The sequence below is a fragment of the Vibrio anguillarum genome (assembly GCF_001989995.2).
GTDB lineage: Bacteria > Pseudomonadota > Gammaproteobacteria > Enterobacterales > Vibrionaceae > Vibrio > Vibrio anguillarum.
In genome coordinates this window covers 1-57,671 of the sequence record NZ_JAHGUP010000019.1, presented here as the reverse complement: position 1 = coordinate 57,671, position 57,671 = coordinate 1, and the positions used below count along the sequence as shown (strand labels likewise).

General features: G+C 44.9%; 52 protein-coding genes and 8 tRNA genes (1 of these 60 running past the window's edge). 37 read left to right on the top strand and 23 right to left on the bottom strand.

Annotated features, from left to right (window positions below):
• From fabZ to PL85_RS04945, 10 genes are all read left to right on the top strand, one after another.
• Positions 1-309: the 3' portion of a 3-hydroxyacyl-ACP dehydratase FabZ gene (gene fabZ, locus PL85_RS04990; protein WP_026027636.1), read on the top strand. The gene continues 123 nt to the left of window position 1, outside the view; only the last 309 of its 432 coding nucleotides appear in the window; the start codon falls outside the window, past its left edge; the stop codon is at positions 307-309.
• 1 nt (position 310) lies between these two features.
• Entirely contained in the window at positions 311-1,099 is a 789-nt protein-coding gene (lpxA, locus tag PL85_RS04985; RefSeq protein ID WP_010320113.1) for an acyl-ACP--UDP-N-acetylglucosamine O-acyltransferase, read from the top strand.
• A 105-nt stretch (positions 1,100-1,204) separates the two neighbouring features.
• Positions 1,205-2,353, top strand: coding sequence for a lipid-A-disaccharide synthase (lpxB, locus tag PL85_RS04980; protein ID WP_013856216.1), 1,149 nt, complete (start codon positions 1,205-1,207; stop codon positions 2,351-2,353).
• A gap of 46 nt (positions 2,354-2,399) precedes the next feature.
• Positions 2,400-3,011 carry a ribonuclease HII gene (rnhB, locus tag PL85_RS04975; RefSeq protein ID WP_026028529.1) on the top strand — a complete coding sequence of 204 codons (612 nt, stop codon included), beginning with the start codon at positions 2,400-2,402 and terminating at the stop codon, positions 3,009-3,011.
• Positions 3,012-3,092: 81 nt separating this feature from the next.
• Positions 3,093-6,572 (top strand): DNA polymerase III subunit alpha, encoded by a 3,480-nt coding sequence (gene dnaE, locus PL85_RS04970; RefSeq protein ID WP_017046604.1) that lies wholly within the window; start codon positions 3,093-3,095, stop codon positions 6,570-6,572.
• Between the two features lie 47 nt (positions 6,573-6,619).
• A complete protein-coding gene (gene accA, locus PL85_RS04965) occupies positions 6,620-7,579 on the top strand; it encodes an acetyl-CoA carboxylase carboxyl transferase subunit alpha (RefSeq protein WP_013856219.1) in 960 nt (319 codons plus the stop codon).
• Positions 7,580-7,711: 132 nt separating this feature from the next.
• Positions 7,712-9,022, top strand: coding sequence for a tRNA lysidine(34) synthetase TilS (gene tilS / locus PL85_RS04960; RefSeq protein ID WP_115339231.1), 1,311 nt, complete (start codon positions 7,712-7,714; stop codon positions 9,020-9,022).
• Positions 9,023-9,082: 60 nt separating this feature from the next.
• Positions 9,083-9,394 (top strand): c-type cytochrome, encoded by a 312-nt coding sequence (locus PL85_RS04955; protein WP_026027913.1) that lies wholly within the window; start codon positions 9,083-9,085, stop codon positions 9,392-9,394.
• A gap of 110 nt (positions 9,395-9,504) precedes the next feature.
• The gene (glnB, locus tag PL85_RS04950) at positions 9,505-9,843 is read left to right on the top strand and encodes a nitrogen regulatory protein P-II (RefSeq protein WP_010320105.1); all 339 of its coding nucleotides are present in this window, start codon (positions 9,505-9,507) and stop codon (positions 9,841-9,843) included.
• Positions 9,844-9,923: 80 nt separating this feature from the next.
• Complete coding sequence (locus PL85_RS04945) at positions 9,924-10,766, top strand: endonuclease/exonuclease/phosphatase family protein (protein WP_029189875.1); 843 nt, start codon at positions 9,924-9,926, stop codon at positions 10,764-10,766.
• Between the two features lie 7 nt (positions 10,767-10,773).
• Here PL85_RS04945 and PL85_RS04940 read toward each other — a convergent pair whose 3' ends face one another.
• The 3 genes from PL85_RS04940 to gloB all read right to left on the bottom strand — a co-directional run bounded on the left by PL85_RS04940 (position 10,774) and on the right by gloB (position 13,859).
• Complete coding sequence (locus PL85_RS04940; protein WP_115339230.1) at positions 10,774-11,460, bottom strand: YIP1 family protein; 687 nt, start codon at positions 11,458-11,460, stop codon at positions 10,774-10,776.
• The gene (locus PL85_RS04935) at positions 11,457-13,028 is read right to left on the bottom strand and encodes a lytic transglycosylase (RefSeq protein WP_115339229.1); all 1,572 of its coding nucleotides are present in this window, start codon (positions 13,026-13,028) and stop codon (positions 11,457-11,459) included. Before PL85_RS04935 ends, PL85_RS04940 begins: the two co-directional genes overlap by 4 nt.
• A 72-nt stretch (positions 13,029-13,100) precedes the next feature.
• Positions 13,101-13,859, bottom strand: a complete 759-nt coding sequence (gloB, locus tag PL85_RS04930; RefSeq protein WP_115339228.1) for a hydroxyacylglutathione hydrolase — start codon at positions 13,857-13,859, stop codon at positions 13,101-13,103.
• A gap of 36 nt (positions 13,860-13,895) precedes the next feature.
• Between gloB and PL85_RS04925 the strand changes: the two genes are divergently transcribed.
• Positions 13,896-14,660, top strand: a complete 765-nt coding sequence (locus tag PL85_RS04925) for a methyltransferase domain-containing protein (RefSeq protein WP_094123764.1) — start codon at positions 13,896-13,898, stop codon at positions 14,658-14,660.
• On the opposite strand, the gene rnhA is transcribed toward PL85_RS04925, so the two are convergent.
• A complete protein-coding gene (gene rnhA / locus PL85_RS04920) occupies positions 14,645-15,112 on the bottom strand; it encodes a ribonuclease HI (RefSeq protein WP_013856228.1) in 468 nt (155 codons plus the stop codon). The two genes, PL85_RS04925 and rnhA, sit on opposite strands and share 16 nt — an antisense overlap.
• 56 nt (positions 15,113-15,168) lie before the next feature.
• Here rnhA and dnaQ point away from each other — a divergent pair, with 56 nt between their 5' ends.
• On the top strand, positions 15,169-15,912 hold the full coding sequence (dnaQ, locus tag PL85_RS04915; protein WP_013856229.1) for a DNA polymerase III subunit epsilon: 744 nt from the start codon (positions 15,169-15,171) through the stop codon (positions 15,910-15,912).
• Positions 15,913-15,920: 8 nt separating this feature from the next.
• Positions 15,921-17,171 carry a TIGR03503 family protein gene (locus tag PL85_RS04910; RefSeq protein WP_174223801.1) on the top strand — a complete coding sequence of 417 codons (1,251 nt, stop codon included), beginning with the start codon at positions 15,921-15,923 and terminating at the stop codon, positions 17,169-17,171.
• Between the two features lie 93 nt (positions 17,172-17,264).
• Here PL85_RS04910 and fadE read toward each other — a convergent pair whose 3' ends face one another.
• Positions 17,265-19,709 (bottom strand): acyl-CoA dehydrogenase FadE, encoded by a 2,445-nt coding sequence (fadE, locus tag PL85_RS04905; RefSeq protein ID WP_115339227.1) that lies wholly within the window; start codon positions 19,707-19,709, stop codon positions 17,265-17,267.
• Between the two features lie 347 nt (positions 19,710-20,056).
• Here fadE and lpcA point away from each other — a divergent pair, with 347 nt between their 5' ends.
• Positions 20,057-20,632: a D-sedoheptulose 7-phosphate isomerase gene (lpcA, locus tag PL85_RS04900; protein ID WP_010320095.1), complete on the top strand. Its 576-nt coding sequence runs from the start codon at positions 20,057-20,059 to the stop codon at positions 20,630-20,632.
• A 63-nt stretch (positions 20,633-20,695) separates the two neighbouring features.
• Positions 20,696-21,529, top strand: coding sequence for a class II glutamine amidotransferase (locus tag PL85_RS04895; RefSeq protein ID WP_017049703.1), 834 nt, complete (start codon positions 20,696-20,698; stop codon positions 21,527-21,529).
• A 110-nt stretch (positions 21,530-21,639) separates the two neighbouring features.
• On the opposite strand, the gene purN is transcribed toward PL85_RS04895, so the two are convergent.
• The gene (purN, locus tag PL85_RS04890; protein WP_017047307.1) at positions 21,640-22,281 is read right to left on the bottom strand and encodes a phosphoribosylglycinamide formyltransferase; all 642 of its coding nucleotides are present in this window, start codon (positions 22,279-22,281) and stop codon (positions 21,640-21,642) included.
• A gap of 3 nt (positions 22,282-22,284) precedes the next feature.
• Entirely contained in the window at positions 22,285-23,325 is a 1,041-nt protein-coding gene (gene purM / locus PL85_RS04885) for a phosphoribosylformylglycinamidine cyclo-ligase (RefSeq protein ID WP_010320092.1), read from the bottom strand.
• Positions 23,326-23,493: 168 nt separating this feature from the next.
• On the opposite strand from purM, the gene upp reads away from it, so the two are divergent.
• The gene (gene upp, locus PL85_RS04880) at positions 23,494-24,120 is read left to right on the top strand and encodes a uracil phosphoribosyltransferase (protein ID WP_026027908.1); all 627 of its coding nucleotides are present in this window, start codon (positions 23,494-23,496) and stop codon (positions 24,118-24,120) included.
• Between the two features lie 138 nt (positions 24,121-24,258).
• On the opposite strand, the gene rluF is transcribed toward upp, so the two are convergent.
• Together rluF and PL85_RS04870 are read right to left on the bottom strand one after the other, a co-directional pair.
• A complete protein-coding gene (gene rluF / locus PL85_RS04875; protein ID WP_094132453.1) occupies positions 24,259-25,236 on the bottom strand; it encodes a 23S rRNA pseudouridine(2604) synthase RluF in 978 nt (325 codons plus the stop codon).
• 390 nt (positions 25,237-25,626) lie between these two features.
• The gene (locus PL85_RS04870) at positions 25,627-25,767 is read right to left on the bottom strand and encodes a DUF3149 domain-containing protein (RefSeq protein WP_010319399.1); all 141 of its coding nucleotides are present in this window, start codon (positions 25,765-25,767) and stop codon (positions 25,627-25,629) included.
• Between the two features lie 275 nt (positions 25,768-26,042).
• On the opposite strand from PL85_RS04870, the gene PL85_RS04865 reads away from it, so the two are divergent.
• Positions 26,043-26,119 (top strand) — tRNA-Pro (locus PL85_RS04865).
• Positions 26,120-27,061: 942 nt separating this feature from the next.
• Positions 27,062-29,713, top strand: a complete 2,652-nt coding sequence (locus tag PL85_RS04860) for a beta-N-acetylhexosaminidase (RefSeq protein WP_115339226.1) — start codon at positions 27,062-27,064, stop codon at positions 29,711-29,713.
• 65 nt (positions 29,714-29,778) lie between these two features.
• Here the strand turns inward: PL85_RS04860 and PL85_RS04855 are convergent, their stop codons facing one another.
• Positions 29,779-30,228 (bottom strand): DUF411 domain-containing protein, encoded by a 450-nt coding sequence (locus PL85_RS04855; RefSeq protein WP_081245276.1) that lies wholly within the window; start codon positions 30,226-30,228, stop codon positions 29,779-29,781.
• A gap of 13 nt (positions 30,229-30,241) precedes the next feature.
• Complete coding sequence (locus PL85_RS04850) at positions 30,242-32,767, bottom strand: heavy metal translocating P-type ATPase (RefSeq protein WP_174223800.1); 2,526 nt, start codon at positions 32,765-32,767, stop codon at positions 30,242-30,244.
• A 238-nt stretch (positions 32,768-33,005) separates the two neighbouring features.
• Between PL85_RS04850 and gltX the strand changes: the two genes are divergently transcribed.
• Together gltX and PL85_RS04840 are read left to right on the top strand one after the other, a co-directional pair.
• Complete coding sequence (gene gltX, locus PL85_RS04845) at positions 33,006-34,433, top strand: glutamate--tRNA ligase (RefSeq protein WP_115339224.1); 1,428 nt, start codon at positions 33,006-33,008, stop codon at positions 34,431-34,433.
• A gap of 260 nt (positions 34,434-34,693) precedes the next feature.
• Complete coding sequence (locus PL85_RS04840; protein WP_026029039.1) at positions 34,694-35,680, top strand: OmpA family protein; 987 nt, start codon at positions 34,694-34,696, stop codon at positions 35,678-35,680.
• Between the two features lie 104 nt (positions 35,681-35,784).
• Here the strand turns inward: PL85_RS04840 and PL85_RS04835 are convergent, their stop codons facing one another.
• The 3 genes from PL85_RS04835 to PL85_RS04825 form a co-directional block, all read right to left on the bottom strand.
• Positions 35,785-36,291 (bottom strand): Fe3+-citrate ABC transporter substrate-binding protein, encoded by a 507-nt coding sequence (locus PL85_RS04835; RefSeq protein WP_026027396.1) that lies wholly within the window; start codon positions 36,289-36,291, stop codon positions 35,785-35,787.
• Positions 36,292-36,456: 165 nt separating this feature from the next.
• Positions 36,457-36,533, bottom strand: a tRNA-Arg gene (locus PL85_RS04830).
• Between the two features lie 54 nt (positions 36,534-36,587).
• Positions 36,588-37,721: a flagellar assembly protein FlgT gene (locus PL85_RS04825; RefSeq protein ID WP_115339223.1), complete on the bottom strand. Its 1,134-nt coding sequence runs from the start codon at positions 37,719-37,721 to the stop codon at positions 36,588-36,590.
• Between the two features lie 161 nt (positions 37,722-37,882).
• Here PL85_RS04825 and PL85_RS04820 point away from each other — a divergent pair, with 161 nt between their 5' ends.
• Positions 37,883-38,518, top strand: a complete 636-nt coding sequence (locus PL85_RS04820) for a FlgO family outer membrane protein (protein ID WP_013856244.1) — start codon at positions 37,883-37,885, stop codon at positions 38,516-38,518.
• A 9-nt stretch (positions 38,519-38,527) separates the two neighbouring features.
• Positions 38,528-38,959, top strand: a complete 432-nt coding sequence (gene flgP, locus PL85_RS04815; RefSeq protein ID WP_017043110.1) for a flagellar assembly lipoprotein FlgP — start codon at positions 38,528-38,530, stop codon at positions 38,957-38,959.
• Positions 38,960-39,056: 97 nt separating this feature from the next.
• On the opposite strand, the gene PL85_RS04810 is transcribed toward flgP, so the two are convergent.
• From PL85_RS04810 to flgA, 3 genes are all read right to left on the bottom strand, one after another.
• On the bottom strand, positions 39,057-39,482 hold the full coding sequence (locus tag PL85_RS04810) for a flagella synthesis protein FlgN (RefSeq protein WP_017043109.1): 426 nt from the start codon (positions 39,480-39,482) through the stop codon (positions 39,057-39,059).
• 31 nt (positions 39,483-39,513) lie between these two features.
• Positions 39,514-39,834, bottom strand: a complete 321-nt coding sequence (flgM, locus tag PL85_RS04805; protein ID WP_013856247.1) for a flagellar biosynthesis anti-sigma factor FlgM — start codon at positions 39,832-39,834, stop codon at positions 39,514-39,516.
• A 128-nt stretch (positions 39,835-39,962) separates the two neighbouring features.
• Positions 39,963-40,709: a flagellar basal body P-ring formation chaperone FlgA gene (flgA, locus tag PL85_RS04800; RefSeq protein ID WP_013856248.1), complete on the bottom strand. Its 747-nt coding sequence runs from the start codon at positions 40,707-40,709 to the stop codon at positions 39,963-39,965.
• Between the two features lie 77 nt (positions 40,710-40,786).
• On the opposite strand from flgA, the gene PL85_RS04795 reads away from it, so the two are divergent.
• The 15 genes from PL85_RS04795 (at position 40,787) to PL85_RS04725 (ending at position 56,734) form a co-directional block, all read left to right on the top strand.
• The gene (locus tag PL85_RS04795; RefSeq protein WP_013856249.1) at positions 40,787-41,713 is read left to right on the top strand and encodes a chemotaxis protein CheV; all 927 of its coding nucleotides are present in this window, start codon (positions 40,787-40,789) and stop codon (positions 41,711-41,713) included.
• Positions 41,714-41,723: 10 nt separating this feature from the next.
• Complete coding sequence (locus PL85_RS04790; protein ID WP_013856250.1) at positions 41,724-42,551, top strand: protein-glutamate O-methyltransferase; 828 nt, start codon at positions 41,724-41,726, stop codon at positions 42,549-42,551.
• Positions 42,552-42,817: 266 nt separating this feature from the next.
• A complete protein-coding gene (flgB, locus tag PL85_RS04785) occupies positions 42,818-43,213 on the top strand; it encodes a flagellar basal body rod protein FlgB (protein ID WP_013856251.1) in 396 nt (131 codons plus the stop codon).
• Positions 43,214-43,217: 4 nt separating this feature from the next.
• Positions 43,218-43,634, top strand: a complete 417-nt coding sequence (flgC, locus tag PL85_RS04780; RefSeq protein WP_010319383.1) for a flagellar basal body rod protein FlgC — start codon at positions 43,218-43,220, stop codon at positions 43,632-43,634.
• Positions 43,635-43,650: 16 nt separating this feature from the next.
• Positions 43,651-44,358 carry a flagellar hook assembly protein FlgD gene (gene flgD, locus PL85_RS04775; protein ID WP_013856252.1) on the top strand — a complete coding sequence of 236 codons (708 nt, stop codon included), beginning with the start codon at positions 43,651-43,653 and terminating at the stop codon, positions 44,356-44,358.
• Positions 44,359-44,401: 43 nt separating this feature from the next.
• A complete protein-coding gene (gene flgE, locus PL85_RS04770) occupies positions 44,402-45,706 on the top strand; it encodes a flagellar hook protein FlgE (protein WP_064625793.1) in 1,305 nt (434 codons plus the stop codon).
• A gap of 197 nt (positions 45,707-45,903) precedes the next feature.
• Positions 45,904-46,653: a flagellar basal-body rod protein FlgF gene (flgF, locus tag PL85_RS04765; protein ID WP_026027903.1), complete on the top strand. Its 750-nt coding sequence runs from the start codon at positions 45,904-45,906 to the stop codon at positions 46,651-46,653.
• A gap of 21 nt (positions 46,654-46,674) precedes the next feature.
• The gene (flgG, locus tag PL85_RS04760) at positions 46,675-47,463 is read left to right on the top strand and encodes a flagellar basal-body rod protein FlgG (protein ID WP_010319379.1); all 789 of its coding nucleotides are present in this window, start codon (positions 46,675-46,677) and stop codon (positions 47,461-47,463) included.
• Between the two features lie 23 nt (positions 47,464-47,486).
• Complete coding sequence (gene flgH, locus PL85_RS04755; RefSeq protein ID WP_013856255.1) at positions 47,487-48,266, top strand: flagellar basal body L-ring protein FlgH; 780 nt, start codon at positions 47,487-47,489, stop codon at positions 48,264-48,266.
• Positions 48,267-48,313: 47 nt separating this feature from the next.
• Entirely contained in the window at positions 48,314-49,405 is a 1,092-nt protein-coding gene (locus PL85_RS04750; protein WP_013856256.1) for a flagellar basal body P-ring protein FlgI, read from the top strand.
• Between the two features lie 9 nt (positions 49,406-49,414).
• Positions 49,415-50,338, top strand: a complete 924-nt coding sequence (gene flgJ / locus PL85_RS04745) for a flagellar assembly peptidoglycan hydrolase FlgJ (RefSeq protein WP_115339222.1) — start codon at positions 49,415-49,417, stop codon at positions 50,336-50,338.
• A 142-nt stretch (positions 50,339-50,480) separates the two neighbouring features.
• Positions 50,481-52,355, top strand: a complete 1,875-nt coding sequence (gene flgK, locus PL85_RS04740) for a flagellar hook-associated protein FlgK (RefSeq protein WP_115339221.1) — start codon at positions 50,481-50,483, stop codon at positions 52,353-52,355.
• Positions 52,356-52,365: 10 nt separating this feature from the next.
• On the top strand, positions 52,366-53,559 hold the full coding sequence (gene flgL, locus PL85_RS04735; RefSeq protein ID WP_013856259.1) for a flagellar hook-associated protein FlgL: 1,194 nt from the start codon (positions 52,366-52,368) through the stop codon (positions 53,557-53,559).
• A gap of 395 nt (positions 53,560-53,954) precedes the next feature.
• Entirely contained in the window at positions 53,955-55,094 is a 1,140-nt protein-coding gene (locus PL85_RS04730) for a flagellin (RefSeq protein ID WP_017045944.1), read from the top strand.
• Positions 55,095-55,600: 506 nt separating this feature from the next.
• Complete coding sequence (locus PL85_RS04725; RefSeq protein WP_026029038.1) at positions 55,601-56,734, top strand: flagellin; 1,134 nt, start codon at positions 55,601-55,603, stop codon at positions 56,732-56,734.
• Between the two features lie 172 nt (positions 56,735-56,906).
• Here the strand turns inward: PL85_RS04725 and PL85_RS04720 are convergent.
• The 6 genes from PL85_RS04720 to PL85_RS04695 form a co-directional block, all read right to left on the bottom strand.
• Positions 56,907-56,991: transfer RNA gene (locus PL85_RS04720), tRNA-Leu, on the bottom strand.
• A 52-nt stretch (positions 56,992-57,043) separates the two neighbouring features.
• Positions 57,044-57,120, bottom strand: a tRNA-Met gene (locus tag PL85_RS04715).
• 11 nt (positions 57,121-57,131) lie between these two features.
• A tRNA-Leu gene (locus PL85_RS04710) sits at positions 57,132-57,216 on the bottom strand.
• Positions 57,217-57,296: 80 nt separating this feature from the next.
• A tRNA-Gln gene (locus PL85_RS04705) sits at positions 57,297-57,371 on the bottom strand.
• 25 nt (positions 57,372-57,396) lie between these two features.
• A tRNA-Leu gene (locus PL85_RS04700) sits at positions 57,397-57,481 on the bottom strand.
• A gap of 81 nt (positions 57,482-57,562) precedes the next feature.
• Positions 57,563-57,637: transfer RNA gene (locus PL85_RS04695), tRNA-Gln, on the bottom strand.
• Positions 57,638-57,671 lie beyond the last annotated feature (34 nt).

The following is a 57,671-nucleotide window of genomic DNA, read 5'->3' as shown; positions in this document are numbered from 1 at the left end:
CCTCAGTTCACTGGTCATTTTCCGCAGTTACCTATTTTTCCAGGTGTGCTGATTTTAGAAGCAATGGCACAAGCAACGGGCCTACTAGCATTCAAAACCTTTGGGGCACCGAAAGATAACGAATTGTATTACTTTGCTAGTATTGATAATGCGAAGTTTCGTAAACCTGTAGGCCCTGGCGACCAACTGATCATCGAAGTTCAGTTCATTAAAGAGCGTCGTGGTATTGCGTTGTTTAATGGCGTAGCGAAAGTTGATGGTGAAGTTGTGTGTTCAGCTGAAATGAAATGTGCTCGTAGAGAGTTTTAATATGATTCATGAAACTGCACAAATCCACCCAAGTGCGGTGGTTGAAGATGGCGCTATCATCGGAGCTAACGTCACGGTTGGTCCATTTACTTACATCACCTCTGGGGTAAGCATTGGCCAAGGTACGGAAGTGATGTCGCATGTGGTCATCAAAGGAAACACCGTCATTGGTGAAGAGAACCGTATTTTCCCTCACGCCGTCATTGGCGAAGAGAACCAAGATAAGAAGTATGGTGGTGAAGATACGCGAGTTGTCATTGGTGATCGCAATGTTATTCGTGAAGCGGTGCAAATTCACCGTGGTACTATGCAAGATAAAACACAAACAGTTGTTGGCAACGACAACCTATTGTGTGTGAATGCCCATATTGCGCACGATGTGATTGTTGGTAATCATACGCATATTGGTAACAACGCAATTCTTGGCGGCCATGTGACGGTCGGTGACTATGCTGGTGTTATGGCGTTGTCGGCGATTCATCCTTTCTGTAGCGTTGGTGCTTATGCCTATATCGGTGGTTGTTCTGCTGTGGTGCAAGATGTCCCTGCTTACGTGTTAGCACAAGGTAACCATGCTTCACCATTTGGCCTTAACCTTGTTGGTTTGAAGCGAAATGGTTTTGAAAAAGCCGAAATTCGCGCGCTACAAAAAGCGTATAAAGAAATTTACCGATCAGGTAAAACGCAAGCAGAAGTCTTACCTATATTGGTTGAGATGGCGAAAGAGTACCCATCGATTCAGCGTTTTACTGATTTACTAGAAAAAACTGAGCGTGGCATTATTCGTTAGTTCACCACTGAGTTTCTATTAATATCCGAAGATCGCTACTTTTTTAGCGATCTTTTGTCTTTTTGACGCCGCATAACGGCTGAGCGGATTCTGTTAGGAAATGATATGCACTCACATGAAAATCCCCTAAGAATCGGTATTGTTGCCGGAGAGCTTTCTGGCGATACATTAGGAGAAGGCTTCATTCAAGCCATCAAGCAGCAATACCCCAATGCACAATTTGTCGGTATTGGTGGCCCTAAGATGATTGCTCAAGGTTGTGAATCTTTATTTGATATGGAAGAGCTAGCCGTGATGGGTCTGGTTGAGGTGCTTGGCCGCTTACCGCGTTTACTGAAAGTTAAAGCGCAGTTGGTGAAGTATTTTAAAGCCAATCCGCCGGATGTGTTTGTTGGTATTGATGCACCAGATTTTAATTTACGACTAGAGCTTGATCTCAAAAAAGCGGGCATCAAAACCGTCCACTATGTGAGCCCATCTGTATGGGCATGGCGTCCCAAACGTATTTTTAAAATCGATGCGGCGACCGATCTAGTGTTGGCATTTCTTCCGTTTGAAAAAGCGTTTTACGACAAGTATCAGGTTGCGTGCGAATTTGTCGGCCATACACTGGCCGATGCCATTCCACTGCAACCCGATAAAATTGCCGCTCGTGAACTGTTGAAATTAGAGACAGATAAACAGTGGCTGGCTGTGCTACCCGGTAGCCGAGGGGGAGAAGTCGGTTTAATTGCCAAGCCATTTATTGAAACATGTCGACAAATCAAACAGAAATACCCTGATATTGGTTTTGTGGTAGCCGCCGTCAATCCTAAACGTAAACAGCAGTTTGAAACCATTTGGCAGGAGATCGCCCCAGAGCTTGATTTTGTTATTATTGAAGACACCGCGCGCAATGTCATCACGGCTGCAGATGCTGTGCTGCTTGCCTCTGGCACAGTCGCACTGGAATGCATGTTGCTCAAACGGCCGATGGTGGTGGGATACAAAGTGAACTGGCTCACCGGATGGTTGGTTCAGAAGCTTGCGATAACCGAATTTGTTTCACTGCCCAATATTTTAGCCGGAGAAGAACTGGTTCCTGAGTTCATTCTTGATGAATGCGACCCACAACATCTGTTTCCTGCGGTCGATAGCATGCTCAGCCGTGATAATTCCTCTTTAATTGAACGTTTTACTGAAATGCATCACTGGATCCGCAAAGGCGCCGATCAACAAGCCGCCAAGGCGGTTTTAAGCTTGATTAACCGTTAACGATTAAAAAGAGCGATTGAAAAATAACGAGAGGAAAATAGACAAGATGGCAGAACAAACACTGACTCCTTTTGAATACCCTAAGGGCTATGTTTTGATTGCAGGAGTGGATGAAGTTGGCCGAGGTCCATTAGTGGGCGACGTAGTGACTGCCGCAGTAATCTTGGATCCGAATAATCCGATTAAAGGTTTAGCCGACTCGAAAAAGTTATCAGAAAAAAAACGCCTAGCGCTTTTTCCTGAAATTCAACAAAAGGCGCTCGCTTGGTCTGTTGGCCGCTGTTCACCAGCTGAAATTGATGAGCTTAATATTCTTCAAGCGACTATGGTGGCGATGCAACGCGCGATTGCAGGTCTAGCGATTCAACCTGATTTGGCTTTAATTGATGGCAACCGTGTCCCACAATTACCGATGCATGGTATCGCAGTCGTCAAGGGTGATATGCGTGTGGCGCAAATCAGCGCCGCCTCAATCATTGCCAAAGTGGTACGCGATAAAGAGATGGAAGCGCTCGATAAATTGTACCCACAATTTGGCTTTGCTCAACATAAGGGCTATCCAACTAAAGCGCATTTTGCCGCGATCGAACAGCATGGCGTCATCGCAGAGCACCGTAAAAGCTTTAAGCCAGTGAAACGCGTGCTTGGAATTGACTAATTGCGGGTGTCAGCCACGAGCAGATTCGCGTAGAATAACCGCCAAATCTTGTACCAAACCTAGCATCTAGGATTTTATTGCATGCCAGAACCAAAGTTTGTCCACCTTCGTGTCCACAGCGACTTTTCTATGATCGATGGCTTGTCCAAAGTGCCACCGCTTGTGAAAAAAGTGGCCGAGATGGGGATGCCTGCCGTAGCGTTGACCGACTTCACGAACTTATGTGGTTTGGTCAAATTTTATGGTACCGCTCATAACTGTGGGGTAAAGCCGATTATCGGTGCAGATTTTGTCATGCAATCCGAGGAGTTTGGTGATGAGCTCACCAAGCTGACGGTTCTAGCGAGTGATAATGTTGGTTACAAAAATCTGACCTTACTGATCTCCGATGCTTATCTACGCGGTCATGTGCAACACCTACCTGTGATTGATAAAGCGTGGCTAGTGAAATATGCCGAAGGCTTGATTGTGCTTTCGGGGGGAAAAAGTGGTGAAATAGGCAAAGCACTGCTTAAAGGTAATCAGGCGTTAGTCGATAAATGTGTCGAGTTTTATCAAACTCATTTTGTCGATCGTTTTTACCTTGAATTGACTCGCACAGGGCGAGCCGACGAAGAGAGCTATCTGCACTTTGCTCTAGAATTGGCTGAAAATAACGATCTGCCCGTCGTTGCAACCAATGAAGTGGTGTTTCTCAGCGAAGAGTTTTTTGAAGCGCATGAAATTCGAGTAGCGATTCATGATGGCTACACCATGGAAGATCCTCGTCGGCCAAAAAATTACAGCCCACAGCAATATTTGCGCACCGAAGCGGAAATGTGTGAGCTGTTTGCCGACATTCCTGAAGCGCTGCAAAACAGTGTTGAGATTGCCAAACGGTGTAATGTTACCGTCCGTTTGGGGGAATATTTCTTGCCCGCCTTTCCAACGGAAGGAATGAAAGAAACCGAATACTTGGTGATGAAATCACAAGAAGGCCTTGAAGAGCGTCTTGAATTTCTGTTCCCCGATCCTGAGGTTCGCGCACAACGTCGCCCTGAATATGATGAACGGCTGCAAATAGAGCTCGAAGTGATTAATAACATGGGGTTCCCCGGTTATTTCTTGATTGTGATGGAGTTCATCCAGTGGTCAAAAGATAACGATATTCCGGTGGGACCGGGGCGCGGATCGGGTGCGGGTTCATTGGTGGCTTATGCGCTCAAAATTACCGATTTAGATCCACTACAATATGATTTACTTTTCGAACGTTTCTTGAACCCAGAACGGGTCTCAATGCCCGATTTTGACGTCGATTTCTGTATGGATAAACGTGACCAAGTTATTGATCACGTTGCTGAAATGTATGGTCGTGATGCGGTATCACAGATCATCACCTTTGGTACTATGGCTGCCAAAGCGGTCATTCGTGACGTGGGACGCGTGCTTGGTCATCCGTTTGGATTTGTCGACCGCATTTCAAAGCTTATTCCACTAGATCCAGGAATGACACTCGAAAAGGCGTTTAAGGCTGAACCCGCGTTACCTGAGCTGTACAACAATGACGAAGACGTCAAAGAGCTGATTGATAAGTGCCGAATTCTAGAAGGTTGCACGCGTAACGCCGGTAAGCATGCGGGCGGGGTGGTGATCTCCCCAACCACCATTACCGACTTTTCGCCGATTTATGCGGATGCTGAAGGGCATTTCCCCGTCACTCAATTTGATAAGAACGATGTTGAAACCGCAGGCTTAGTCAAGTTTGACTTCTTAGGTTTACGCACCTTAACCATTATCGATTGGGCTCTAGGGCTGATTAACCCGCGCTTACAACGAGAAGGCAAAGAGCCCGTTCGTATTGAAGCTATCCCGTTAGAAGACCCAGTTTCATTTCGTGTATTGCAAAATTCTGAAACCACGGCGGTATTCCAGTTAGAATCGCGCGGCATGAAAGATCTGATCAAACGTCTCCAGCCAGACTGCTTCGAAGATATCATTGCACTAGTGGCCCTGTTTCGCCCTGGGCCTTTGCAATCTGGGATGGTGGATAACTTTATCGACCGTAAACATGGCCGAGAGGCGATCTCCTACCCAGATGAAAAATGGCAACATGAGTCATTAAAAGAAATTCTAGACCCAACCTACGGCATCATCTTGTACCAAGAGCAAGTGATGCAGATCGCCCAAGTCCTAGCCGGATACACATTAGGCGGCGCGGATATGCTGCGCCGTGCGATGGGTAAGAAAAAGCCAGAAGAGATGGCCAAGCAGCGGGCGATTTTTGAAGAAGGTTCGATAAAAAACGGCGTGGATGGCGAATTGTCGATGAAAATCTTCGACTTAGTAGAAAAATTCGCCGGTTACGGGTTTAATAAATCGCACTCTGCGGCTTATGCTCTGGTTTCTTATCAAACCTTATGGTTAAAAACCCACTACCCAGCCGAATTTATGGCGGCCGTAATGACGGCCGACATGGACAACACCGAAAAGGTGGTTGGCTTAGTGGATGAATGTTTGCGTATGAATCTTAAAGTGTTACCACCGGATATTAACGCCGGCTTGTACCGCTTTAACGTCGATGAAAATGGCGCAATTGTCTATGGTATTGGCGCGATCAAAGGTGTGGGTGAAGGACCGATTGAAGCGATTTTAGAAGCGCGCACAGCAGGCGGCTATTTTAAAGATTTGTTTGATTTTTGCGCCAGAATTGATCTGAAAAAAGTCAATAAGCGTGTGATTGAAAAGCTTATTTATGCGGGTGCTTTGGATCGTTTAGGCCCACACCGTGCTGCAATGATGGCCTCATTAAATGATGCTGTGAAAGCGGCCAGCCAATTCCACCAAGCTGAAGCCTTTGGTCAGGTTGATATGTTTGGTGTATTGACTGATGCGCCAGAAGAAGTAGAACATAAATATACGCAAGTCCCCGAGTGGCCTGAGAAAGTTTGGCTTGAAGGTGAGCGCGATACATTGGGCCTTTATTTGACCGGGCATCCAATAAACGCACATATTAAGGAACTTGCGAAGTACACCAGTTGTCGACTAAAAGATGCCACGCCAACGCGACGCGATCAATCCGTCACTTTAGCGGGGTTAGTGATTGCGGCTAAAGTCATGACCACCAAGCGTGGCACGCGGATTGGCATCATGACGTTAGATGATCGTTCAGGACGTATGGAAGTGATGTTATTCTCTGATGCGTTAGAGCGGTATGCAGAGCTGTTAGAAAAAGATAGAATTTTAGTGATTTCTGGACAGGTCAGCTTTGATGACTTCAATGGTGGCCTTAAAATGTCGGCGCGCGAAGTCATGGACTTGGGCAGTGCGCGTGAAAAATATGCCCGTGGCTTGTCGATATCGATTGAACAATCACAGATAGACAGCCAGTTTTTTGAGCGCTTTAGTCAGATCTTAGAGCCTCACCGAGCAGGGACTATACCTGTCAATGTATACTACCAACGCGCAGAGGCGAGAGTGCGACTCACTCTTGGTACGCAGTGGCGTGTAACCCCAAGTGATACATTGTTAGACGAATTGAAACAGCTACTTGGCAAAGATCAGGTAGAACTCGAATTTAACTAAAATTTGGCGTCAAATATGTTGAACGCTGAGTATAAAAGGATCGGTAGATGAGCCTAAATTTTCTAGAATTTGAAAAACCAATTGCTGAACTTGAGGCTAAAATTCAGGCGCTACGCGACGTGTCTCGCCATGGTGGTGATAAGTCCGTTGATCTCGACAAAGAGATCGAACAGCTAGAAAAGAAAAGCTTAGAGCTTAAGAAGAAAATCTTTGGTGATTTAGGGGCATGGCAAGTAGCTCAATTGGCACGCCATCCACAACGCCCTTACACGCTTGATTACATCAACCATGTCTTCACTGAGTTTGACGAGTTGGCTGGTGATCGCGCTTTTGCTGATGACAAAGCGATTGTCGGCGGCATTGCTCGTTTAGAAGGACGTCCGGTGATGGTGATTGGTCACCAAAAAGGACGTGAAACGAGAGAAAAAGTAAGACGTAACTTCGGAATGCCAAAACCAGAAGGTTATCGTAAAGCACTGCGTTTAATGAAAATGGCTGAACGTTTTGGTATGCCTATTATTACTTTCATCGATACCGCAGGTGCCTATCCTGGTGTTGGCGCTGAAGAACGTGGTCAATCTGAAGCGATTGCTACAAACCTAAAAGTGATGTCAGGCTTGAAAGTGCCAGTAATTTGTAATGTTGTTGGTGAAGGTGGCTCTGGTGGTGCTTTGGCGATTGGCGTGGGTGACTACGTGAACATGCTGCAATATTCCACTTACGCGGTAATTTCGCCAGAAGGGTGTGCTTCAATCTTGTGGCGAGATTCAGATAAAGCGCCGCAAGCGGCTGAAGCGATGGGCTTAGTCGCTCCTCGCTTAAAAGAGCTTGAGCTGATTGATGAAATTATCGAAGAACCATTAGGTGGCGCGCATCGCGATCCAATACAAATGGCCGCCAACATGAAAGCAACACTGCTAAAACAGCTTGCTGATTTAGAGCCGCTGAATGAAGAAGCATTATTGGCTCGTCGTTATCAACGTTTGATGAACTACGGCTACTGCTAAACAGCAGAGCGAACAATAAATAAAAAGGGTTGGATTCTGTCCAGCCCTTTTTTATCAGCCCGATTTCAGGGCTGGTTTGCTTGGCGCGTTTCAAGGTAAACTGGCATCAATTTCTCTTAGCACTGAAAACCCATGTCTGAACTTTATTCGCTATTTTCACACGTTATCAATCGTCATCGCTTAGCAAGCAGCCAATTGATCTTGGGTTTTAGTGGTGGCATGGACTCGCGGGTGATGCTTGAACTATTGGCGCAATATCGTGACGAAACCTCCTGTGAGTGCTGCGCTGTTTATGTTCATCATGGATTAAGTCAACATGCAGATGCGTGGGCCAAACAGTGCCAGCGCTGGGCCCAACACGCCGCGATCCCTTTTTTTATTGAACGGGTGCAACTCGATACCGCTAGCGGTGAAAGTGTGGAGTCATTGGCGCGTACGGCGCGTTACCAAGTTTTAGCGAAATACATTAACACTGACGATTTGTTACTAACTGGACAGCATAGCGATGATCAGATCGAGACATTTTTGCTCGCGTTAAAGCGTGGTAGTGGACCCAAAGGACTCTCTTCGATGGCACAAGCGATGCCATTTGGCGCGGGGAAAATCGTCCGTCCTTTGCTTGCGGCGACTCGCGTACAGATCGAAAGCTTTGCCGTAACCCAGAATTTGGATTGGGTCGAGGACGAAAGCAACCAAGATACCCGTTTTGATCGTAATTTTATCCGCCATCACATCACGCCAGTTCTTACGCAGCGCTGGCCGCATATTCACCAAGCGGTTGCTCGTAGTGCGACATTGTGTGCTCAGCAGCAGGTGTTGCTTGAAGAGCTGCTACAAGAGGCAATGCAAGAGGCAAAAATGCCTGATGGTAGTTTATCAATTACCGCGCTTTCTCATCGCAGCGAATTAGCACGCTATCAATTGCTAAGAATGTGGCTTGCTCAATTGGGGGAGCCAATGCCGACTCAAGAACATTTAGCGATGATTTGGCAACAAGTGGCGTCTGCGCGTATTGGTGCGAATCCTCGGCTTAAACTAGGGCAAAGTGAGATCCGCCGCTTTGACCAAAAGCTATATTGCATCCAAACTTATCAAGACATTTCAGATTGGCAGGCGATGATCGTGCCCGATCAATCATTAACCTTGCCTGATGGACTAGGTAATCTGAGGTTATCGTCTCATGGTGGTAGCAAGGGAATAGCCTTGCCTGATGATTGCCATCAATTAAGCGTTACGTTTAATCCTGAAGGGCTTGCAGCATGCCCCGTCGGACGAGTGGGAAGTCGAAAGCTAAAAAAATTGTTCCAAGAGTATGGCGTGCCGAGTTGGCTACGACGAAGAACGCCAATATTGATGCATCGGAATCAAGTGGTTGCGATTGCAAATTTATTTGTTGATCGTGACTTCAGTGGGCAAGATTGTGAACTCATCTGGGACAAATGAACGCTTTTCATGCAAAATTCGTATAAAACATACAATGAATATGGACATAAAGGTGGAGCAATGAAAAAAGTCGCGATTGGAATAGTTATGGGTTTTACGTTGTTAGCGGGAAGCGCGTTTGCTGGAGACCCAGCCGCAGGGCAAGCCAAAGCAGCTATCTGCGCGGCGTGTCACGGCGCAGACGGGATTGCCCTTATTCCGGGATATCCAAATCTAAAAGGGCAAAATGAGCAATACCTTATCTCATCAGTTAAAGCCTACAAGAATAAAGAGCGTAATGGTGGTTTAGCCGTCGTAATGCAAGCGCAAGCGGCAATGCTCAGTGATGCCGATATTGAAAACTTAGCGGCCTATTTCGCAAGTCTTAAGTAAATGACAGTGAACGGGTTTCAATCAGCCCAAGCGTTGCTTGGGCTTTTTATTGATTGTTTTTTTTTGCTAGCAGATAATGCCACCAATTGACGAAAGTGTAAGGGATGAACATGAAAAAAATCGAAGCCATTATTAAGCCATTTAAACTTGATGACGTCCGCGAAGCGTTAGCTGAAGTCGGGATCACGGGTATGACAGTTTCTGAAGTAAAAGGATTTGGTCGTCAGAAAGGGCATACTGAATTGTACCGTGGCGCTGAGTACATGGTGGATTTCTTACCTAAAGTGAAGCTTGAAATTGTGGTGACTGACGATGTCGCTGATCGCTGCGTTGACACCATTATTGAGACGGCGCAAACGGGAAAAATTGGTGATGGTAAAATTTTCATTACCAATATTGAACGAGTGGTACGAATTCGTACCGGTGAAGAAGACGAAGACGCTATTTAGCCGTACACCGAGAAGAAGGGAGCCAATGGCTCCTTTTTTGTCTCTTTATTAATGCATCCCTACCAATTTTGTTGAACGTTATGAAAAGAAAATATCTGCTTGTTTTGCCGCTGTTGCTGATTACCGCGGCTGTGGTTAGTTTTTTCTCTATTTTTACTATTCCTTCAACGCCGCAATTGTTGACTATTGATGGGAAAAACGCTTCATCTCCACTGATTTGTTACGATAATCCAAACGCTCGCGCAATTGATGTGCGTGGTCAGCTTAATGTGCTGGTTTGGAATATCTATAAACAAAATAGAGCAACATGGCAAAGTGAGCTGGATAAATTCAGCCAAGATGCCCAATTGGTGTTGCTACAAGAAGCGAGCATGACCTTGTCATTGAAAGAGTGGATCAGCCAAAAGCAGTGGGGGGGGACGCAAGCGGATGCTTTTCGTATTTTTGGTGAATCAGCCGGAGTGTTAAATCTTGGCAAGCAGATGCCAGTATTAGCGTGTGCTTACACCGAATTAGAGCCTTGGTTGCGCTTACCCAAATCGGCGATTTACGCCCTGTATCGTTTAAGTGATGGTCAGACTCTGGCGGTTGTAAACCTGCATGCAGTGAACTTTACCTATGGAACGCAAGAGTATACCAATCAGCTGGAAGCGCTACTCGTTCAATTAAAAACACATCAAGGGCCAGTGATTGTCGGTGGCGATTTTAATAGCTGGAGTCAAGCAAGAATGGACACATTAACCGCTGCATTAAATCGTGTGGGTTTGAAGGAAGTGTTGTTCGAACCCGATCATCGTGTTCAGTTTGTGACGGGCTTGGTGCTTGATCATCTTTTTTATCGTGGTTTAACACTGCTCAATGCAAAAGCGCCCGTAACGGACGCTTCTGATCATAACCCACTATTGGCGAGTTTTAGTTTATAACCACTTTCTAGCTGATGGCGATGTACAGCGCCCAAATCAGGTAATAGCCAATCCAAGGCAGCGCCGAAATCACCAGAGCTTGGCCGCGTTCAAGCTCTGTCCATGCACCCACCGCCGCGTAGCCAAGTACGATGTACCAAGGCAAAAGCAGTGGGAAGGAGCTGGCAAATTGAGACCAATCATTAGTCAGTGGCAACTTAATTAGGCCATTTAAACTGTTAAGGTCAGCAGCGTAAGTCATCACGTGGCCATGTTTGAGTAATAAGCTCGCGTAACTGGCGAGATCGCCCAACACGGCTGGGAAAGTGATGACAGTACTTGCGGCAAACCAACGCCAGAAACCGTGCTGATGTTGGCTCTGCTTGGTCGCCAAATTGAACCATAATGCCAACATGAAAATCGTTAGCGTGCGGCCTACCACATCACTGATAATTTCGCTTGCCATCAAGGTGTTGGCATCTAACATTTCAAGCTGAGCGGGGTTGATCATAGCCAACTGCGCCGAGAGCCCCGCTTTTAACCATTCAAGGTTAACTACGTCAAAATAAGCCCCCCAAAATAGAAAGGGACTCAGGATTAAAAAGAGATAAGGTTGCCAACCCCACATGCCGCGTTGATAAAGGGCTAAAAAACAAGACGTGGGGGAACGGAAAATATCCACCAACATGATTAACGGGTTACTGGAAGGATTCATACACTGACCTTAGTGACATCGACGTAGAGCTTGAGTTTTTGGCCCGGCTTTAAGTACTTTTGGTTTGCAAGCTCGTTCCATTTTACAATGTCGAGGCTTTTGACTTTAAACTTATTAGCGATGGCGCTGAGTGTATCGCCGCTACGCACTTGATAAAAGACGGTGCGAATGATGGCACCCTCACTGCTATTTTTCCAAATGACCAGTGTTTGGCCAATCTTCAACGTGTCTCTTGGCCCCATACCGTTCCATTTTGCTAAGGACTGATGGGAAACATTGTGCTGTTTGGCAATGCTCCATAAGCTATCACCTCTGGCTACCGTATGAGACAGCTTGTACTGACCACGGGCCATCGCTTGCGTTTTTGCTAAGCGGTTACTGGCACTGAGTGCGTATGTTTTTTCGTCTTTTACGGATGTTGGGATCATTAAATACTGCCCAACGCGAATGACGTTGCCATTGAGATTGTTGGCCGTCTGAATCACTTTGCTGGTGGTATTGTGCTGTTGAGCAATCACACTCAAGCTATCGCCGGATTTTACCTTGTAGCGTACTAACTTCATCCCTTTACCGCGATTCTCTTCAACTTTCTGAGCAAAGCGTTCCACTTTATCTACTGGGATAAGCAGTTGATGAGGTCCCGTCGGCGAGGTCGCCCATTGATTGTAAGCTGGGTTGTAACTTTGCAACTCTTTCACGCTCATTCCGGCGTAATTGGCGGCAATGGCAAGATCAAGCTGTTCCTGAGGGTCGACTAACGTTAACACTGGTTTGTTAGCGATCGCTGGGATTTCAATGCCATATTTTTCTTGATTGGCAACAATATCGGCCAGTGCGAGTAATTTAGGGACGTAGCCTGTGGTTTCATCGGGTAAGTCGAGTGAGAAAAAGTCGGTTGGTTTACCAGCCTTGTGATTTTTACGAATCGCGCTAGAGATCCGCCCACCACCGCTGTTATAGGCGGCAATCGCATGGCTCCAATCACCATCAAAACGCTTATTTAATGCAGTGAGATAATCCAAAGCCGCATCGGTGGCGGCGTCTACATCTCGTCTTCCGTCATACCAAAAATTTTGCTCTAGGCCATACATCTCTCCCGTACTCGGCACAAATTGCCACAGCCCCGCAGCGCTACCGTGTGAGTAGGCAAAGGCATCAAACGAGCTTTCAACAATGGGTAAGAGTGCTAACTCAAGTGGTAAGCCGCGCTGCTCAATTTTCTCAGTGATAAGGTAAAGAAATGGCTTTGCTCGCTCGGCAACAGTTTGTAGGTGATTAGGGTGTTTAAGATACCAAGTTCGATAATAATTCACTGATTTATGATCTGGGATATCCATCGACAACTGCATTGCGATGCGCTGCCATACGTCCGTTTGCTCTTGTGGCGTGATCACTTTCGGCGTTGTGTTTTTTGCAGATGACGACTTTTGTTTAGCCATCTCTTTTTGTGTCTGAATCTGAGGGCTATTTGCCTCTTTGGCATTTGGCGCTGTTGTTTGGTCTGTTGGCTGAGTGATTTGGCACCCCGCTAACAAGAGCACCATCACCCAGCTAAATTGAAATCGCATCTATCTCAGCCCTTTGACTTAATGGCTGCTGATAATACTTGGCACTTTATTGCTATGACAAGCAGCAAATCGTCAAAATTCGTTCTTCCACTCACGTAACGCGGTAAAAATTGATAGAGGATCGGCTTGTTGAGTACGATTCGCGACGGATTTCATCACACTCTCTTGCTGGGTCCGCAAAAATGGATTGATCCATTTTTCTTGGCGGATCGTGGTCGGTAATGTCGATTTCTGCTGGGCTCGGAGCCGGTTGACGGTATCTCGATACTGTTGAAGTTGGTCATTATCGGGCTCAACGGCTAAAGCAAATGCGACGTTACTTGCGGTATATTCGTGCGCGCAATAGACCTCAGTCTCTTCTGGCAATGCGGCAAGTTTACACAGTGACGTAAACATTTGCTCCATTGTGCCCTCAAAAACACGGCCACACCCTGCGGAGAACAGTACATCGCCACAAAACAGTTTATTGTCACCGACATAGCCAATGTGACCTTTTGTGTGTCCTGCGAGATCAAGAACCATAAAGATTTCATCGAATAGTTCTAGCTGATCGCCAGCTTCAACCGCGTGCGTTAAGGTAGGAATAGGTTCATGAGCGGGACCAACAACGTTAATGCTGGGAAACTGGCGAACCAGTTCTGCAACACCACCAATGTGATCATGGTGATGGTGGGTAATTAATATTGCTTCGAGCGTTAATTGATGCTTCGAGAGGTACTCAAGCACTGGTGCTGCATCACCGGGATCGACCACAGCACAACGCTGATCGCTATTTTGGATCAGCCAGATGTAATTATCATTAAATGCGGGTATGCTTTTGATCTGTAACATGAGTATCTCCAATCACCGAGGTGAAATAGGTTATCGATGAAGCCAGCGCGTAGCGAAAAAAAATTAGATAAGCCTCATTCTTGGTCCCAACTTAAAAATGGCCAGTGGGTTAGTGATTCTATTCAGACTCGGCTTGATGAATGGTGCTCTAAATTATTTGGCTATCATATGCTTAAGCTCGGTGGTTTGAGTTGTGAGCTTGCCAGTTGCAACTGCAATATTCAACACCAAGTTCATCTTGATATTGAAAACCCACTCCATACGGTGATTGCCGATAGCTACGAACTGCCTTTTCTCGAAAAGAGTTTTGATGTGGCTATTTTAGCGCACCAACTGGATTATTGTGGCGATCCGCACCGTATCTTACGCGAAGTTGATCGCGTGATGATGGATGATGGCTACATCATTATTACGGGGTTTAATCCAATCAGTTTTACGGGGATCGCAAGTTTGATGCCTTGGCGAAAACATAACTTACCTTGGAGCGGTCGTATGTTTACCGCTAACCGAATTAAGGACTGGCTGAGTGTCTTGAACTATCAAGTGATTGACTGTGACCAATATGCCCTTTTTCCGATGCAAAAATATCAACCCATGTGGGCGTGGTTGGAAAATGGTATTGGCGACTGGGCCGCTCCATTTGGTAGCCTGTATTTCATCGTAGCGCGCAAACGTACTTATCCCTTGAAACCGATTAAACCTCATTGGCGTTTTAAACGGCGTCTTTCGCCAGTTAGCCTGAACTACCGTTTATCAACTCAGAACCAAGATAAGGCCTGTTACCCTTATTCGGATGCTTGATACCCAATATCGTCTTCGGTTGGATTTTCTGCTGCATTGCGTGCTAATTCATCGCACATTTCATTTTCACGATGACCCGCATGGCCTTTCACCCAGCGCCAGTCAATAGTATGGCGGGCGCTTTCTTTATCGAGTGCTTGCCATAAATCGGCATTCTTCACTGGTTTTTTATCCGATGTTTTCCAACCGCGTTTTTTCCAGTTGTGGATCCACTGAGTAATACCTTGACGAACGTATTGGCTGTCTGTGGTGAGAATAACATTACATGGCTCTTTCAGTGTTTGCAGTGCAACCACTGCCGCTAACATTTCCATTCGGTTGTTAGTGGTGAGTCGGTAGCCTTTGGCTAACGTTTTTTCGGTTTCTTTGTAACGAAGGACAACCCCATAACCACCCGGGCCAGGATTACCTAAGCAAGATCCATCAGTGAAAATTTCCACCTGTTTTGTCATGATTTGATACTATTAGGTTACGCACATTATTGGCATAGTCTGACATACATATCCTTATGAATACTAGCAGCAATTCCCAATCCCAACGTATCGTCGTTCTCGATACGGAAACCACGGGTATGAACCGTGAAGGCGGCCCTCACTATGAAGGACACCGCATTGTTGAAATCGGTGCCGTTGAAATTATCAACCGCAAGCTGACAGGCCGCCACTTCCATGTCTACCTGAAACCCGATCGTGAGATTCAGTTAGAAGCGATCGAGATCCACGGTATTACCGATGAGTTTTTGATGGACAAACCGCAATATCGCGATGTGCATCAAGAGTTTTTAGATTTCATCAAGGGAGCTGAGCTGGTGGCACACAACGCTCCCTTCGACGTCGGTTTTATGGATTACGAGTTTCGCAAGCTCGACGCTAAAATCGGTAAGACGGAGCAGTATTGCAAAGTGACCGATACGCTTGCTATGGCAAAGCGTATTTTCCCCGGCAAACGCAACAATTTGGATATACTTTGTGATCGTTATGGTATCGATAACTCACATCGTACCTTGCACGGTGCATTGCTCGATGCGGAGATATTAGCGGACGTTTATCTGCTGATGACTGGCGGGCAAACCTCGTTACAGTTCAGTGCCGGAACGCGCAGTGATGGCAGTGTGGGAGGAGAGTCAATAAAACGAGCTGTCGCAGGTCGGAAAAAGCTAAAGGTTTTGCAGGCTTGTGCCGATGAATTACAAGCACACCAAGAAAGATTGGATCTAGTCGAAAAGAGCGGAAGTTGCCTTTGGCGTCAGTAGGAGAAAATATGTTGAGGATAATGGTGGCTATTGCTGCGCTGATGTGGAGTATTGGCGTTTTTGCGGCAAATCCATCCTCGATGTCGCTACTCGATAATCGTTTTCGAGTGGATCCAACCATTTCACAAATTACTTTTGTCGTGTATCGCGAAAAGTCATCTCAGCCAGTGGTGCTTGTGCGGCCAGATGGTAAGAAATATTACGCGTGGCGGTACGATGAGAATATGCGTTGGTATCAAGAACCCACAATGGATATCATTTCAATTGATAAGCCAATGCCTGGGCCTTGGCAGGCCATAGGCAAGGTTTCCTCACAAAATAGCATCAAGCTTATTTCTCATCTGCAACTTGATACTGATCTGTTTCCTACGCGCTTATACCTTGGTGAAGTGATAAAATTTACCGCGCGATTAACCTCCGACGGTAAGCCTTTATTGTTGAGAGACTTTCTCGATAGAGTCAACTTAAAAGTGACTTTTACTAAGTTCGTTGAAAATGAAGAAGAACTGATCAAAGAGGCGCGTCCATTACCTGAGGTTATTGGTGAATTTGCTGATGATGGACGTGGTTTAGATGAACGTCCTGGTGATGGTGTATTTACGGTTGCGTTACCTATCACTCCAGTGCCGGGTAAATACCGTGTTAGGATCACTTCTGGTAACGGCGTGTTTTTACGCGCTCAAGAGCAAGAAGTGTTAGTTTACCCTACGCCAGTGTCGACTACCTTTATCCAGTCCCGAGTAGATGGCGCGCCGCACCAAATTGTGTTTGCAGGTGAGTTAGGCATGGTTGAACCCGGATCGATAGCGGCGCATGTTGAGCATGCCAATATTTATGATGATATTTTTGCTACTGAAGGACTATCCGGAAAAGAGTCACTCAAGCTTAATTTGGAAATTCCATACAAAGGGGATAACGGTAACTATCGTTGGTCTGGAAGGTTATATGCGACAGAGCTCGCTAGCCAGCGCCCACTTTATTTCCCACTTTCAGAGCGTACTTACAGCGTGGTGGATGATGTTAACATTGAGGAGACTCGCCGTTTGCAGATGGAAGAAGAGATTAAGCAGCGTAGGCTTGAACAGGAGCAACTGATTATTCAGATGAGAGAAGAGGCAACGAGTCGCAGTATTATGTTCATCGTGATTGGTAATATTGTTGCAATATTCATAGGTCTTCTAGCGTGGTTTGTGATGCGTAAGATTAAAGCGAAAAAGGCGTTGCAACCCGAATTACAGTTGAATATGCCGAAGAAATAACAAGGGATGTTGCCGAGTTGGTAACCTCTTGATTCTGTATTCTAGTCATAGAAAAGGGCGCTTAAAGCGCCCTTTGACATTCAATAGATTGACTTACGCAACATCATTTATTGCCGGATATTGAGGCTTTGCGGCCAGTTCCTGTGGCGCAAAATCATCGACATTAATGGTATACAAACGATGAGCCTCAGCTTCCGTTAATAGCTGTGCTTCTTGTTCGGTTAGAATTTTTTGTTGTAAGCCAATGGCGGCCACTTCATCTAAACGCAAAAATGGACGGCGTTGATTGGTGACGCTGCACACTTTATCGAACAAAGGCTCTGCACGTAAAATGATGTCCAGTGCTTGTTCAATCTTACCCGCCGCATTATGCGCCGTTGGGGCGAGATATTGGTTGCGACCGATGCGTGAACGAGTTTCACTCGGTGTTTGTAGGATCTGCGCAACTTGGCTATCTAATTTATCGCTAGGTGCTTTGCGTACTCGACCAATCGGCATCAACAATATACGAAGTACCTTACCAATCGCTTTATTCGGGAAGTTGGCTAAGAATTCATCAATGGCGACTTCCGTCTGCTTCAAACTGTCTTGCAGACCCCAATGAACCAAAGGAAGATCCTCCACGGGACGACCATCATTTTCAAAACGCTTAAGTGTGGCAGAACTGAGGTAGAGTTGGCTCAAAATATCGCCAAGGCGTGCTGACAAACGCTCTTTACGTTTGAGAGAGCCTCCCAATACAGCCATCGAAATATCAGAAAGCAGTGCTAAGTTAGCGCTGTAACGGTTTAGTTGTTGATAGTAGCGTTTGGTTGCATCATTAGTCGGTGCAGATGAACCCAAACCATCGGTAACACCAAACCAAATACTGCGCACAAGATTACTCATGGTGAAGCTGACGTGACCTGCAAGAGCGGCGTCAAATTTCTCAACGGCATCAGAGTCTTGTGAATAAGCGGCGTTCATTTCTTCTAAAACATAAGGGTGACAACGGATAGCGCCTTGACCAAAGATGATCATTGAGCGAGTCAGAATATTGGCCCCTTCTACGGTTACGGCAATCGGTGCACCTTGGTAGCTGCGAGCTAAAAAGTTAGCAGGGCCAATACAAATGCCTTTCCCGCCCACGATATCCATTGCATCAATAATGCTGCGTTGACCACGGTGGGTACAGTGGTATTTGACTATAGCGGAAATGACCGAGGGTTTTTCGCCCAGATCAATACCAGCTACGGTTAAATTGCTCGCCGCATCCATCACATAAGCGTTACCACCTAAACGTGCTAATGGCTCTTCGACACCTTCCATATGGCCAATTGGTTGCTTAAATTGACGACGAATCCGAGCGTAAGCTCCTGTTGCTAGCGCCGCAGTTTTAATTCCGCCCGTCGAGTTAGAAGGTAACGTAATGCCACGTCCAACCGATAAACACTCTACAAGCATACGCCAGCCTTGTCCTGCCATGCTTGGTCCGCCAATAATGAAATCAAGCGGCACAAATAAGTCGTTAGCACGTGTCGGACCATTTTGGAATGGAACGTTCAATGGCATGTGGCGATTGCCAATTTCAACTCCTTTTAAGTGGGTTGGGATGAGCGCACAAGTGATGCCAAGATCTGTTTTATCCCCAAGTAAGCCGTCAGGATCGCGCAGTTTGAATGCTAGGCCTAATACGGTTGCAACCGGGGCGAGCGTGATGTAGCGCTTGTTCCACGTTAGGCGCATCCCTAACACTTCTTTTCCTTCCCATTTCCCTTTACATACCACGCCAAAATCAGGAATTGAACCTGCATCGGAACCTGCTTCTGGGCTGGTTAATGCAAAGCAGGGAATCTCTTTTCCTTCCGCTAAACGTGGCAGGTAATGGTTTTTCTGATCTTCAGTACCATAATGTTGTAAAAGTTCGCCCGGGCCTAAAGAGTTCGGTACACCAACGGTGGATGAAAGCACTCCAGATACACCCGTTAGCTTTTGTAGCACAATGGATTGTGCATAAGCTGAAAATTCCAAGCCGCCGTATTGTTTTTTAATGATCATGGCGAAGAATTTATGATCTTTTAAATATTGCCAAACCTCAGGAGGTAAGTCGGCTAATTCATGCGTAACTTGATAATCGCTAACCATTGCACACACTTCGTTGACTGGTCCATCAATAAAGGCTTGCTCTTGTGCACTTAATGTCGGCGCTGCAATTTTGTGTAGTTTGTTCCAGTTCGGTTTGCCTTTAAACAGTTCAGCTTCCCACCAAACGGTTCCTGCATCTAATGCCTCTTTTTCGGTTTGTGACATTGCAGGCAGCACTTTTTTGAACAGTGTTAATGCTTTTTCGCTAATCACGCTTTGACGGATAGAGGGAACGGCTAATAAAGCGATAGCCGCTAAATATAGCAACCATCCAATCACCCTGGTGTAATCCAGCAGGGTAAGAACCACCATGGTTACCGTTAGTGCAACTAATGCGCTAAAAAGTGACATTCGGTGGTAGAGGCACACACCGAACACGGTGAGAAAACTAAGTATAGAGAGCAAGATGTCCATAATTTCATTCCTTTGAGACTGTATTCACGCCATTGCGGCTGATTTTTGTCAGTGCATTGGGAAGTGTTGTTAGTCGTCTCGTTTGTGTAAGTGGTCTAACCAGTGCTAAGTGTAATCAAATTATTAACGAAATGTAAAACCTTGTATTGTTCAAAAAGTGATCCATGTAGGGCAAAACCTCAAAATAAACAACCCATAGAGGGCTTTCTGGGGTGGGAAGCGGGAGAAAACAACAATTCTTGAAGTCGAACTATCGACAGAAAGGATGGTTTGGGTAAACTCAAGCCTGTTACTGGCTCTTGATTGATGGAGCCTATCGGTAAACAGATTAAAAAGAGAATATATCTATGTACCAGGATTTAATTAAAAGTGAATTGACCGAAGCGGCTGACGTGCTAAACAAATTTCTTAATGATGAGCATAACATCGCTCAAATTGAGGCCGCCGCAAAACTGATTGCCGACTCATTTAAGCAAGGCGGAAAAGTGCTCTCTTGCGGTAATGGCGGTTCCCACTGTGATGCAATGCACTTTGCTGAAGAGCTAACGGGGCGCTATCGCGAGAATCGTCCGGGTTATCCTGGTATTGCTATTTCAGATCCAAGCCATTTGTCTTGCGTTAGCAATGATTTTGGTTACGATTTTGTATTCTCTCGCTATGTGGAAGCGGTGGGCTCAAAAGGCGATGTCCTGTTTGGCCTATCGACTTCTGGTAACTCGGGGAACATTTTGAAAGCGATTGAAGCGGCCCAAGCCAAAGGGATGAAGACCATTGCACTGACCGGTAAAGATGGTGGGAAAATGGCAGGTTTAGCGGATATCGAGATTCGTGTCCCGCACTTCGGCTACGCGGATCGTATCCAAGAAATCCATATCAAGATCATCCACATCGTTATCCAACTGATTGAAAAAGAGATGGCGTAAGAAGTTCAACATCGTTCTTTTCTTTTAATGTGTTTGTGGTTGCAAAAGGGAGTGCATTAAACCATGTGTGAATTGCTCGGTATGAGTGCCAATGTGCCGACTGATATTTGCTTTAGTTTTACTGGGTTGATTCAGCGTGGCGGCAACACGGGGCCGCATCGTGATGGTTGGGGAATCACTTTCTATGAAGGGAAGGGGTTTCGCACCTTTAAAGACCCTAACCCTAGCTTTCAGTCAAAAATTGCAGAGCTTGTGCAGAGTTACCCTATAAAAAGTCGGGCAGTGGTTAGCCATATTCGTCAAGCAAATCGGGGGGGGGTGAATTTGGAAAATACTCACCCATTCACTCGAGAATTGTGGGGGAGATATTGGACGTTCGCTCACAATGGACAATTGGCTGATCACCAGCAGCTAGAAACTGGGCGCTATCGCCCTGTTGGTGAAACGGATAGCGAGCAAGCTTTCTGTTGGTTGTTAAAGCAGTTAGAAGCGCGTTATCCTGAACCGCCTCAAGATATGCTCAGCATGTTTCAATTCGTTGCGAAGTGTTGCGATCAACTTAAGATGCAAGGTGTGTTTAATATGCTACTTTCTGATGGTGAGTTTGTGGTGACCTATTGCACGAATCATCTGTACTGGATTACTCGACGCGCCCCCTTTGGGAAAGCAAGTTTACTTGATGAAGATGTCGAGATTAACTTCCAAGAAGAAACAACGCCTGATGATGTTGTGTCAGTGATTGCGACTCAGCCACTGACGGGAAATGAAACTTGGCAACGAATGAAGCCAGGCGAATATGCGATTTTCCATTATGGCGAATACGTTGATGGCAATGCGCAGTCCTTAGCTGACATTCCGTTTGCCGCGGCAAAGCCAGGCTGCCAAGCACCTATTTAAGTTTTTTATTCTTAAGCTTGTTCTATTTACTGCTGTTTGAATTGTATTTGAGATGACAATAAAAAGGTTGCTGTTGAGGCAACCTTTTTCGCACTATTTAGAGATACGATTTATTCATCGAAAGCATAACCATGCATGCCAAGTAATTGGCCATCTAAATAGGCTTTACCTTCACGCATTTCCAAGCGTCCTTCAACGAACCATTGTGCCACTAGTGGGTAAATTCGATACTCTTGAGCTTGGACACGTTGAGTCAAAATCTCAACGGTATCTTCATCAAAAATAGGCACTTTTGCTTGTAGAATGACTGGGCCACCATCAAGTTGTTCAGTCACAAAATGCACACTGGTGCCATGCTCTTCATCACCTGCGTGAATCGCGCGTTGGTAGGTATTCAACCCAGGATATTTAGGAAGTAAAGAAGGATGAATATTGAGCATCCGTCCTAAATAGTGACGCACAAACTCACCACTCAGAATACGCATGTAGCCAGCAAGAATGATTAAGTCAGGCGCGTATTGGTCAATTTTCTCCATCAATACCGCATCAAACGCATCTCGCGTATCAAAGGCATTTGGGTCAATATGCACCGCCGCCGCACCTGCTTTTTTAGCTCGTTCTAAGCCATAAGCAGTTGCTTTGTTTGAAAAAACAGCCGTTACTTTGCCATCTTTAATTTTCGTTTCACACGCATCAAGGATAGCCTGTAAGTTGGTGCCATTTCCTGAAACTAAAACAACAATACTTTTCATCAGTTATTTGATCTCTACTTGCTCTTCATCGAGTTGAGCTTCAGCAATATGACCGATAACCCACGCATTTTCGCCTTCCGCTTGCAGTAATTGAACCGCCGCTTGTGCTTGATCCATTGGAAGCGCAACAATCAGTCCTACACCACAGTTAAATGTGCGGTACATTTCGTGAGTGGTTACATTCCCTTTTTCTTGCAGCCATTGGAAAATAATTGGCCATTCCCAGCTATTGCCATCAATCACCGCTTTCGTCCCTTGCGGAAGAACGCGAGGAATGTTTTCCCAGAAACCACCGCCAGTAATGTGTGAAATGGCGTGAATATCGTGCTCGGCGATCATCTTAAGCGCTGATTTGATGTAAATTTTGGTTGGTGTCAGTAAGTGTTCACCAATCGTTTTGCCAGCCAAGTCTTCATTTTTGTCGGCACCTGATACTTCCAAAATCTTGCGAACTAATGAATAGCCGTTTGAGTGAGGGCCGCTAGAGCCAACCGCAATCAGAGCATCACCTGCTGCTACTTTTGAGCCATCAATGATCTCTTCTTTTTCAACCACACCGACACAAAAGCCAGCGACATCGTAATCTTCACCTTCGTACATACCCGGCATTTCAGCGGTTTCACCACCGATCAAAGCGCAACCTGCTTGCACACAACCATCGGCAATACCCGACACCACATCAGCAGCTGTATCTACATCCAATTTGCCCGTGGCATAGTAGTCCAAAAAGAAAAGCGGTTCAGCACCTTGAACAATCAAATCGTTAACACACATTGCAACCAAGTCAATGCCAATGGTGTCGTGCTTATTCATATCCAATGCGAGGCGAAGTTTTGTGCCAACTCCATCGGTGCCAGAGACTAAAACAGGATGTTTATATTTGGTTGGTAGCTCGCAAAGCGCGCCAAAACCACCAATGCCACCCATAACTTCAGGGCGACGAGTGCGTTTGACGGCGCCTTTAATTCGTTCAACAAGTGCATTGCCTGCATCAATATCTACGCCAGCATCTTTGTAACTAAGAGAAGTGTTATTACCGCTCACGGGGAAGTCCTCGGTCATAAGTTGGATATGAAAACGGCGCTATTCTAACAGGGCTTAAAACAAAAAGGAAAACGTTTGCGTCAGTTTTTTTGTTTATAATTGGCACTGAAATTAGCATAAAAAGTGTGTACAATTCGAAGGTTTGTTTAAATGTCGTCGGAGATGAAAATGAAAGTTGTTGAAGTTAAACACCCTCTAGTTAAGCATAAACTTGGGTTAATGAGGGAAGGGGATATCAGCACTAAGCGTTTTCGTGAGTTAGCTACAGAAGTGGGTAGCCTACTAACTTATGAAGCAACCTCAGACTTTGAAACAGAAAAAGTGACGATTGAAGGCTGGAATGGCCCAGTTGAAATTGATCAAGTCAAAGGTAAAAAAGTAACGGTAGTACCTATTTTGCGTGCTGGTCTTGGCATGATGGACGGCGTTTTGGAGCACATTCCAAGTGCGCGGATTAGTGTTGTTGGCATCTATCGTGATGAAGAAACGCTTGAGCCTGTCCCTTATTTCAACAAACTCGCTTCTAATATTGAGGAGCGAATTGCGCTTGTGGTTGACCCAATGCTGGCAACTGGCGGTTCCATGATTGCGACGATCGATTTGCTCAAGGAGCGCGGCTGTAACCAATTTAAAATTCTCGTTTTAGTTGCAGCGCCTGAAGGCATCGCGGCGTTAGAAAAAGCGCACCCTGATGTTGAGCTCTATACGGCGGCAATTGATGAGAAATTGAATGATAAAGGTTATATCGTTCCTGGTCTTGGCGATGCTGGTGATAAGATTTTTGGTACGAAATAAGCGTTAATTTTATGCTGTCTTAAAGGAGAAACGAAAGTTTCTCCTTTTTTATAGTTGCTTCGGTTTTTTATAGTTGTTTCAGTGATGCGTCATTACGGTCATTTTATTGCTCAACAGAATTAACGCATTGTTCGATGATTATTTTTTAAGACTTAACGTACTGCTTTTTCTGTGGCTATTAGCTGGCGCACCTTGTGATGAATTTGTGGGTCGGCGCGGTGCTCTTTTTGTATTTGGAGCATGGCGAAACTCATCGGCATTGCGTCCTTGGAACGTTTTTGGCTTTTGATTTCTGCGTGCCGTCGAGGTTTGATTTTGCTCACGACTATCAAACAGTTTTGCATCGGTAGCTTTGCGAATACGCTTACCCGTCACATCAAGCTTGGACGCGCCTTCCGTACCGCAAGAACTCTCACACATTGCTAATATTTCAGCGACTTCCTCGTCGCTTAAATAACGCCATTCACCATTCGGGATACCGTCTAGGCTGATGTTCATAATACGAACTCGGCGTAGTTTAAACACTTCGTAACCTAAGGCCTCACACATACGACGAATTTGACGGTTTAACCCTTGTGTTAACACAATTCTAAAGGAGAACTTCGTTTCTTGGGTTACTTTGCAAGGCAGTGTCACCGTATCAAGAATTTCCACACCAGAGGCCATCTTATGTAGAAATTCGTCGGTGATGGGTCTATCTACTCGGACGACGTACTCTTTTTCATGGTTATTACCAGCACGTAATATCTTATTGACTATGTCACCATCGTTAGTCAGAAAGATCAGTCCATCAGATGGTTTGTCTAATCGACCTATCGGGAAAATACGTTTGTGGTGGCCAATAAAATCAACAATGTTACCTGGAATATCGCGCTCTGTTGTGCAGGTGATTCCTGTCGGTTTGTTAAGGGCAATGTATATCGGTTTTTCTTTTGATTTTAATGGATTACCATCAATACACACCTCATCGTTCGGCGTGACTTTAGTGCCCATTTCCGGCAATAGTCCATTGATGGTTACTCGGCCTTGTTCAATTAACTTATCGGCCTCTCGACGAGAACAAAAACCAGTTTCACTGATGTATTTGTTTAAACGGATGGTGGCTTGTTGTGACATAGGTTGCTCTTACGTTTCCCAACGGCGGTGAATAAAAAGAAAGCAACACTCTGAGTGTTGCCTAGTAACGTTGCGATATTTTAGCAGTTAATATTAATTAACCAAGGCGTTTTTAATGACACTCATGGTTTCCAGCCTTTCCCCATCACTTTTCCTCAACAAGATATAGACGGCATTGACGTCTTTATTTATATGCTGAGGGAATGCTTTTATTTGCATGAGAAAATGGAAACTATTTTGAGACAGGTGTTCTTATCGAACCGTTCTTGAGTAGCGAATGATGCCATTCATCAAGAAGATAGAGTTATTAACGCGATAAAAAACCGGAGCAGACAGATAATCCACCCCGGTGCATAGCGTCACACTATTTTTCAATAGGTGCTAAGCGATCTAGTGAGGAGATTTGTCATTCATCACTTTATAAATGAAGAAACCGCCATAAAACAGCATAAGACCAAAAGCACCAAAGATTACTATCATTGAAGATAGTCCCACAGCATTACCAAATAGGAGATCAAGCCAAAAGTCCATGTTTCCTCCAAAGTTTCGAAGACACAGCCAAGTTAAAGTTTGCTCTGTTTGCTGACACTGATCTGGATCAATTATGTTGCATAGGTTAACTTGATGTTTCTATTGGTGTGTAATTAGTCACGTTTTTATGTGTATTTGATGGTGATTTAGCCAATGAGTTTGTTATTTGATGGAAATAAGATTAAAGGCTTGCGTCTTAGTTTTAGATGAGTAATATACGCATCCGTTCTAGGCAAAAAGCTCGGAACTGCTCGCTAAGTGCAGAGCAAAAATTTCGGTGAATAGCGCAGCTTGGTAGCGCATCTGGTTTGGGACCAGAGGGTCGGGGGTTCGAATCCCTCTTCACCGACCATATTTAAAAGCCTCGCAGTAATGCGAGGCTTTGTTGCATTCGGAAGCGGTGAGTTTTTTCGTTACCAAAGAGAAAGGGGTTCGCCTCTTTCATTATCTGGCTCTTCACCGACTACATTAAAAGCCTCGCAGTAATGCGGGGCTTTGTTACATCTGGAAGCTGTGAGCTTTTTCGTTACCAAAGAGAAAGGGGTTCGCCTCTTTCATTATCTGACTCTTCACCGACCATATTAAAAGGCCTCGCAGTAATGCAGGGCTTTGTTACATCTGGAAGCTGTGAGCTTTTTCGTTACCAAAGAGAAAAGGGTTCGCCTCTTTCACTATCTGGCTCTTCACCGACCACATTAAAGGCTTCGCAGTAATGCGGGGCTTTGTTGCATTTGGAAGTGGTAAGTTTTCGTTACCAAAGAGAAAGAGGTTCGCCTCTTTCACTATCAGGCTCTTTCACTGTTCACCCTTCTCCGAGCAAATTCAACTATTGAAAATAGCAGTCAATATTCCACGATAATAAATAGCATTAGGATGTGTAAAAAACGTCACTTTAGCGCATTTTGACGTTTGATGAGTCATTACAATTTATGACCTATATCACGATTTAACCTGTCAAATCCCTTTAATGAACTTCTCGCCTTGTAGTGAGTAGTGATCTCTATTCATAAATTCATTTTTGTTATGCATTTTTATGTGATCTTTCTCAAGTTAAACTCGTCAAATAATAAATTACGGTTTTGACGTCAAGTTTAATCTATTGATTTTAAATGGTTTTGTTTTGATTGTATTTTAGAGGATTTGAACTGGATCACTTCGTGTAGCTAATTATTTTACGCTTAGAAATAACTCCTTGTATGGTGAATGCCTTAGGTCACAAGCCTTTATGCTTGTTGCTGTTTTGAGTCCTTTTAACAGGATATTGGGTTTTTATTTTAAAGGTAGGGTGAGTCAAATGTTGAAACCTAGTTTGATTGCTGTTTCGGTTATCGCCACATTATCAGGTTGCTCTTTGTTGCAATCACCAGAGCAGAAAGTAGTCGATGCGCTGGCGGAAAATTTGGATATTCATTACACCGTATTAACGAATCACGGGGCAGATGAAGGATTGGCATGTCAGGCTCTCGAAGCAGAATGGGCATCGTGTAATAAAGTGAACATGACCTTGGTTAACCAAGGTGAAGCCGTGAATTCAAAGCAGTGGGCTATCTATTTCCACAGTATTCGACTGATTCTGGATGTTGAAAATGATCAATTCAAAATTACCCGTTTAACGGGTGATTTACATAAGCTTGAACCTACTGATAAATTTGATGGTTTTGCTGCGGGCGAAGAGGTTGTTTTGCCTCTGGTCGCTGAATATTGGCAGTTGTTTGAAACGGACTTTATGCCGCGTGCATTCTTTGCGGCACCTAATACAGAGCCTAAACTTATTGTATCTCTCAACACAGAGGACACGTCGTCATTTGTGCGTGGGCTTGAGGGCGACAATATCAAACGCACCACCAGCGATAATAATGTGTTTGCCACGGCCATCAGCCGATTTGAGAGAAATAGCGATGTATCACTGCAAGATGTATCAACGGCTCTGTTACCAACGCCTCTAAAAACAACGCTTGGTCAAGGTGTTGTTGATATTACTCGCGGCCTTAAGCTTGATGTGAAGGACTTTGCGACGGATCAGTTTTCAGCATTGCAGGCGCGTGCTAAAACGATTGGGCTGAAGCTTGATGGAGAGTTGGCGGTTGGTGTTGCGATTACACCGAGCGAATTTTCTGACCAGATGGCGACATCGGGTGCTTATGAGTTGGAGATTGCACCGAATGCTATCTCTATTCGTGCATTTGATGAGGCGGGAGCTTTCTACGCCGTTCAATCTATTTTGGGTTTAGTGGATAGCCAGAATGTCACAGCGCTGCCAGTGATCCACATCGAAGATGCTCCACGTTTTGATTACCGTGGTGTGATGGTGGATGTCGCACGTAACTTCCATTCTAAGCAAGCGATTTTGGCCACGTTAGATCAAATGGCGGCTTATAAGATGAATAAATTACATCTTCATTTGACCGATGATGAAGGTTGGCGTTTAGAAATTCCGGGCTTACCTGAATTGACCGACATTGGTGGGCAGCGCTGCTTTGATTTAGATGAGAAAAACTGCTTGCTGCCACAGCTTGGCTCCGGTCCAAATTCTGATAACTTTGGCTCGGGTTATTTTAGTCGAGCCGATTACATTGAAATCCTCAAGCACGCTAAAGCGCGCAATATTGAAGTGATCCCTGAAATTGATATGCCAGCCCATGCTCGCTCTGCGGTTGTTTCAATGGAGGCTCGTTTTGATCGTTTGAGCCAAGAGGGGAAAACCGAACAGGCTAGCCAGTATCGCTTGATGGATCCTCAAGACAGCTCCAATGTTACGACGGTTCAGTTTTATGATAAGCAGAGTTTTATTAACCCTTGTTTAGACTCGTCTAAACGTTTTGTGGATAAGGTGATCACTGAAGTGGCCTTGATGCACAGTGATGCGGGCATGCCTTTATCGACTTGGCATTTTGGTGGCGATGAGGCGAAAAACATCAAATTGGGCGCGGGTTTCCAAGATATTAATGCGACGGAAAAAGTCAGTTGGAAAGGTAACTTAGATCTTTCACAACAAGATAAACCATTTGCGAAATCGCCACAGTGCCAAGCATTAGTCAGCCAAGGAGTAGTAAGTGACTTTGCTCATTTACCGAGTTATTTTGCTGAGCAAGTGTCGGAAATTGTCGCCGATAAAGGGATTGAGAATTTCCAAGCATGGCAAGATGGCTTGAAATACAGCGAGGGAGAATCCGCTTTTGCCACGCGCAATACACGTGTGAACTTTTGGGATGTCCTCTATTGGGGCGGTACAAGCTCTGTTTATGAATGGGCAAAACAAGGTTACGACGTAATTGTTTCTAACCCTGATTATGTCTACATGGATATGCCTTATGAGGCGGATCCTAAAGAGCGCGGTTATTACTGGGCCACCCGTGCGACCGATACGCGCAAAATGTTTGGTTTTGCACCGGAAAATATGCCGCAAAACGCTGAAACTTCATTAGATCGTGATGGTAATGGTTTTGTCGGTAAAGGAGAGGTGACGTCGAAACCATTCTACGGCTTGTCAGCTCAATTGTGGTCAGAAACGGTTCGTAATGATGAGCAGTATGAATATATGGTTTTCCCTCGAGTGTTGGCTGCCGCTGAACGTGCTTGGCATAAAGCGGAGTGGGAAAACGACTATAAAGTAGGGGTTGAATATTCTCAGCAAACCAACTTAGTCAATAAGTCTGCACTGAATCAAGATTGGACTCGTTTTGCTAATATTGTTGGGCAACGTGAGCTGGCGAAACTGGAAAAAGCTGGCATTGATTATCGCCTGCCAATTCCCGGAGCTAAGATTGAAGCGGGTAAATTGTCGATGAATTCGTCATTCCCAGGTGTTGAGCTGCAATACTCATTAGATGGTCAACAATGGCTTACTTACTCGAGCATTGAACAACCGAAGGTGTCCGGTGAGGTCTGGATCCGTTCTATCTCTGCTTCAGGCGAGCGAGTCAGCCGAGTTACTAGCGTTAAATAACTGTAGCCATATCAAGGCACCCCAATGAAAGCCTCCGCATCTGTCGGAGGCTTTATTACATAAAATCAATTACCTTCGTGGTGAGCAAACTCAAACACCTGACCTTGCTCGTTAAAAGCAAAAACCGAATAGGCTTCTTTCTTATCACCAGATTCCATACCTGGAGAACCGATTGGCATGCCGGGCACGGCTAACCCTTTGGCATTTTTCGGTGGATTAGCGAGAAAGGCTTGAATGTCTGTGGCTGGAATGTGACCTTCGAAAACATAGCCGTCGATAACGGCTGTATGGCAAGAGGCGAGCTTGGGTGTAATGCCCAATTGTTGTTTTATCGCCGTCATATCTTCTTGCAATTGCTCGTTAACCTTAAATCCTGCTTGTTGCATGTGAGTGGACCACTCAGTACAGCAGCCACAATAAGGGGATTTGTAATTGGTCATCTCGGTCACCGTGGCGAATGCGGAGTAGCTCATAAGAGACAAGGTGCTAAGCATAGCGGCTGTGATCATTTTCATTTTTATCTAACCTCTAAGAGTGAAAAGGGGATTTAAATAGACGTAAGCGGTTAGCGTTGCTCACGACTGTGATTGAGGACAAAGCCATTGCCGCTCCTGCAACTACAGGGCTGAGTAAAAAGCCAAAAGCGGGATAAAGCACGCCAGCGGCAATGGGAATGCCGAAGGTGTTATAAATAAACGCGCCCAATAGGTTCTGCTTCATGTTTTTTACCGTTGCTTTAGAAAGAGCGATAGCATTGACTACGGCAAGCGGTGAGGAGTTGAGCAATGTCATTTGCGCACTCTCTATTGCGACATCACTGCCACTGCCCATTGCGATACCAATATCGGCTTGCGCCAGGGCTGGCGCATCATTAATACCATCACCGACCATGGCGACGATTTGGCCTTTCTCTTGTAACTGCACGATTTTTTGTGCTTTTTGATCCGGAAGTACTTGAGCGATCACTTGCTGTATGCCTAGTTGTTTGGCTATTGCAGTGGCCACGCTTTGGTTATCTCCGGTTAGCATCACGGTACGAATGTTCATTTTGTTCAGTGTGCCGATAGCTTGTGCAGCGTTAGGTTTGATTGGATCAGCAATTGCGATGAGACCTTTGAGTTCACCGTTAATGGCAACCGCGACTGGTGTCCAAGCTTGTTCTGCGTAGTGTTCAATGGCCGTTTGTGCTTGAGTAAGAGGAACGCCCAGTGATTCAAGGTGCGATAAAGAGGCAACGACGACGGAATCGCCTCCAATGTTTGCCATTAGCCCTTTGCCTCTTAGGTTGGTAAATTGCTCGACTTCGGCGCTGGTTGATACCAGCGGTTGCGCATAATGGCAGATAGCCTTGCCAAGAGGATGTTCAGAGCGCAGTTCCAAAGCGTAAACAAGGGTTAACAATTTGCTATCTTCAATTCCCCACGTGACTAAGTTCTGAACAGTTGGTTTACCTTGAGTGAGCGTACCTGTCTTATCAAATACTACAGTGGTGATTTTGCTTGCCGATTGCAATACATTGGCATCTCTGATCAAAATACCCATTTCAGCGGCTTTACCAACTCCTACTGTAACCGAGAGTGGAGTAGCTAAACCCAAGGCACAAGGGCAAGCAATGATCAATACTGTTGTCGCAACCACTAGCATATAACTGGCCTTAGGTTCAGGGCCTACAAAGTACCAAATCAGAGCAGAAAATAGGGCAATCATAACCACTGTCGGTACAAAAATAGCGGATATCTGATCTGCCAGTTTGGCAATGGCTGGTTTACTGCTTTGCGCCTGACGCACCATTTGGATGATGCGCGAGAGCATGGTTTGCGCCCCTACGCCGGTGGCTTCGATGACTAAGCTGCCATCATGATTGATGGTGCCTGCCGCAATGGCATCACCTGTCACTTTTAGGACGGGGATCGGCTCACCAGTGAGCATGGATTCATCAACATAAGATTCACCGCTGAGGACTTTGCCGTCTATCGGCACTTTTTCTCCCGGTTTTATGCGCAGTTGCATACCAAGTTGTACTAATTCAACCGCAATCTGTTGATCGCCTTGCGCTGTGATGCGTGTTGCTTGTTGTGGCTGCAAGTTAATTAAGGCTTGCAAGGATTGAGTTGTCTTCGCTTTGGCTTTCGCCTCAATGTAGTGGCCCAGTGAAATCAAACCGATAATCATCGCGCTGGCTTCAAAGTACACATGACGCGAGGCGACGGGAAACCAAGTTGGGTAAATCACTACCAACATTGAATAGGCCCAAGCTGCTCCGGTTCCTAGGGCGACTAAGCTATCCATGGTGGCGCGCTTATGAGTTAACGCAAGCCAAGCATGACTAAAAAAGTGGCGGCCAGCGGTGGCTAATAGGGCTAAGCACACAATGCCGATAACGCCCCAGTATATTTGTTGCTGAGTGGTCACAATCATCATGCTGCCCCCAAGAAGGCCCCAAAGCATTAACGGGATACCCACCATTAAACCTAGTAGTGCATTGGTTTTATGCTGCTTCTGTAAATCAAGTGATTGCTGTTTTTGTTTTTCTTGTTGTTGGGCTGGGTCATCGACTCGCTCTGCACGGTAGCCTGCATGAGTAATGGCATTGAGCAATTGCAGTTCAAGGTTAGCGATATCTGCTTGCGAGAGCACTAAGGCGCTTTGTTCCGCTAAATTGATTTGCGCTTTTTGTACTCCGTTAACGCTTAGAAGTGCTTTTTCCACCGAAGAAACACAGCTTGCGCAAGTCATTCCTTGGATCAGTAAGTGGGTACTAACCAAACCCGTTGTTGAGACTTCTGTCTCTTGTGTGAGTGGCTGTGTATCGCTAACCAAGGTTGTGGGTTGCGATGAGGGCAGAGGATCGCTGTTCGTGCTGAGCAAGGCTTGATAGCCTAAGGATTCGATAGCGGCGATGAGTTCACTTAAAGAGGCCGAAGTGCTCAGTTCGATGAATGTGGGTGACAGCTGGTGGATTTGTACCTCAAATTCTTGTTTGAGATGCTGCTCAAGTTTCTTCGCGCAACCCATGCATTTCAGCCCTGATAAAGGCAATTGAAAGCGTTTCATTAATAAATTCCCCGTAAACCAACTCAATAGCTAGAAGCATAAACCTTACCTTTAGGGCAAGGTCAAGTTCCACTAAAGGAAAGTTAAGCGAATTTTAAGCGTTATTCTTGAGCGCAGAAAAACGAAAGGCAATCGAGGATTGTAGATTTAGCCGTCAGTGGTAAAATGTCGCCACTTTTTATCCTGGTACTTGCAGTGGACATGTTCTCCGCTGTCTTTTTATCCCTAAGGAAATCAAATGACGGTTAAAACTCGTTTTGCTCCTAGCCCGACAGGCTATCTTCACGTTGGTGGTGCGCGTACTGCACTTTACTCTTGGCTTTATGCAAAAAGCCAAGGTGGTGAGTTTGTTTTGCGTATTGAAGACACCGACCTAGAGCGCTCGACGCAAGAAGCCGTAGACGCGATTCTTGAAGGTATGACTTGGCTAGGTTTGAATTGGGATGAAGGCCCATATTTCCAAACGAAACATTTTGATCGTTATAATGAAGTTGTCGATAAGCTGCTTGCTGAAGATAAAGCCTACAAATGTTACGCCTCTAAAGAGCTGTTAGATGAAGTTCGTGCCGAGCAAGAAGCGAACAAAGAGATGCCGCGCTACGATGCTGATCACCCAAAAATCAAAGCGGTTAACGACGCCGCAAAAGAAGGGGATCCGTGTGTTATCCGTTTCCGTAATCCTAAAGAAGGCAGCGTAATTTTTGACGACCAGATCCGCGGTCGTATCGAAATCTCTAACAGCCAGATGGATGATCTGATCATTCGCCGTACTGATGGCTCACCCACCTATAACTTCTGTGTGGTGGTGGATGACTGGGATATGGGGATTACTCATGTTGTTCGTGGCGAAGATCACATCAACAACACACCTCGTCAAATCAACATTTACGAAGCGTTAGGTGCTCCTGTACCTGTGTTTGCGCACTGCGCAATGATCTTAGGTGACGACGGCGCGAAGCTATCTAAACGTCATGGCGCTGTTTCTGTGATGCAGTATCGCGATGAAGGTTATCTGCCTGAAGCACTGAATAACTATTTAGTTCGTCTAGGTTGGTCTCATGGCGACCAAGAAATTTTCTCGCGTGAAGAGATGATTCAGTTCTTCAGTTTAAATGCCATTAGCAAATCGGCATCTGCATTTAATACTGATAAGTTGTTGTGGCTGAACAATCACTACATCAAAACATCAGAGCCTGAATATGTTGCAAAACACCTTGAATGGCACTTTGAGCAACAAGGCATCAATAAAGACAACGGCCCAGCATTAGTTGAGATCGTTACACTGGTTGGTGAACGCTGCAACACCTTGGTTGAACTTGCTGCTCAATCTCGTTACTTCTTTGAAGATTTTGCTGAGTTTGATGATGATGCGGCGAAAAAACACTTGCGCGGTGTGGCGAAAGAGCCGCTAGCACTTGCTTTAAGCAAATTAGAAGCATTGAGTGACTGGACAACGGAAAACCTGCACGCTGTCATCGCTCAAGTGTGTGAAGAGCTTGAAATCGGTATGGGTAAAATAGGCATGCCGCTGCGCGTTGCTGTCACTGGCGGTGGTCAATCGCCATCGGTTGATGCTGTCATGCAACTGATCGGCAAAGAGCGTGTCATTGCTCGTATCAATATGGCATTAGCCTTTATTGCTGAGCGTGAAGCGAACGCTCAATAAGTCAATCATACGAACAACGCTTTGAACCGCAGCTTATGCTGCGGTTTTTCTTTATATCGGCTTTGTTAAATCCTTTGGTGTAGAGCACTGACAATATTTCACAAAACGATGACAGAGAATAAACTAATGCGCTATTTAAGCTTTCTTTACATACAGTATAGTGGTTCCGAGTTATGTAGGTATGTGTGTAGGCGAAAAGTAAACCGTTTTTTGGGTACCGCAACCGCATTATGATAACGATAAATAGGAAAGGAAAAAGTATGAAAAAGTTAGCAGCAGCAGTTTCAATGGCGCTTGTTTTTGCATCTTCTGCCGCAATGGCTGAAGTATATGTAGGTGCTAAAGTTGGTAAATCTTGGCTTGATGACGCTTGTCGTGCTGGAGATGTGTGTGAAGATGAATCTTCTACCGTCGGTGCTTACCTTGGTTACCAAGCGTTTAATTGGCTTTCATTAGAGGCCGGTTACGATTACTTGGGCAAATTTAGTGGTGCGGGGCTGAATGATGAAAAAGTAACGGCCATTACACTCGCACCGAAAGTCAGCCTTCCTTTGACTGATGCCATTGCCTTATATGCTAAAGTCGGCGGTGCTTATGTTGACTATGGCAATAAAGATGATTACTCATATTTAGGTGCCGCTGGTATTGAGTTCAACACCGATAATAACGTCACTTTACGTTTGGAATATCAAAGCCTCACCGATATTAATAACGATCTTGTCCGAGCGGCAGGTAACTCGGCTACCTTAGGTGTTTCGTATAAATTTGGTGGAAGTAAAGCAGAACCTGCGCCAGTCATCGTGCAAGAGGTGTTTGTTGAAGAAGTTGCACAGCCAGTGGTTGAGCCTGTCGTTATTCCCCAAGAACCTGAAACGGTTGTTAAGCATGTGCCATTTCAACGTTTGGACAGCAGTAGCTTTGCCCATAACAGCACTAAGCTAACAGCAGAGAGTACTAACCAGCTCGATAAACTAGTGAAATATTTGCAAGCTTACCCACAAGCCGATGCTGAAATTATTGGTCATACTGACTCAACTGGCGCTGCGGCTTACAACCAGAAACTATCAGAAAAACGCGCACAAGTTGTTGCTGATGTTGTGATTGCTAAAGGTGTGGATGCGAACCGTCTTACCGTAAAAGGTGAAGGGGAAAATAGCCCAATCGCATCGAACGATACAGTCGAAGGTCGAAAGCAAAACCGTCGTGTTGATATCGTTATTCCAAGCTTTGATTATGAAGTTAAATAATAACGCTTAAGTATTAGAAAATAGAGAAAGCCCGTGAAAAACGCGGGCTTTCTTCTTGTAAAACAATGGATTTTAGCCTCTAACCGCTCCGGTATCACGCCATGTTATTTCAAATCAATACTATTCAATCGGCCCATGTAGATAAGAATATCCAAGTCTTCTTTATAAGCCTCTAATAGCGCCTTCTTCGTTTTGGTATAAGCGGCAAGCTTGCCATGCTTGTTGATCGAACAAACGACGCTTTGAAATATACAGTTACCTTTTTCATCATAGTGTCTCCAAGCCGCGATATAACAAGGATCCCGAGCTTCCGGGTTATCGAGCGTTGGTCTGGGTTTGTATATGATTTTAGGTTCTAAACTGTGTGGTAGGCGAGTCATCAAGTAGGGATCTTTGAGCAGACGACGCCAATGTTTGCCCCACATCTCTGAACCTAATTCATTACGCAGCTTTATCGCCTTTTTAAGCCCCTTTTTCTCACCAATACGTATGTAGCCGACAGAACGGTGCAGCACCGTATCGTCCGGCGTATGGATATGAATTTTATAGGCGGTCTTTGCTTTAGAGATAAAGCGGTGACCAGTATTCGTGATTAGATTACTCTTTTTCATGATCTTATCTATCGATAAATCTGTTAATACTAATTCTAGATTATTTGACATAGAACTTACAGTAATCACTGTATATGAATAGTAGTGGCTCAAATCAATATTAGGTCAATTTTTCGTCAGAAAAAAAAGCCTCAATACCGGTTGGGTGTTGAGGCTTTATCAAAATGGCGCTCCCGACAGGAGTCGAACCTGTGGCCTGCCCCTTAGGAGGGGGCCGCTCTATCCTACTGAGCTACGGGAGCAAGGAGGGCTAGTTTACTCAATAATTTTGTGAAGTTAACCAGTTAAAACGAAAATTAAAGCTGTTTGTGCATAACATCGCCAATTTGTATGCTAGAGGCGAGATTTTCTTGATTAACACTCAGCTCTGCTTCGTTTTCATAGACGCGAGTAACCGTAAGGGTAATATCACTTTGAGTCACTTTATTTCGTGGTAGCCCTTTCTGATCAATGAATGAACCTGTATGCCACAACTGCAATTGGTCACCGGTTTTAACGCCATGCACACGTCCTAAATCTATCGTGATGGTATTACCATATTTAGCCACAACCTCGGGGAGAGTTATTTTACATGAAAGCTCCGATTCAAGATCGAGCATGATATTTCGGCTGACACGCAGCATCATGCTGCCAAAGGTTGAAGCCCAAAAACGTGCACTGCGCGTATCTATCTGACTGGTTTTGGCGAAGGGCCATTTAGCGACTTCTCTATAATGCCTAGTCATGACTTCTTGGCCTGTTTTGCCATCAAACACTTGGATTTGCATAGCAAATTGACGGTTAATCACATCATCGGCGAGTAATTTTTGCTCTATCGTGGCAGTTAAATCGGTGATGGTTCCCCCCAAAATGTACTGTGCCCCCGTGTCCTCTGCAATCATGGTTAAGCGTTCTGGGTGCTGTTTTTCAATTGCATAATCTGTGGTGCCAACCGACACAAAACTGCGAGATTCTTGATCGAGTTGGCGGTTGAGTACCTGTGCAAAATCATCTCCCACACTGTAAATTTGCCCCATAACCGCCTGTTGTGGCGATGCAAGATCAATGTTACCCACTAAAAACGTTTTCTTATATTGGCTAACGTGGCAACCTGTTGCCGAAGGATAAATATCAATTCGAGCTTTAACATACATCACTCCCCGACGTGTTTTATTCTCTTCGACTAACACATAGCGTACTTCATGGTTAGTAAACTGGTACTCTTTACGGTCTGATTCCAGCAGTGGTCGCAAGTTACTGATACTACCGATGTCTGCCCCGGCAAAGTTTACCGCCTTATAGATGGCATCTTCCAATGCATTGAGGCGAGCGACTTCCTCTGAGGAAACAATGGCTGACGATCCGGTCACTTCATACCAAGCAGCATTAACGGCCTGAGAAAAGGTAATGGTGCAACATATTGAAAATAAAACAGAAATAATTTTTTTCATTGTTATTTACCAGTTGGGTATAAATTTTGCTTTTAAAATCTTAGCTGATGTAGGCAGTGCGTTTTGAAAGTGTAACAAGTTTTGAAAAGCAAAGAGTGTTCCAAGTTTTTTAATCTGAAGTTTGGAATCAAGATTGCCTCAGTATATCTGGAGATAAGAGAATGAAAAAATGGCTTTCGATAGTGCCAGCAGTTTTGTTAACTGCTTGTGCCTACGCCCCGATTTATAACGGTAAAGAGCCATACAATGGTTCACAGTTTATGCTAATGGAGAGCCCACGTCACACGTTGGACTTCTTTGTTGAAAGCATGACAGAAGATTTGATGGTGTCCAATACTAGTGTTTCTGCTCGCACTCCTATTGCTGTAACATCGTTTGTGGACCTGCAAAGTATGGACGCGACTAACTGGTTGGGTAACTCGGTTTCTGAAGGATTTATCCATCAGTTTCAGCGTCGAGGATTTAAAGTGGTTGATTTCAAAACCACAGGCTCGATTCAGGTAACGCAGCAAGGTGATTTTGCTTTCAGTCGTGACTGGAAAGACCTCGCTCAAGAGCAAGAAATCCAATACATTCTGACAGGGACAATGCTTCGTCAAGAAGGCGGTGTATTAGTCAATGCTCGTGTTGTGGGAATGCAGTCTCGTGTTGTGGTTGCTACCGCACAAGGCTTCTTGCCTGCCGATCGTATTGGTCGTGATCTTGATACGCTCAACAGTATCCGTACACAAGATGGTGTGTTAATTCGCTCTGACCCTACGATTAAGCAGCCGTATACTGTTATCTTGCGTCCATAGGAGAAACCAATGAAAAAATGGCTATTACTTCTAGTGACTATCATGATGGTGGGTTGCCAGCCATTACAAACCATGCGCGCTGATGAATGGTTGACGGCGGTAGGTTATGCCAATATCAGTGAGCAAACTGGGCGTAGTGTGGATGAAAAGCAAGTCCGTGCAATGCGTGCCTCTAAAATCGATGCTTATCGCGAACTGGCAGAGCAAGTCTATGGAATGCGAGTGAGTGGTCGTGCTGAACTACAAGATCAGCGATTGGGCACAGAGCTGACGTCGGGAGCGGTTGATGGTGTTATCCGCGGAGCAGAAGTGGTCCGCAGTTATAAGGTGGGTGACAGTTATGTTACTGAGTTACGTCTCGATATCCGTAAGATGGATAAACTGCGTGACTACGGAGAAGTTCAGCAAGTACCAGAAAAACGTCAACAAACACTCTTCTAAATCTTCCTTTTCTCCAGATCGAAAAAGCGGCAAAGTTTGCCGCTTTTCTGTTGAATTCGTTTCAGCTTAAAAGTTTAGTAACTCAGCTGCATGTTGATTACGCTTTAATATTGGTCCCTAAAGTGGACACAGTGTGGGTTTGCCCACCAGCGTTATACGTCATACCAATTTTTCCGTGGCTTTGCTGCATCAAATTATTGAGTTTATTAAAACTGAGTTGTGCACGTTGTAGCGCTTCACCATTAACAAGGTTTGCTTGCTGGCAATCGTGAACAATGGAACGAATCTGATCAACGATTTGCGACAGGAGTACATCTTCCGTCAGGCTCACGACATGAGGATGTTTCGCAATTCGGAGATCAGTTTGTTGAAGTTGTCCAACTAAGGTCATCTTTTGTTTGGCAATAGCTTCGATTTCACTTGATGAACGGCTCGTAATTGCTAACTTTTCTTGTTCAAGTAGCGAAGAGAGTTCTAGTGCATTTTTCAATTGGAAATCGACTAAGTCTTTTAATACAGCCATTGTATGTTGCCTTAATTAGTCAAAAGTAGGGCTAGTTAAAACCACCCAACTCTTTTTCAAATTTAATCATATTATCAGCCAACTTTTCTGGGTCGACTCTATATGAGCCATTGGCTATCGCATCTTTAATTGCAGCGACTTTGGCACTATCAAAACTTGGCTGAGATACCATTTGGTTGTGCATTTCACCAATGGCCTTACCTTGGGTACTAAGTGATACCGCATCTTGATTTTGAGGTGAACGAGTGACCGAGCCGGATGTCGATGGAGATGCATTCGATTCAGTACGAGCATTACTACGATTTGTCGTCGTTAATGTTTGCCCCGAACGTATGTTATCAATACCTGCCATATGTGAGCCTTATTAATAATAATGGAAACCTGTACAGTCAATATCGACGGTGCTTGTGATTACTTTAGCTTTTTTTTCTGTTTCACTTTCTTAACAACGTAAACACATTTAGAAGTGTAATGAAAGCGTTAAAATTGAACCGTGACTTCGCCAATACCGGTTACTTGTGCATCTATTATACGGTTTGATTTATCATTTTTCACTTTTATCTGCTCACCAAAAATACCATCACTTAAAGCGGTTCCTTTGGTTGTGATGATCATTCCCTGCTTGACTGCTTGAATCATAACGTTTTCATTACGACATACGACGCATATATCATCTTGCTCAACGACATCGCCAATACGCATGTTTTTTTTCACTTTAGCTCCGACGATACGATTTATATCGGAAAAACCTTGTCGTCTAAAGCGGTGTAAGTCTACCATTGTAATCAAGACATCTTGCTGCGTAATTTGCTGCCCACGAGAAATGGGTACGGCAACGGTGACAAGTGGCAGTGAAATGGTCAGTCTTACAGGAACATAAATTTTCCAGTTATCTTCAATGCATTCAACCAGAACTGTGATATTACTTGCAGAACCATTACTGGATGAGGAAGAGGTCGATAACGGTGTGGGGCAGTCGGTGGCATAAATTCGGTCATCAACATTTGCCGCTTTTACGTTTAACTCCCCGCTGGGAGGCCACTCAATAGTTTCTAAAACATGTTGTTCCGCAGCTTGTTGAATGGCTTCAACTTGCGGCAAAGTGGCAGAATGAAGAGAAAAATTAAAGAAAAACAATAAAAAGCCGATAGAGAGATAAAAATTTCTATAGAAAGCTCTACACTTAGTTATGGAAAGTAGATGTAAACATATTTTTGTATGCATCATTCTGTTTCTCTGGTTTCTTCATAGCCTGTAGTAGACTACCACTTTTTTGCATAAAAGTTTGAGATGGAGATGAGCTTATGACGGGTATTCTTGATTCTGTGAATCAGCGTACGCAACTCGTTGGTCAAAACCGATTAGAACTCTTAACGTTTCGTCTAATGGGACGGCAACGTTATGGTATCAACGTATTTAAAGTTAAAGAGGTGCTCCAGTGCCCTAAGTTAACTTTGATGCCCAATTTACATCGCCTAGTCAAAGGTGTTGCTCATATTCGTGGTCAAACCGTTTCTGTCATTGATTTGAGTTTGGCCGTGGGTGGACGTCCCACCGCGGACCTTGATAAGTGTTTTGTGGTCATTGCTGAATTCAACCGATCTATCCAAGCTTTCTTGGTCAGCTCGGTGGATCGAATTGTAAACATGCACTGGGAAGCCATTCTTCCTCCACCAGATGGCTCAGGCAAAGATAACTACTTAACCGCAGTCACCAATATTGATAACGAATTGGTAGAAATTCTCGATGTAGAGAAAATTTTGGCAGAGATTTCTCCGGTTAATGAGACAATGGATTCATCGATTGGTGAATCGATCGCCCAAGTAGAAACAGAAAAAGAGATCATCCGTCGAATTTTAATTGCCGATGACTCAACCGTTGCGCGTAAACAGGTTCAAAGAGCAGTAGAATCGATAGGTTTTGAAGTCGTTGCTGTTAAAGATGGTAAAGAGGCGTATGAAAAATTGATCGAAATGGCAGCAGAAGGGCCAATTTACAATCAAATATCTTTAGTGATCTCTGATATTGAAATGCCTGAAATGGACGGCTATACATTAACAGCAGAGATACGTAGGAATTCAGATTTGAAAGATCTATACGTTATTCTTCACTCTTCACTGAGCGGCGTTTTTAACCAAGCCATGGTTGAGCGAGTGGGTGCAAACTCATTCATTGCTAAATTCAACCCTGATGAGCTTGGGAATGCGGTGAAAGCTGCACTAGTTAACTAAAGAGAAATTAATGACTGCTATAACTATAAGCGATCAAGAATATCGCGATTTCAGCCGTTTTTTGGAATCTCAGTGCGGGATTGTACTTGGAGATAGCAAACAGTACTTAGTGAGAAGTCGCTTAAGTCCACTGGTTGCTAAATTCAAGTTAACCTCTCTTTCTGACTTGTTACGTGATGTGGTTACGGGGCGAAACCGTGAGCTACGAGTTGCAGCGGTCGATGCCATGACCACCAACGAAACACTGTGGTTCCGTGATGCTTACCCATTCACCGTTTTAGCGGAACGTCTATTACCCGAGGTCGCTGCAAATAAACGCCCTATAAAAATTTGGTCAGCGGCAAGCTCTTCAGGTCAAGAGCCTTACTCAATGGCGATGACGGTGCTCGAAACTCAACAGCGCAAGCCGGGTATGTTACCGAGCGTAGCCATCACCGCGACGGATATTTCTGCCAGCATGCTGGATATGTGTAAAGCGGGGATTTATGACAATTTAGCACTTGGCAGAGGGTTATCGCCGGAGCGTCGCAAAATCTTTTTTGAGGATGCTGGTGATGGCCGAATGAAAATCAAAGATAACGTTAAGCGTTTAGTTAACTTCCGTCCTCAGAACTTAATGGAGAGCTATGCCTTATTGGGTAAATTCGATATTATTTTCTGTCGTAACGTTTTGATTTATTTCTCACCTGATATGAAGTCGAAAGTATTAAATCAAATGGCTAGTAGCTTAAATCCCGGTGGCTACTTATTGCTCGGCGCATCGGAGTCACTGACAGGATTGACCGATAAGTTTGAAATGGTTCGTTGTAACCCTGGCATCATTTATAAACTCAAATAGCCACATTCTTACGTTGAGTTACTTGCTTACTTTTAGTTACTTGCCCAGCTTTTGCTGGGCTTTTTCTTTCCCTTAATTTCGTTTTGATTGGTGAGATTTACTGAAGTTGTGGGCGACAAGTGGATAAAGCGGCGTATATTTTGCTTACATTTCGACGGATTCTTATTTAGATAAAATTGTTGTAAACACGGTTCGTTTTTTTAAGTTGGTACGTTAATTGCTTTTAATATGAGTAGTAACAGTCAGTTTTTAGTGTAGAGGCAAACATGGCTATTTCTTTTGACAACGCATTAGGTATTCACCAACACACGGTTGGTGTACGTGAGCGCAATGCTGAGGTGATTTCCACCAATATTGCACAGGCGAACACACCGGGCTTTAAAGCAAAAGGAATGGACTTTCAAAAAGCATTGCAGGCGGCAAGTTCAGGGGCAAGCATTGGTCTTAGCCGTACGGATGGTCGGCATATATCTGCCTCCACGAAAGTAACTGGCGAGAGTCTCTATCGAATTCCGACTCAACCTGATACGGGTGATGGCAACACGGTTGACGTAGATTTAGAGCGTAACTTGTTTATGCAAAACCAGATCAGACACCAAGCCTCACTGGACTTCTTAGGCAGTAAATTCAAGAACTTAACGAAAGCAATCAAAGGGGAATAAGTAGATGAGCTTATTTAATGTGTTCAATGTGACTGGTTCTGCAATGAGTGCTGAATCTGTTCGTCTAAATACGACCTCAAGTAACTTAGCCAATGCAGATAGTGTGAGTAGTTCGGCGAAAGATACTTACAAAGCGCGTCACGCGGTGTTTGGTGCAGAGTTAAGTAAAGCGCGTTATAACCGTGATCATAATGTACCTGTAAAAGTATTAGGTATTGTTGAAAGCGATAAACCGCTTAACGCAGAATATAACCCAGATCACCCACTTGCTAACGATGAAGGCTATATTTACAAGCCTAATGTCAATGTGATGGAAGAGATGGCTAACATGATTTCGGCTTCTCGTTCGTATCAAACGAACGTGCAGGTGGCTGATGCAAGTAAACAAATGCTGCTGCGCACGCTGCAGATGGGTCAATAGGATAAGGAGGTAGCGTATGGCCGGAATAAATAACATTGGTCAAAGCGGCTTGTCTTATATTGACCAGCTGAAAAGTCTTCAAGACCAAAAGAAAACAGAAGAGACAACGGGGAAGCAAGATCTTAAACAAGAAGACTTCCTATCGTTACTCACCAAACAACTGGCTCAGCAAGATCCTTTTAAACCGGTCAGTAATGACCAGATGATCGCCCAAATGGCGTCATTTGCCACAGTTGATGGTATCGGCAAAATGAACACTCAGTTTGAGAGTCTCAACTCGTCGATGACATCTAACCAAGCTCTACAGGCTTCATCACTGGTTGGCCGTGATGTGTTAGTACCGGGAGCGGCAGGGATCAAAAAAGAGGGTGCTGGGATGGCTGCGATGGTCAAACTTCCTCAAAGTTTAGAGAACTTGTTTGTCCGAATAGAGAATGAAGCTGGACAATTGGTTCGTACCTTTGATGTCGGGGCTAAATCAGCCGGTGATAATCGCGTTGAATGGGACGGTAACGATCAAAACGGTAATCCATTGCCGGGCGGCAAATACCAAGTGAAAGCTTCGGGTTTGCTCGATGGAGAAAGCAAGGAGTTTGCGGTATCGACTTACGCAAACGTCAATAGCGTTCTGCTGGGTAAAGGTGATGGTAACGTACTGCTCAATCTGGCTGGATTTACATCGCCAGTTAAACTTGCTGAAGTACTAGAAGTTGGCAAAGCGTAACTCTTTATAGAGTAGATATGCTAGCTAGATAGGAGATTTTGGAATGTCGTATATATCATTAAGCGGTTTATCCGCAGCTCAGTTAGATCTGAACACCACCAGTAACAACATTGCTAACGCGAATACCTTTGGTTTTAAAGAGTCGCGTGCTGAGTTTGGTGATGTTTACTCAACCTCATTGTTTACCAACTCCAAAACGACTCCTGGTCAAGGTGTTCAGGCGAACAAAGTGGCACAACAATTCCACGAAGGTTCCAGTATTTATACTAATAACCCGATGGACTTGCGCGTTGCGGGAACGGGGTTCTTTGCTGTTGCGAAAGATAAGCTGACGCCTCAACAAAATGAGTTGACCAGAAATGGTGCTTTCCACCTCGATAAAAATGATTACATGGTAACGTCAAATGACGAGTTTTTACTTGGCTATGATGTTAACCCTGATACTGGTGATGTTCTTTCGTATGAGCCAAAACCTATCAATATTCCTGCTCAGTTTGGTAAACCTAAACAGACAGCCAATGTTGAACTTGGCGCGAACTTGCCAGCTAATGGTAAGTTAAAAGACCCAACCTTGTTTGATATTACTGATCCTGAGACGTACAACCGTACCACCTCATCTACGATCTACGATTCGATGGGGCAGCCTTATAAGTTGACATCCTATTACCTCAAAGATCAGACGCAAGCTAACACATGGCAAACCTATTACACCGTGACGGATAAAACTGGTGAGAAACCGATCAATGTCGTTGGTGGTGATGCCACTACGCCGACGGGTCATATTGGGCATACCATGAAGTTTAATAATGATGGTACGCTAGCCAGCATGAATAATGGTCAGCAAATTGTAACCGAGTCTTTAGGTTTGGGGGCAAACCCAGTTGAACTCAACGGTGCGGATGCTAACCAAACATTGTCGTTCAGTCTCGATTCGGCTACGCAATTTGCCGCTCCATTTGAGTTGACTAAATTTGTACAAGATGGCGCAACCACGGGCTTTTTGACTAAGATCGATTTCGATGAAAATGGCAGTGTGCTAGCCACTTACTCAAATGGTCAAAATACCATTCTAGGACGTGTGGGGCTTGTCCGCGTAGCCAATGAACAAGGCTTAGATAAAAAAGGCGGTACGCAGTGGGATTCGACTCAATTCTCCGGTGATAAAATTTGGGGTGAATCAAACAAAGGCTCATTTGGTACCATCAGCAATGGTGTTATTGAACAATCCAACATTGATATGACTCAAGAGCTGGTGGATCTTATCTCTGCTCAGCGTAACTTCCAAGCGAACTCGCGTGCGCTTGAAGTTCACAATCAGCTACAACAAAACATACTGCAGATCCGTTAATTCCTTTAACGTCATCAATGGCAATACCAAGTTAGCGGCAATGTTAGCTTGGTATTGTTGCCATCTGTTCGCGGCAATCTTCGTTATATCCTCCCTATTTTTTGTGTAATCACATTTAACCTATTGATTTTTAGTTTAAATATAAGTTGGCACGTCAATTGCTTTTAATGATCGAACGATGATTATTGGAGCAGATTATGGATCGCGCACTGTTTCTCGCCATGAGTGGCGCAAAGCAAAACATGCAAGCCATGCAATTAAGAGCGAACAATTTAGCAAACGTCAGTACCACGGGGTTCCGTGCTGATTTGGCGCAAGCTCGCTCAATGCAAGCTTATGGCGAAGGGTTACCGAGCCGCGTGTTTAGCATGACAGAACGTCCGGGACATAATTTTGCGCAAGGCAGTGTCATTACCACAGGGCGCGATCTCGATATCACCATTCAAGGTGACGGTTGGATTTCCATGATGGATAAAACCGGCAAAGAGGGGTTAACCCGCAGTGGCAACCTTAGTATTGACCAAAATGGCATGCTCATAAATGGTAGCGGCCATCTAGTGCTAGATGGAACGGGTGCGCCAATCACTCTACCTATTCCATTGAGTAAAGTAGAAATCGGTAATGACGGTACTATTTCCGTTCGTCCGCAAGGCGCTCCAGCCGATGCGATGGAAGTGGTAGGCCGAATTAAACTGGTTCGACCCAATAATCAATCCCTATACAAAGATACGAATGGTTTATTTCGTGCTAAAGATCCTAATGCAGCATTCGAAGCAGATGCTAGCGTAAAGCTATTAAAAGGTGCGCTGGAAGGCAGTAATGTCAATGCGGTGGGTGAGATGACTAGCTTGATTGAGCTACAACGTCAATTTGAAATGCAAGTCAAAATGATGAGCACCGCAGAAGAGATGGACAAATCGTCCGACTCATTACTTCGTATGAGCTGATAAGCGTTAAAGGAGATTACTATGCAACCTGCATTATGGGTAAGTAAAACCGGGCTTGATGCCCAACAAACCAATATTGCCACTATCTCAAACAACCTAGCGAACGCCTCGACTATTGGTTTTAAAAAGGGTCGTGCGGTATTTGAAGATCTGTTTTATCAAAATATTAATCAACCGGGCGGTCAATCTTCGCAAAATACCAAACTGCCAAGCGGTTTGATGCTTGGTGCGGGTTCTAAAGTCGTGGCAACACAAAAAGTGCATACCCACGGCAACGTACAAACCACGACCAATAGCCTCGATATGATGATTGAAGGTGACGGCTTTTTCCAAATCCTGATGCCAGATGGCAATATCGCTTATAGCCGAAATGGTCAATTTACCCTCAACGACGAAGGGGCGATTGTGACGTCCGGTGCTGGATATAATTTAGAGCCGGAAATTGTTATTCCACCGGATGCAATCTCTATTACTGTCGGTAATGATGGTGAAGTGTCAGTTAGGCTTCGTGGCCAGCAAAATAACCAAGTGGTTGGACAAATTACCACGGTTGATTTTATCAACCCAGGCGGTCTAGAGCCGATTGGTCAAAACTTGTATCTACCGACCGGTGCTAGTGGTGATCCACAAGAAGGGGTGCCAGGGCTTGACGGCCTCGGTGATGTTCGTCAATCCATGCTTGAAACCTCTAACGTGAACGTCACAGAAGAGTTGGTCAACATGATTGAAGCGCAACGCGTTTACGAAATGAACTCAAAAGTCATCTCAGCAGTCGATAAGATGATGAGTTTTGTGAACCAACAACTCTAATCATTAACTAAGAGAATGCTGCGATGAAACGTCTATTGAGTCTTGTATTTGTTACTGCTTTGTCTGGTTGCTCGTTAATGCCGCCACCGGTCGATACTCCTGAAGTGGTTCAAGGTACAACCGTGGTGGACGCGGTTGAAGGGGATAAGTCTGCAGAAGAAGGTTCTGGTTTACTGGACTCAATGCGTAAGCGTTCCGATCCCGTAGCCGGTGATCCTGCTTGGGCTCCCATTCATCCAAAACAGAAACCGGAACATTATGCCGCGGAAACTGGTTCACTGTTTAATTTGGCACAAATGAACAGTCTTTATGATGATTCAAAACCGCGTGGCATTGGCGATATTATTACCGTCAATCTTGATGAAAGTACTAAAGCGGCCAAGAGTGCTGATGCGGATCTATCCAAATCCAATGATGCGTCTATGGATCCACTCGCTGTCGGCGGTAAAGATCTCACTGTGGGTGATTACAATTTCTCTTATGCGTTGAAAAATGACAACAAGTTCAATGGCAGTTCTGCAGCCAACCAAAGTAACAGTATTTCTGGTTCGATCACGGTTGAAGTGATTGAAGTACTGGCCAACGGCAACTTAGTCATCCGTGGTGAAAAATGGCTCACACTGAACACTGGCGATGAATACATTCGCTTAAGCGGTACCATTCGTCCCGATGATATCGACTTTGACAACACCATTGCTTCTACTCGTATTTCTAATGCACGCATCCAATATTCAGGTACAGGCACCAATCAAGATATGCAAGAACCTGGATTCTTGGCACGATTCTTTAATGTCTCTCTGTAACGCCGGAGTTCTGGCGTAAAGAAACGTAGAAATTAAGGTACTAGACCATGAAAAAATTCACCCTGCTTGTTTTAAGTCTGTTGCTCATCGCAACCCATGCACAAGCGGCCCGTATCAAAGATGTCTCTCAAGTTGCGGGCGTGCGGAGTAACCAATTAGTGGGTTATGGTCTAGTCACTGGGCTACCGGGAACGGGTGAATCGACACCGTTCACCGACCAAAGTTTTAACGCCATGTTGCAAAATTTCGGCATTCAATTGCCGCCGGGCACTAAACCGAAAACAAAGAACGTTGCCGCCGTGATTGTCACGGCCGAATTGCCGGCGTTTTCCAAGCAAGGTCAAAGTGTCGATGTCACCGTTTCTTCTATCGGCTCTGCTAAAAGTTTACGTGGCGGCACTCTAATGCAAACCTTCCTTAAGGGGTTAGATGGTCAAATTTACGCTGTGGCCCAAGGTAATTTAGTGGTCAGTGGTTTTAGTGCCACCGGTGCTGATGGTTCTAAAATTGTCGGCAATAACCCAACGGTTGGCCTGATTTCAGGCGGCGCTATGGTGGAACGCGAAGTGCCAACACCTTTTAGCCGTGGCGATTTTATTACCTTCAATTTGCTTGAATCTGACTTCACCACGGCGCAACGTATGGCAGATGCAGTGAATAACTTCCTAGGCCCAGAGATGGCGACCGCGGTTGATGCAACGTCAGTACGTATCCGTGCACCACGAGATGTTGGGCAGCGCGTCGCGTTTCTTTCTGCAATCGAAAATGTTGAGTTTGATCCAGCGGATGGCTCAGCCAAAATTATCGTTAATTCACGAACGGGAACCATTGTTGTCGGCCAGCATGTGCGCTTAAAACCTGCTGCGGTGACACACGGTGGTATGACTGTTGCCATTAAAGAGAATTTGAATGTCAGTCAGCCCAATGCGTTAGCGGGTGGTCAGACAGCTGTGGTGCCTAATAGCCAAATAGAAGTGTCTGAAGCACAAGGTAAAATGTTTAAATTTGAACCGGGTTTGACCTTGGATGATTTAGTGCGCGCGGTCAACGAAGTGGGCGCAGCCCCTTCAGATTTGATGGCGATTCTGCAAGCATTGAAACAAGCTGGCGCGATTGAAGGCCAACTGATCATTATCTAGGAGAGGAAGATGATTAATAATCCCAATGATATTGGCTTTATTCATGATATTGCTAGCTTAGATAAGCTACGTCAGCAAGCAAAAACCGGTGATAAAGAAGGCGAGTCAGCGGCGCTCAAGGCCGCAGCCAAACAGTTTGAAGCGATTTTTACCTCAATGTTGTTCAAATCGATGCGCGACGCCAATGCCGATTTTAAATCTGAGATGTTCAACAGCCAAAACGAAGATTTCTATCGACAAATGCTTGATGAACAAATGTCGAGCGAGCTCAGTGCCTCCGGTTCTTTAGGGCTTGCCGATATGATTGTGGCGCAGCTCAGTCAGGCTAACGGCACCTCGAAAAACGATCCATCAATAACCGACCCGACGCAAGATGGTTTCCAAGAAGCCATGCGCCGTATCGAACGCAGTAACAACCGCCGCCTCTCAACGCAAGAAACGATCGAACCTAGCAAGGTCGAATCGAGTCGATTTGATTCGCCGCAAGCGTTTGTAGTTTCAATGAAACCTTATGCTGAAAAAGCAGCGCGGGCATTAGGTGTTGACTCTTCACTGCTACTTGCTCAAGCGGCATTAGAAACCGGATGGGGACAAAAAGTTGTTCAAAATGCTCGTGGTAGCAGTAATAACTTATTCAACATCAAAGCGGATAAAAGTTGGTTAGGTGAGAAAGTGGCGACGCAAACTCTTGAATATCATGATAATACACCCGTGATGGAAAAAGCTGCGTTCCGTTCTTATGGAAATTATCAAGACAGTTTTAATGACTATGTTCGTTTTCTCAATGACAATCCGCGCTACACCGTGGCGCTGAACCATAATGGCAGCGATGAGTCTTTCATTCGTGGCCTGCACGCTGCTGGTTACGCGACGGACCCATACTATGCTGAAAAAGTGCTGAGAGTAAAATCTCAAATTGAAGCAATGGAATAACCCCTCTAAAGCCAGCCTTGCTGGCTTTTATCTTTCCTTTATTTTGTCTAATCTCTTCTTTGAAATTCCTTTGGCATACATATTGCAATTACTAACTTAGATATTCAGTAACCACTGATTTGATTAGGTTTTCGGGGGCAGTATGGCGTCGGATCTTCTGAATCTAGGTACCCAAAGTGTACTTACCGCTCAGAGACAACTCAGCACCACAGGTCATAACATTTCTAATGTTAATACAGAAGGTTACAGCCGTCAGTCTGTGATCCAAGGGACCAATACGCCTCGCCAATACGGTGGTGAAACCTACGGTATGGGCGTACATGTGGAAAAAGTTCGCCGCTCATGGGATCAATTTGCCGTTAATGAATTAAACCTATCTACCACCAGCTTTTCCTTTAAGCGTGACGACGAAGAAAATTTAGACATGCTCTCAAAGTTATTGTCGTCAGTGGCCTCGAAAAAAATCCCTGAAAACTTAAACGAATGGTTTGATGCGATCAAAACCCTCGCCGACAGCCCGAATGATGTAGGTGCGCGTAAAGTTGTACTTGAGAAAGCGGATCTGATCACTCAAAACATGAATGATTTTCACGAGAACATTCGCCGCCAATCTGATGCGACCAACAAAGGGCTAGATGTTGCCGTTGAGCGTATTAACCAATTGGCGCTTGAGCTGCGAGATTTACAACGCTTAATGATGCGTACTCCTGGTCCTCACAATGACTTAATGGACCAGCATGAAAAATTGGTGGCTGAGTTGTCTGAATACACCAAGGTCACCGTGACGCCACGTAAAAATGCTGAAGGGTTTAACATCCATATCGGGAGCGGGCACACGCTCGTCTCAGGTACAGAAGCCAGCCAAATGAAGATGGTTGATGGTTATCCTGATGTGAGTCAGCGCCGCTTGGCCATGATTGAAGGCAAAGGGATCAAGACCATTACCACTGAGGATATTGGTGGTAAGTTAAGTGCGCTGTTTACCATGCGAGATAAGCACATTCCTTACCTAATGGATGAACTTGGCCGCATGGCAACATCTTTCTCTTATGAAGTTAACAAGTTGCAATCACAAGGCTTGGACTTACGTGGCAATGTGGGAAGAGCGTTGTTTACGGATGTGAACTCTGAAGTCAATGCCCGCTCGCGAGCGATCATCGCTGGCAATTCAAAAGCCGATATGGCGGTCTATATCGAAGATACTTCAGCGTTGAAAAGTGGTGAATACTCCCTACAGTACAACGGCAGCAATTATACCGTATTAAAGCCAACGGGCGAGCGGGTTAACGTTCCGGTCGTTGGCAGCAGTTTATTTTTAGATGGAATGCGAGTTGATATTCGCAACGCCCCTCAAGCCGGGGAGCGCATATTGCTGCGTCCAACGCGTAATGGTGCCGCTATTATGAAAATGGCGACCAACGATCCGACAGCCATTGCCGCACAAAGTTATGAAGCCTCCACTACTTTTGCCCAAGGGCAGGCAAAATTTAATATTTTATCGGCAGGTGGGCTGCGTGAATTTGAAGTGGTGATCTCACCAACGGGCGATCAATTTGCGGTCACGGATACCAAAGGCAACGTGCTGCTAGAACCACAGGCCTACCCACCATCGAATTCGATTACTGTGCTTGGTACAACGTTCGAGTTGACAGCAGGTGCGCTACCCAATGATAAATTTACGGCAAACCTTGTCCCCTCAGAAGGTGACAACGGCAATTTGCGTAAGATGCAGCACATTCAAACAGAGAAAAAACTCAATGGCGGTGAAACGACCGTGCTCGGGGTTTATCACGATCTCAATACTGATTTTGGTTTGCAACTGGCCACCGCGTCACGCTTAAGTGACGTGGCCAGGCTTGAAAAAGAGTCAGCGCAGGAGCGCATTGCGTCCATTTCCGGAGTCAACCTTGATGAGGAAGCTGCGAACATGATGAAATTCCAACAAGCTTATATGGCTTCCTCACGCATCATGCAGGTGGCTAATGATACTTTCAACACGATTTTGCAGCTGAGATAGGAGGCGATAAATGTTAACCAGAATATCGAGCTTCCATAACTATCAATCGGTGCAAAACGATATGCGCCGTCAAGAATCAAAGATCCATCATAACCAAGCGCAGCTAGCGTCGGGTAAGAAGTTGCTTTCGGCCAGTGATAGTCCATTAGCCACTCATTACATCCAAAAAGTAGGGCAGCAAGAAGAGCAATTACGCCAATATCTTGATGCAATAGTGCTGGTTCGAAACCGCTTAGAACATCAAGAAGTAATCATTGCCAATGCGGAAAGCTCGACCGATGAGGCAAAGCGTACTGTCATGGAAATGATTAACGGCTCATTCTCTCCAGAAGATAGAGAAGCGAAAGCGCGTGAGCTGCAAGAGATGTTTAACAACTTAATTGAACTAGCAAATACGCAAGATGAGTCCGGTAACTACATGTTTGCCGGCACCAAGCCGAAGAATCAGCCATTTTTTAGAGATAATGCCAGTAACGTGACTTATTCCGGCGATGATTATCAGCGCAAAATGCGCATCTCCAACAGCTTAGAGATCCCGTTCAATAATCCGGGTAATAAAGTGTTTATGGAGATTGATAACCCGTTTGGTAACTACGAACCAAACTATCAATTAAACGAAGGTTCAGAGTTACTGCTCGAGCGTGCAACCAATTTAGACTCGAATGATACATCACGCTATACCGTGACGTTTGTTGATATGGCTAACGGCAAATATGGTTACCAATTAGAGAAAGATGGCAGCGTGGTACAGGCCGATGAGTTTGATCCACAAAAAGGCATTCGATATCAAGATCTGACGGTGCACGTAAAAGGGCAAATCTCGAAAGGTGATGTGTTAAGCCTAGAGCCGCGTTCAACCTTTACCTTATTTGATAGCTATAAAGACGCGATTGAGCTCTCGCAAGGCTCCGTATCGGATGCGTCGACGACAGCGAAACTGCACCAAATTACGGAAGAGTTTCATGCCGCCTTTATTCATCTCAATAAAGTGCGTACTGATGTCGGTGCACGCTTGAGCACTTTAGATATTCAACAAGAACAGCATGAAGATTTCAAAATTAGTTTAGCGAAATCAAAAAGTAACTTTGAAGATCTCGATTACGCGGAAGCGGTGATTGAATTTAATGAGAATTCACGTGCGTTGCAGGCTTCACAACTGGCTTTTGGTAAAACGAAAGATTTGACCCTTTTCAACTATATCTAATCTTCAATGCCTTATGTGCTAAGCCATATGCGCGAAGAGTGGAATGTGTTGAAAAATTGGCCTGGAAATTGCTCATCTATTATCGAGAGATAAAGAGGCAATAGAGCGGCAAACGAAAGTGGCAACTCTGTTGCTAACGAGAAAAAACTGGATGCTCACTCACAAAGATAGAATGATTGAATTTATTCTAAGTGATTAAAAAACAAAGAATATTAATTTTAATATCAGATGTTTTAAAAGTTGGCATACTAATTGAATTGTCTATATCAGAGTTGATACAACAAGTTTTCAAATCGGCAAATAGCGGATTTAGCAAGTTCACGGTCAGTGCTTCCAAATGAGAGTAAAGCTGGCCGCTTCGCAAAAAGCTTGCGAACTCACTAGGAGAGCAAACTATGACCATTACAGTAAATACTAACGTCTCAGCAATGACTGCTCAGCGTTACCTTAATAAAGCGACGGGTGAATTAAATACCTCGATGGAACGTTTATCATCAGGTAATAAAATCAACAGCGCTAAAGATGATGCGGCAGGCTTACAAATTTCAAACCGCTTAACCGCTCAGTCTCGTGGCCTAGATGTGGCAATGCGTAATGCCAACGACGGTATTTCGATTGCTCAGACCGCGGAAGGGGCAATGAATGAGTCGACCAGTATCTTGCAACGTATGCGTGATCTTGCTCTTCAATCAGCAAACGGCACCAACTCGGCGTCAGAGCGACAAGCTTTGGATGAAGAGTCGACCGCATTGCAAGATGAGTTAAACCGTATTGCAGAAACGACCTCATTCGGTGGACGTAAACTGCTCAACGGTTCGTTTGGTGAAGCATCATTCCAGATTGGTGCGAGCTCAGGTGAGGCGATCATTATGGGGCTTACCAGCATACGTGCTGATGACTTCCGTATGGGCGGCCAATCGTTCCTTGCAGAGCAAGGAAAGGACAAGGATTGGGGAGTGCCAGCGGGCGCGCGTGATTTGAAATTTGAATTCACCACCCAGGCAGGTGAGCTTGTTACTCTCGATGTGTTAGCCAAAGATGGCGATGATATTGAAGAGCTAGCGACTTACATTAATGGTCAAACCGACAAGCTTAAAGCATCGGTGGATCAAGACGGTAAACTGCAAATTTTTGCCGCAGAACCGAATTTACAAGGTGACCTTGCCATCTCTGGTGGTTTGGCAACCGAACTTGGCCTAAACGGTGGACCGGGCGTTAAGACGACGGTTCAAGATATTGATATCACCTCAGTTGGTGGTTCTCAAAATGCAGTGGGCGTTCTGGATGCTGCGTTGAGATATGTGGATTCACAACGGGCAGAGCTCGGTGCGAAGCAAAACCGTTTAAGCCATAGCATCAACAACTTGGCCAATATCCAAGAGAATGTTGAAGCATCCAACAGTCGAATTAAAGATACAGATTTTGCGAAAGAAACCACGCAAATGACGAAAGCACAGATTCTGCAACAAGCGGGTACCTCCATTCTCGCTCAAGCAAAACAGTTGCCAAATTCTGCAATGTCACTATTGCAGTAATGTTAGGACCCTTCATCCAACAGCTCAGACGTGGGTTAGGTGAAGGAATCCTTGGCAAAGTATGATTATGGCCGAATATAAAGCTCTCTCAAGATGTACCCTGCTTTATAGTCATAGATAATCATGCGCCCCGGTCAGTCGGTAATGTGTTCATTTCTCTGATCTCCACATTGGCTCTGGCTACCAACTAGCCCCGGTTCTCTCAAAGGAAAAGGGGCTTTTCTTTATCTATAACTTCTTGCTCTCATCAATGCTCCTCAATCGTCTGTGGAGCCGACCAATCACGTCAAATCTTTAATGCTATTTTTGTATTTCAGCCAGTTTTGCAGCGTTTATCCCACTTTTAATCGATATTGGTTATTTTTTACGAAATCGTCGTTTTCCCGTTAAAGGATTCCTAACCGCAGTCGCTAATAATAGTACTTTGAGAGAACTACTTGGTTTTCCGAGACGTCGGAAACCGTTTGTCTATGACGCTAAGTCGGAAAATCAATAGGAGAACCACTATGGCGGTTAATGTAAACACTAACGTTTCAGCTATGACAGCACAACGCTACCTAAACAGTGCTAGCAATGCGCAACAGTTATCAATGGAACGTTTATCATCAGGCTTCAAAATTAATAACGCAAAAGATGACGCAGCAGGTTTGCAAATCTCTAACCGTTTGAACGTTCAAAGCAGAGGCTTAGATGTTGCCGTGCGCAACGCAAATGATGGCATTTCAATTGCGCAGACAGCTGAAGGTGCAATGAACGAAACTACCAACATTTTGCAACGTATGCGTGACTTATCTCTACAATCGTCAAATGGTTCGAACTCGAAAGCCGACCGCGTAGCGATTCAAGAAGAGATCACCGCGCTGAATGACGAACTCAACCGTATTGCTGAAACTACATCGTTTGGTGGCAATAAGTTGCTCAATGGTACTTTTGAGACGAAATCATTCCAAATCGGTGCGGATAACGGTGAAGCGGTCATGCTAAGCCTAAATAATATGCGCAGCGACAACGCAATGATGGGCGGTAAGAGTTACCAAGCGGCAAATGGACAAGATAAAGATTGGACCGTTAAAGCGGGTGCTAATGACCTTACCATTACGTTGACTGACAAACGTACTGGCGAGCAAACCATCAACCTAAGTGCAAAAGATGGCGATGACATCGAAGAGTTGGCCACTTACATCAATGGTCAAACCGACATGTTAAAAGCTTCTGTTGACGATGAAGGCAAACTGCAAATCTTTACTGATAGCAACCGTATTGATGGCGTAGCAACCTTTGGTGGCAGCTTAGCGGGTGAACTGAGTTTCCAAGCGGCAAAAGATGTGACAGTCGATACCATTGATGTCACCTCTGTAGGTGGTTCGCAAGAATCAGTTGCCATTGTTGATGCGGCACTGCAATTTGTAGACAGCCATCGTGCTCAACTGGGTGCATTCCAAAACCGTTTCAACCATGCGATTAACAACTTAGATAACATCAACGAAAACGTAAATGCTTCTAAGAGCCGAATCAAAGACACTGATTTTGCGAAAGAAACCACTGCCTTGACTAAATCGCAGATCCTTTCTCAAGCATCAAGCTCAGTGTTGGCACAAGCTAAACAAGCGCCTAATGCTGCTCTTGGTTTGCTTGGTTAAGTCGTTAACTTTTAAATTAAAAATCCAGCTTCGGCTGGATTTTTTTATGCCTCACTTTTCACGTGATCAAAGAATGGATCGGAAAAATGAATCAACGGTTAAAACGGGAGGAAAGGATATATTGTTATGAGGCTAATAAAACAAAACCCAGCCTAAGCTGGGTTTGAATTGATGGTGCGGAAGGAGAGACTTGAACTCTCACACCTTGCGGCGCCAGAACCTAAATCTGGTGCGTCTACCAATTTCGCCACTTCCGCAACTTGTACTGTAGATAGATTGAACATTGGTTATTCAAACTATCGTTGTAAATGGTGGCTACGACGGGATTCGAACCTGTGACCCCATCATTATGAGTGATGTGCTCTAACCAACTGAGCTACGTAGCCATCTTAAATCATGGTGCGGAAAGAGAGACTTGAACTCTCACACCTTGCGGCGCCAGAACCTAAATCTGGTGCGTCTACCAATTTCGCCATTTCCGCAGCGTATTCTTTAAATAAACCGAATGTTATTGATTCAGCTTATCTTTTTACGGTCAGCTTATCGCTAACCCTACAAATAATGGCAGGGCTACCTGGATTCGAACCAGGGGATGGCGGCATCAAAAGCCGCTGCCTTACCGCTTGGCGATAGCCCTACAAGATGATTGCTCATCTAAATAATGGTGCGGAAGGAGAGACTTGAACTCTCACACCTTACGGCGCCAGAACCTAAATCTGGTGCGTCTACCAATTTCGCCACTTCCGCAACTTATGCTGTAGATAAAATGAGGATTGGTTACTCAATTTATCGTTGTTATGGGTAGCTTATCGCTAGCCATATGAAATATGGCAGGGCTACCTGGATTCGAACCAGGGAATGGCGGCATCAAAAGCCGCTGCCTTACCGCTTGGCGATAGCCCTACAAGATGATTGCCCATCTAAATAATGGTGCGGA

Bases quoted from the DNA above. Each gene is read 5' to 3' on its own strand.
- lpxA (WP_010320113.1), top strand. From the start codon at position 311: ATGATTCATGAAACTGCACAAATCCACCCAAGTGCGGTGGTTGAAGAT.
- lpxB (WP_013856216.1), top strand. From the start codon at position 1,205: ATGCACTCACATGAAAATCCCCTAAGAATCGGTATTGTTGCCGGAGAG.
- rnhB (WP_026028529.1), top strand. From the start codon at position 2,400: ATGGCAGAACAAACACTGACTCCTTTTGAATACCCTAAGGGCTATGTT.
- dnaE (WP_017046604.1), top strand. From the start codon at position 3,093: ATGCCAGAACCAAAGTTTGTCCACCTTCGTGTCCACAGCGACTTTTCT.
- accA (WP_013856219.1), top strand. From the start codon at position 6,620: ATGAGCCTAAATTTTCTAGAATTTGAAAAACCAATTGCTGAACTTGAG.
- tilS (WP_115339231.1), top strand. From the start codon at position 7,712: ATGTCTGAACTTTATTCGCTATTTTCACACGTTATCAATCGTCATCGC.
- PL85_RS04955 (WP_026027913.1), top strand. From the start codon at position 9,083: ATGAAAAAAGTCGCGATTGGAATAGTTATGGGTTTTACGTTGTTAGCG.
- glnB (WP_010320105.1), top strand. From the start codon at position 9,505: ATGAAAAAAATCGAAGCCATTATTAAGCCATTTAAACTTGATGACGTC.
- PL85_RS04945 (WP_029189875.1), top strand. From the start codon at position 9,924: ATGAAAAGAAAATATCTGCTTGTTTTGCCGCTGTTGCTGATTACCGCG.
- PL85_RS04940 (WP_115339230.1), bottom strand. From the start codon at position 11,460: ATGAATCCTTCCAGTAACCCGTTAATCATGTTGGTGGATATTTTCCGT.
- PL85_RS04935 (WP_115339229.1), bottom strand. From the start codon at position 13,028: ATGCGATTTCAATTTAGCTGGGTGATGGTGCTCTTGTTAGCGGGGTGC.
- gloB (WP_115339228.1), bottom strand. From the start codon at position 13,859: ATGTTACAGATCAAAAGCATACCCGCATTTAATGATAATTACATCTGG.
- PL85_RS04925 (WP_094123764.1), top strand. From the start codon at position 13,896: ATGAAGCCAGCGCGTAGCGAAAAAAAATTAGATAAGCCTCATTCTTGG.
- rnhA (WP_013856228.1), bottom strand. From the start codon at position 15,112: ATGACAAAACAGGTGGAAATTTTCACTGATGGATCTTGCTTAGGTAAT.
- dnaQ (WP_013856229.1), top strand. From the start codon at position 15,169: ATGAATACTAGCAGCAATTCCCAATCCCAACGTATCGTCGTTCTCGAT.
- PL85_RS04910 (WP_174223801.1), top strand. From the start codon at position 15,921: ATGTTGAGGATAATGGTGGCTATTGCTGCGCTGATGTGGAGTATTGGC.
- fadE (WP_115339227.1), bottom strand. From the start codon at position 19,709: ATGGACATCTTGCTCTCTATACTTAGTTTTCTCACCGTGTTCGGTGTG.
- lpcA (WP_010320095.1), top strand. From the start codon at position 20,057: ATGTACCAGGATTTAATTAAAAGTGAATTGACCGAAGCGGCTGACGTG.
- PL85_RS04895 (WP_017049703.1), top strand. From the start codon at position 20,696: ATGTGTGAATTGCTCGGTATGAGTGCCAATGTGCCGACTGATATTTGC.
- purN (WP_017047307.1), bottom strand. From the start codon at position 22,281: ATGAAAAGTATTGTTGTTTTAGTTTCAGGAAATGGCACCAACTTACAG.
- upp (WP_026027908.1), top strand. From the start codon at position 23,494: ATGAAAGTTGTTGAAGTTAAACACCCTCTAGTTAAGCATAAACTTGGG.
- rluF (WP_094132453.1), bottom strand. From the start codon at position 25,236: ATGTCACAACAAGCCACCATCCGTTTAAACAAATACATCAGTGAAACT.
- PL85_RS04870 (WP_010319399.1), bottom strand. From the start codon at position 25,767: ATGGACTTTTGGCTTGATCTCCTATTTGGTAATGCTGTGGGACTATCT.
- PL85_RS04860 (WP_115339226.1), top strand. From the start codon at position 27,062: ATGTTGAAACCTAGTTTGATTGCTGTTTCGGTTATCGCCACATTATCA.
- PL85_RS04855 (WP_081245276.1), bottom strand. From the start codon at position 30,228: ATGAAAATGATCACAGCCGCTATGCTTAGCACCTTGTCTCTTATGAGC.
- PL85_RS04850 (WP_174223800.1), bottom strand. From the start codon at position 32,767: ATGAAACGCTTTCAATTGCCTTTATCAGGGCTGAAATGCATGGGTTGC.
- gltX (WP_115339224.1), top strand. From the start codon at position 33,006: ATGACGGTTAAAACTCGTTTTGCTCCTAGCCCGACAGGCTATCTTCAC.
- PL85_RS04840 (WP_026029039.1), top strand. From the start codon at position 34,694: ATGAAAAAGTTAGCAGCAGCAGTTTCAATGGCGCTTGTTTTTGCATCT.
- PL85_RS04835 (WP_026027396.1), bottom strand. From the start codon at position 36,291: ATGAAAAAGAGTAATCTAATCACGAATACTGGTCACCGCTTTATCTCT.
- PL85_RS04825 (WP_115339223.1), bottom strand. From the start codon at position 37,721: ATGAAAAAAATTATTTCTGTTTTATTTTCAATATGTTGCACCATTACC.
- PL85_RS04820 (WP_013856244.1), top strand. From the start codon at position 37,883: ATGAAAAAATGGCTTTCGATAGTGCCAGCAGTTTTGTTAACTGCTTGT.
- flgP (WP_017043110.1), top strand. From the start codon at position 38,528: ATGAAAAAATGGCTATTACTTCTAGTGACTATCATGATGGTGGGTTGC.
- PL85_RS04810 (WP_017043109.1), bottom strand. From the start codon at position 39,482: ATGGCTGTATTAAAAGACTTAGTCGATTTCCAATTGAAAAATGCACTA.
- flgM (WP_013856247.1), bottom strand. From the start codon at position 39,834: ATGGCAGGTATTGATAACATACGTTCGGGGCAAACATTAACGACGACA.
- flgA (WP_013856248.1), bottom strand. From the start codon at position 40,709: ATGATGCATACAAAAATATGTTTACATCTACTTTCCATAACTAAGTGT.
- PL85_RS04795 (WP_013856249.1), top strand. From the start codon at position 40,787: ATGACGGGTATTCTTGATTCTGTGAATCAGCGTACGCAACTCGTTGGT.
- PL85_RS04790 (WP_013856250.1), top strand. From the start codon at position 41,724: ATGACTGCTATAACTATAAGCGATCAAGAATATCGCGATTTCAGCCGT.
- flgB (WP_013856251.1), top strand. From the start codon at position 42,818: ATGGCTATTTCTTTTGACAACGCATTAGGTATTCACCAACACACGGTT.
- flgC (WP_010319383.1), top strand. From the start codon at position 43,218: ATGAGCTTATTTAATGTGTTCAATGTGACTGGTTCTGCAATGAGTGCT.
- flgD (WP_013856252.1), top strand. From the start codon at position 43,651: ATGGCCGGAATAAATAACATTGGTCAAAGCGGCTTGTCTTATATTGAC.
- flgE (WP_064625793.1), top strand. From the start codon at position 44,402: ATGTCGTATATATCATTAAGCGGTTTATCCGCAGCTCAGTTAGATCTG.
- flgF (WP_026027903.1), top strand. From the start codon at position 45,904: ATGGATCGCGCACTGTTTCTCGCCATGAGTGGCGCAAAGCAAAACATG.
- flgG (WP_010319379.1), top strand. From the start codon at position 46,675: ATGCAACCTGCATTATGGGTAAGTAAAACCGGGCTTGATGCCCAACAA.
- flgH (WP_013856255.1), top strand. From the start codon at position 47,487: ATGAAACGTCTATTGAGTCTTGTATTTGTTACTGCTTTGTCTGGTTGC.
- PL85_RS04750 (WP_013856256.1), top strand. From the start codon at position 48,314: ATGAAAAAATTCACCCTGCTTGTTTTAAGTCTGTTGCTCATCGCAACC.
- flgJ (WP_115339222.1), top strand. From the start codon at position 49,415: ATGATTAATAATCCCAATGATATTGGCTTTATTCATGATATTGCTAGC.
- flgK (WP_115339221.1), top strand. From the start codon at position 50,481: ATGGCGTCGGATCTTCTGAATCTAGGTACCCAAAGTGTACTTACCGCT.
- flgL (WP_013856259.1), top strand. From the start codon at position 52,366: ATGTTAACCAGAATATCGAGCTTCCATAACTATCAATCGGTGCAAAAC.
- PL85_RS04730 (WP_017045944.1), top strand. From the start codon at position 53,955: ATGACCATTACAGTAAATACTAACGTCTCAGCAATGACTGCTCAGCGT.
- PL85_RS04725 (WP_026029038.1), top strand. From the start codon at position 55,601: ATGGCGGTTAATGTAAACACTAACGTTTCAGCTATGACAGCACAACGC.